Annotated in this window: 35 protein-coding genes, 1 other RNA gene and 1 pseudogene; 15 read left to right on the top strand and 22 right to left on the bottom strand. The window is 57.4% G+C overall.

Annotation, left to right across the window (positions count from 1 at the left end; genetic code table 11):
* Together ABI171_RS15585 and ABI171_RS15580 are read left to right on the top strand one after the other, a co-directional pair.
* On the top strand, positions 1–377 hold a 377-nt coding region (locus ABI171_RS15585; protein ID WP_348093443.1), incomplete at its 5' end, for a hypothetical protein.
* Between the two features lie 382 nt (positions 378–759).
* Positions 760–987 (top strand): hypothetical protein, encoded by a 228-nt coding sequence (locus tag ABI171_RS15580; protein WP_348093442.1) that lies wholly within the window; start codon positions 760–762, stop codon positions 985–987.
* A 996-nt stretch (positions 988–1,983) separates the two neighbouring features.
* On the opposite strand, the gene ylqF is transcribed toward ABI171_RS15580, so the two are convergent.
* Positions 1,984–2,919 carry a ribosome biogenesis GTPase YlqF gene (gene ylqF, locus ABI171_RS15575; protein WP_348093441.1) on the bottom strand — a complete coding sequence of 312 codons (936 nt, stop codon included), beginning with the start codon at positions 2,917–2,919 and terminating at the stop codon, positions 1,984–1,986.
* 162 nt (positions 2,920–3,081) lie between these two features.
* Positions 3,082–4,020, bottom strand: coding sequence for a histone deacetylase family protein (locus tag ABI171_RS15570; protein ID WP_348093440.1), 939 nt, complete (start codon positions 4,018–4,020; stop codon positions 3,082–3,084).
* Between the two features lie 198 nt (positions 4,021–4,218).
* Between ABI171_RS15570 and ABI171_RS15565 the strand changes: the two genes are divergently transcribed.
* From ABI171_RS15565 to mltB, 4 genes are read left to right on the top strand one after another with little or no spacing between them, the layout of a single operon-like run.
* Complete coding sequence (locus ABI171_RS15565; RefSeq protein ID WP_348093439.1) at positions 4,219–5,139, top strand: MoxR family ATPase; 921 nt, start codon at positions 4,219–4,221, stop codon at positions 5,137–5,139.
* A gap of 31 nt (positions 5,140–5,170) precedes the next feature.
* On the top strand, positions 5,171–6,172 hold the full coding sequence (locus tag ABI171_RS15560; RefSeq protein WP_348093438.1) for a DUF58 domain-containing protein: 1,002 nt from the start codon (positions 5,171–5,173) through the stop codon (positions 6,170–6,172).
* Complete coding sequence (locus ABI171_RS15555) at positions 6,169–8,304, top strand: DUF3488 and transglutaminase-like domain-containing protein (RefSeq protein WP_348093437.1); 2,136 nt, start codon at positions 6,169–6,171, stop codon at positions 8,302–8,304. Before ABI171_RS15560 ends, ABI171_RS15555 begins: the two co-directional genes overlap by 4 nt.
* On the top strand, positions 8,295–9,425 hold the full coding sequence (mltB, locus tag ABI171_RS15550) for a lytic murein transglycosylase B (protein ID WP_348093436.1): 1,131 nt from the start codon (positions 8,295–8,297) through the stop codon (positions 9,423–9,425). The genes ABI171_RS15555 and mltB overlap by 10 nt, the downstream gene beginning before the upstream one ends.
* A gap of 31 nt (positions 9,426–9,456) precedes the next feature.
* Here the strand turns inward: mltB and ABI171_RS15545 are convergent, their stop codons facing one another.
* On the bottom strand, positions 9,457–9,993 hold the full coding sequence (locus ABI171_RS15545) for a YaeQ family protein (RefSeq protein WP_348093435.1): 537 nt from the start codon (positions 9,991–9,993) through the stop codon (positions 9,457–9,459).
* Between the two features lie 186 nt (positions 9,994–10,179).
* Between ABI171_RS15545 and ABI171_RS15540 the strand changes: the two genes are divergently transcribed.
* Together ABI171_RS15540 and ABI171_RS15535 are read left to right on the top strand one after the other, a co-directional pair.
* Entirely contained in the window at positions 10,180–10,764 is a 585-nt protein-coding gene (locus ABI171_RS15540; RefSeq protein WP_348093434.1) for a DUF1415 domain-containing protein, read from the top strand.
* A 388-nt stretch (positions 10,765–11,152) separates the two neighbouring features.
* Positions 11,153–11,488 carry a hypothetical protein gene (locus ABI171_RS15535; RefSeq protein WP_038492934.1) on the top strand — a complete coding sequence of 112 codons (336 nt, stop codon included), beginning with the start codon at positions 11,153–11,155 and terminating at the stop codon, positions 11,486–11,488.
* A gap of 47 nt (positions 11,489–11,535) precedes the next feature.
* Here the strand turns inward: ABI171_RS15535 and cysM are convergent, their stop codons facing one another.
* The 16 genes from cysM to gyrA all read right to left on the bottom strand — a co-directional run bounded on the left by cysM (position 11,536) and on the right by gyrA (position 32,557).
* A complete protein-coding gene (cysM, locus tag ABI171_RS15530) occupies positions 11,536–12,438 on the bottom strand; it encodes a cysteine synthase CysM (protein ID WP_348093433.1) in 903 nt (300 codons plus the stop codon).
* 199 nt (positions 12,439–12,637) lie between these two features.
* Positions 12,638–12,961: a helix-hairpin-helix domain-containing protein gene (locus ABI171_RS15525; RefSeq protein ID WP_348093432.1), complete on the bottom strand. Its 324-nt coding sequence runs from the start codon at positions 12,959–12,961 to the stop codon at positions 12,638–12,640.
* A gap of 118 nt (positions 12,962–13,079) precedes the next feature.
* Positions 13,080–14,021 carry a D-glycero-beta-D-manno-heptose-7-phosphate kinase gene (gene rfaE1, locus ABI171_RS15520; RefSeq protein WP_348093431.1) on the bottom strand — a complete coding sequence of 314 codons (942 nt, stop codon included), beginning with the start codon at positions 14,019–14,021 and terminating at the stop codon, positions 13,080–13,082.
* A gap of 17 nt (positions 14,022–14,038) precedes the next feature.
* Complete coding sequence (locus ABI171_RS15515; protein ID WP_348093430.1) at positions 14,039–15,421, bottom strand: UDP-glucose/GDP-mannose dehydrogenase family protein; 1,383 nt, start codon at positions 15,419–15,421, stop codon at positions 14,039–14,041.
* Positions 15,422–15,487: 66 nt separating this feature from the next.
* Complete coding sequence (gene lapB / locus ABI171_RS15510) at positions 15,488–16,663, bottom strand: lipopolysaccharide assembly protein LapB (protein ID WP_348093429.1); 1,176 nt, start codon at positions 16,661–16,663, stop codon at positions 15,488–15,490.
* Positions 16,664–16,939: 276 nt separating this feature from the next.
* A complete protein-coding gene (locus ABI171_RS15505) occupies positions 16,940–17,254 on the bottom strand; it encodes a LapA family protein (protein ID WP_348093428.1) in 315 nt (104 codons plus the stop codon).
* 211 nt (positions 17,255–17,465) lie between these two features.
* A complete protein-coding gene (locus tag ABI171_RS15500; RefSeq protein WP_038492951.1) occupies positions 17,466–17,771 on the bottom strand; it encodes an integration host factor subunit beta in 306 nt (101 codons plus the stop codon).
* Between the two features lie 45 nt (positions 17,772–17,816).
* The gene (gene rpsA / locus ABI171_RS15495) at positions 17,817–19,535 is read right to left on the bottom strand and encodes a 30S ribosomal protein S1 (RefSeq protein ID WP_348093427.1); all 1,719 of its coding nucleotides are present in this window, start codon (positions 19,533–19,535) and stop codon (positions 17,817–17,819) included.
* Between the two features lie 219 nt (positions 19,536–19,754).
* On the bottom strand, positions 19,755–20,426 hold the full coding sequence (gene cmk, locus ABI171_RS15490; protein WP_348093426.1) for a (d)CMP kinase: 672 nt from the start codon (positions 20,424–20,426) through the stop codon (positions 19,755–19,757).
* Positions 20,427–20,482: 56 nt separating this feature from the next.
* The gene (locus ABI171_RS15485; RefSeq protein ID WP_348093425.1) at positions 20,483–23,968 is read right to left on the bottom strand and encodes a DEAD/DEAH box helicase; all 3,486 of its coding nucleotides are present in this window, start codon (positions 23,966–23,968) and stop codon (positions 20,483–20,485) included.
* 15 nt (positions 23,969–23,983) lie between these two features.
* On the bottom strand, positions 23,984–25,324 hold the full coding sequence (gene aroA, locus ABI171_RS15480; protein WP_348093424.1) for a 3-phosphoshikimate 1-carboxyvinyltransferase: 1,341 nt from the start codon (positions 25,322–25,324) through the stop codon (positions 23,984–23,986).
* Positions 25,324–26,223 (bottom strand): prephenate dehydrogenase/arogenate dehydrogenase family protein, encoded by a 900-nt coding sequence (locus ABI171_RS15475; RefSeq protein ID WP_348093423.1) that lies wholly within the window; start codon positions 26,221–26,223, stop codon positions 25,324–25,326. Before ABI171_RS15475 ends, aroA begins: the two co-directional genes overlap by 1 nt.
* Positions 26,224–26,260: 37 nt before the next feature.
* On the bottom strand, positions 26,261–27,367 hold the full coding sequence (hisC, locus tag ABI171_RS15470) for a histidinol-phosphate transaminase (RefSeq protein WP_348093422.1): 1,107 nt from the start codon (positions 27,365–27,367) through the stop codon (positions 26,261–26,263).
* 70 nt (positions 27,368–27,437) lie between these two features.
* Entirely contained in the window at positions 27,438–28,511 is a 1,074-nt protein-coding gene (pheA, locus tag ABI171_RS15465) for a prephenate dehydratase (protein WP_348093421.1), read from the bottom strand.
* A 100-nt stretch (positions 28,512–28,611) separates the two neighbouring features.
* Positions 28,612–29,718: a 3-phosphoserine/phosphohydroxythreonine transaminase gene (gene serC, locus ABI171_RS15460; RefSeq protein WP_348093420.1), complete on the bottom strand. Its 1,107-nt coding sequence runs from the start codon at positions 29,716–29,718 to the stop codon at positions 28,612–28,614.
* A 151-nt stretch (positions 29,719–29,869) separates the two neighbouring features.
* On the bottom strand, positions 29,870–32,557 hold the full coding sequence (gene gyrA, locus ABI171_RS15455; RefSeq protein ID WP_348093419.1) for a DNA gyrase subunit A: 2,688 nt from the start codon (positions 32,555–32,557) through the stop codon (positions 29,870–29,872).
* A gap of 329 nt (positions 32,558–32,886) precedes the next feature.
* Between gyrA and ABI171_RS15450 the strand changes: the two genes are divergently transcribed.
* The 7 genes from ABI171_RS15450 (at position 32,887) to ABI171_RS15420 (ending at position 41,383) form a co-directional block, all read left to right on the top strand.
* A complete protein-coding gene (locus ABI171_RS15450; RefSeq protein WP_348093418.1) occupies positions 32,887–33,561 on the top strand; it encodes an OmpA family protein in 675 nt (224 codons plus the stop codon).
* Between the two features lie 285 nt (positions 33,562–33,846).
* Positions 33,847–34,482 carry an outer membrane protein OmpA gene (ompA, locus tag ABI171_RS15445; RefSeq protein WP_348093417.1) on the top strand — a complete coding sequence of 212 codons (636 nt, stop codon included), beginning with the start codon at positions 33,847–33,849 and terminating at the stop codon, positions 34,480–34,482.
* Between the two features lie 143 nt (positions 34,483–34,625).
* Positions 34,626–35,321 (top strand): bifunctional 2-polyprenyl-6-hydroxyphenol methylase/3-demethylubiquinol 3-O-methyltransferase UbiG, encoded by a 696-nt coding sequence (gene ubiG, locus ABI171_RS15440; protein ID WP_348093416.1) that lies wholly within the window; start codon positions 34,626–34,628, stop codon positions 35,319–35,321.
* A 104-nt stretch (positions 35,322–35,425) separates the two neighbouring features.
* Positions 35,426–36,088 carry an HAD-IA family hydrolase gene (locus tag ABI171_RS15435; protein ID WP_348093415.1) on the top strand — a complete coding sequence of 221 codons (663 nt, stop codon included), beginning with the start codon at positions 35,426–35,428 and terminating at the stop codon, positions 36,086–36,088.
* A 150-nt stretch (positions 36,089–36,238) separates the two neighbouring features.
* Positions 36,239–39,904, top strand: coding sequence for a DUF748 domain-containing protein (locus ABI171_RS15430; RefSeq protein WP_348093414.1), 3,666 nt, complete (start codon positions 36,239–36,241; stop codon positions 39,902–39,904).
* Between the two features lie 65 nt (positions 39,905–39,969).
* Positions 39,970–40,332: a transfer-messenger RNA gene (gene ssrA, locus ABI171_RS15425) on the top strand.
* 319 nt (positions 40,333–40,651) lie between these two features.
* Positions 40,652–41,383 carry a hypothetical protein gene (locus tag ABI171_RS15420; protein ID WP_348093413.1) on the top strand — a complete coding sequence of 244 codons (732 nt, stop codon included), beginning with the start codon at positions 40,652–40,654 and terminating at the stop codon, positions 41,381–41,383.
* On the opposite strand, the gene ABI171_RS15415 is transcribed toward ABI171_RS15420, so the two are convergent.
* The 3 genes and pseudogenes from ABI171_RS15415 to ABI171_RS15405 form a co-directional block, all read right to left on the bottom strand.
* Entirely contained in the window at positions 41,355–41,822 is a 468-nt protein-coding gene (locus ABI171_RS15415) for a hypothetical protein (protein ID WP_348093412.1), read from the bottom strand. The genes ABI171_RS15420 and ABI171_RS15415 overlap by 29 nt on opposite strands.
* The gene (locus ABI171_RS15410; RefSeq protein WP_348093411.1) at positions 41,819–42,190 is read right to left on the bottom strand and encodes a site-specific recombinase resolvase; all 372 of its coding nucleotides are present in this window, start codon (positions 42,188–42,190) and stop codon (positions 41,819–41,821) included. The genes ABI171_RS15415 and ABI171_RS15410 overlap by 4 nt, the downstream gene beginning before the upstream one ends.
* A pseudogene (locus ABI171_RS15405) lies at positions 42,190–42,456 on the bottom strand (recombinase family protein); the annotation flags it as partial. The pseudogene ABI171_RS15405 and the gene ABI171_RS15410, both read right to left, overlap by 1 nt.
* Positions 42,457–42,570: the final 114 nt, after the last annotated feature.

Below are 42,570 nucleotides of genomic sequence, written 5' to 3'. Positions count from 1 at the left end.
TCGACAGTGAAGTGATACCTGTAGATGCCGACGTCGACAATGAGGTGATACCTGTAGATGCCGACGTCGACAATGAGGTGATACCGGTTGATGCCGACGTCGACAACGATGTCACGTTGCTGTTGGTTGTGCTCAGGCCGCTCGACAGCGAGGTGATGCCGGCCGATGCTGACGTTGACAATGACGTCACATTGCTGTTGGTTGTGCTCAGGCCAGTCGACAACGAGGTGATGCCAGTCGAAGTCGATGTCGACAGTGAAGTGATACCAGTCGACGCGGAAGTCGATAGCGAAGTCACACTGCTATTGGTTGTACTCAATCCAGTAGATAGACTAATGACCGTAGTCGACGTTGATGTCGACAAATTATTAAGGTAGACCCTAGTGTTGTTCACATAGTTGACACAACTAGAGAGGCCGCCATACATGGTTCCGCCATTGCCTGCTGTACACACTGCTTCCGGCAAGGTCTGTGCAAATGCACTATCTGGCGCAAACATGAATAACTGCGCTACGGCAGCGGCCGTTGCCAATGCCGCAACCACCGCTGAACCGCTGCGTTTGCCTCGCGCAGCCGTATTTTCAGAGACAGCAACCCAGGTGCCAAGGGTTTCGCTATATACGGTGCGGTAAATTTTATTCATGAATGGCTCTATGCAAAAGTTGCTGCGGCTTGCGACATGGGATCAGACTGGTCGCGCAAGCGAGATCACATGGAAAATGGAAACACTGAAAATGGGGCACTGCTAAGGGCTGCTAAATGGATGGTGGACAGGCGTCATTTAGTTTCCAGCGCTATGGCGCGAACTTGCGGGCAACTCTCGTTGGCGCCGGCAAGTCGGATCCTGAAATAATTCATCTGGTGCAATTTATGCATCTCTTCACCCTGGAAATTTGTTGCTTCTGCGACCACAAAGAACTCGGCTTCATCACATCGGAGCGGAGCCTCAAGCAGCCTGGGCGCTTGACTCAAATCCCGATCGAATAGTTGGAGCTCAGATAACTTGTAAGAAAGGCGGAATTTGGTGCCGCTTTTGCGCCCCACTTAAAGTAACAATATTGGATTTTAAGTAACATTCATTGATGCCTTAAATTTTTTTACAGACCAATTTGCTGCATAAGTACCACCAAACCCATACCAGCATCGTCCCGAACTGACTTAGACGTTTTGCTGAAAGCGGAGATATTCCAGGCTATGAGGCACTTGCTGAATCCAAACCATCTCAGTACTTCGCGGGCATTGCAATTTAAACATCAATAAATGTCTAAACCCATAATTCCAGAGAAGTGCCAAATGTTAATTTCAATTAATATTTATGTCATCTAAATAAGTTCCATAAAGTCGCCAATAAACAACGAATTTATTCATATATGACTATTGAAAATATTTGGATGAAGTGGATTTTCTTGTCTTAAATTAGTCATTTTTTTCTTAAAAAAATAACTAAGTCATTGTTTATAATTATAAATTTAAGTTATATATATTTCGAATATCTTGAATTTATTATTTCCGTACTGCAAGCCAATGAAGAAAAAATAGTTGACGACTTCAAAAAATAAACATGCCAAAAAGAAACAAACATATTATTTATTTCCGAATGGAAATGATAAATATGTTTCTTAAGGATAAATATTCAAAAATTTAAGATCTTTTATCAGGAGCGTGGAGAACGACACCACAAAGTAACAGTTGGCATTTTAAAAATATCTTTTAGTTAAATTTAAATTACAACTATGTGCCGTATGCGGCCTGGGGAAATCGCTGTTGCGTGCATATCTGCGAGGAAAGCCGACCGCAGTAGCTTGTCGTTCACGCGACGCCGGACTGGGGGAGGAAAATCTTAGGTCGTGGCGGCCTAATCACTCCATGAGAATAGAAATGTTAATTTAATTAGCAACAAGGAAACGATACCGTAGCCAGCTTCGGGCAATAAAAAACCCGCAATAACATCGTCATTGCGGGTGCTTGCGAGACAGTACGGCTTTATCGGCTGTTGTCTTGTGCATCCTGTTCGGCTTTTTCGGCTTCTGCTTCTGCCTGACGCCTTGCCATTTCTTCCTGGTACAGCGCCAGCAACGCCGCCCGCGTTTGTGGCGTTTCCAGACTGATGCGGCCTAGCGCACCGGTGCGGTAATCTTGCAGCAGGGTGTGGGCTGCCTTCTCCAGGTCGAGATCGCCGCCCTTGAGACGGAAACCGCGGCGCAGCGCCACGCCTTCTATCACGCTGACGCCGTCGATGCCATCAGTCTTGAGGCTGTAACGCGCGGCCAGCAACGGTGCGTAGCGCAGCAATAACTCATCGGCCAGGAAGGTCGCCACTTCTTCTTCGATCAGCGCATTGCTGCCGATGGCGTGGCTGGCGGCCAGCATCAGGCCGTCGCTTGGATGGGCGATCTTCGGCCACAGCATGCCAGGGGTATCGATCAGGACCATGTTGTTACCCAGGTACAGGCGCTGCTGCACCTTGGTCACTGCCGGCTCATCGCCGACTGCGGCCACGCGGCGTTTCAGCAGGGCGTTCATCAAGGTCGACTTGCCGACGTTGGGAATGCCCATGATCATCATGCGCAAAGGCTTCAGCGGCGTGCCGCGATGCGGCGCCAGAGCCAGGCACAACCCCGGGATCTTGGCGACATCCGACGGCTTCTTGCAGCTCAATGCCACCGCATGCACATCTTTTTGGGCGTTGTAGAAATTGATCCAGGCCTGGGTGGCGGCGGGATCGGCCAGATCGCTCTTGTTGAGGATTTTCAGGCAGGGACGCTGGCGAAACACGCGCAGCTGTTCGATCATCGGATTGCAGCTGGCTTGCGGCAAGCGGCCGTCCAGCACTTCGATCACGAGATCGACCTTCTCCATAGCTTCCGCCGCCTTCTTGCGGGCGGCGTTCATATGACCTGGGAACCATTGTATGGACATGCGTTGTCTTGTCTGGCTAAAATAAACCGCTATTGTACGGACTTATTCCGTATCTACCTCAATCCGGGGTCGCGCGCGTTGCATGAGATGGCGGCGCAAAGCGCTTTCTCATGGCGCCGGCTGCACATTGCATTACCCCAAGGCAAATCTATTGCAAGCTGGTTATTCCAGTTCGGCCAGCACTTTCATGTGCGCGACCACGCTGCGCCCCAGAGCTGAAAGGTCGTAACCACCTTCCAGGCAGCTGACAATCCGGCCTTGCGCGTATTCTGCGGCGACCGCCATGATCTGCCGGGTAAGCCAGGTGTAGTCGGCCTCGACCAGCCCCATCTGCGCCATGTCGTCTTCTTTGTGCGCATCGAAACCGGCGGAGACAAAAATCATTTGCGGCCGGTGCGCCTGCAGGGCCGGCAACCAGTGCTCGCTCGCCAACTGCCGCACCACCTTGCCGTCGCTATAAGCCGGCACAGGGATATTGATGGCGTGGGCGCCGGCGGCCTCGGCGCCACAATAGGGGTAAAACGGATGCTGGAAGAAACTCACCATCAGCACACGCGGATCTTGCGCAAAAATCTCTTCGGTGCCGTTGCCGTGGTGGACATCGAAATCGACGATCGCCACCCGCTCCAGCCCGTGCACTTCGAGCGCATGGCGAGCGGCCAGTGCGACGTTGTTGAACAGGCAAAATCCCATTGATTCGGTGGACGTGGCGTGATGCCCGGGGGGGCGCACCGAGCAAAAGGCGTTGTCGATTTCCCCCGCGATGACGGCATCAGTCGCGGCCAGCGCGGCGCCGGCCGCGCGCAAAGCCGCTTGCCAGCTGTACGCATTGACGGCGGTATCCGGATCGAGCGGAAAAGTGCCGGCTGTGCCAGCCAGGGCCAGGCTATGCTGCTGCACCCGATTGATCATCGCCACGCTATGCACTCGCGCCAGATCGCTCTCCTGCGCTAGCGGCGCACTACGGTAATCCAGCAACTGGTCGATACGGCTGGCAATCAGCTGGTCTTCGATCGCCTGCAATCTCGACGGCGATTCCGGGTGTCCCGGCCCCATGTCGTGCAGCTTGCAATCGGTATGAGTATAGAAAGCAGTAGTCAATTGATCTCGCCAAAAGTCTTGCTGGAAATGATGCTAGTGTACACGGGGAACAATTGCAGGTTGGGACGCACAAGGTTACGAGGGCTGCGTTTGTGCATTCCGGATCATTCTTAATAATATTTTTTTAAAGAAACTAGGCTAATTCAGGGGAAGTTTGTATGATTCTCTCTCGGCAAACCCGCCCTCTTAAACGATGCCATGTTCGCAAAAATCCACGCAGTAGCACAACAAGTCAGTCAGATCGTCGTAGGCAAGGACCATCAAATCCGCCAGGCATTGGTATGCCTGCTGGCGGGCGGCCATTTATTGATCGAAGATGTCCCTGGTGTCGGCAAGACTACGCTGGCGCATGCGCTGGCGATTTCCCTGGGGCTGCGCTTCAACCGCCTGCAATTCACCAGCGACCTGCTGCCTGCAGACGTGGTCGGCATTTCCGTTTTCGATCGTGAAAAAAGCGGCTTTGTGTTCCATCCCGGACCGGTATTTACCCAAGTGTTGCTGGCCGATGAAATCAACCGGGCCACGCCCAAGACCCAGTCGGCGCTGCTGGAGGCGATGGAAGAGCGCCAAGTTACCGCGGAGGGCGTGACGCGCGACCTGTCGGAACCGTTCTTCGTCATCGCAACCCAGAATCCGGCGCATCAGGTGGGGACTTTCGCGTTGCCGGAATCGCAACTGGACCGCTTCCTGATGTGCTTGTCGCTGGGCTATCCGGACGCCGCCGCCGAACGGGCGCTGCTGATGGGCGAAGACCGCCGCACCTTGCTGAAAGCAATGACTCCGGTAATGCAAGCGGCTGAGCTGATCGAAGCCCGGCAGGCATTGAAATCGATCCATACTTCCAGCGCGCTGATCGATTACGTGCAGGCGCTGGCGCATGCCTCGCGCCAGACCGGGCTGTTTGCCGAAGGTTTGAGCCCGCGCGCCGCCATCGCGTTGTTGCAGGCGGCACGTGCCTGGGCCGCGCTGGAAGGCCGTAACCACGTTGTCCCTGAAGATGTCCAGGCTGTGCTGGTGCCGGTGACCGCGCATCGCCTGCGTCCGCTCAAGGCCCATACCGGCAGCGCCTTGGGCGTGCGAGACCTGGTATTGCAACTGATGAAATCGGTTGCAGTATAAAAAGACACTAAAGCTACTTGCTCCCGCTCCCATGCTGACGTCCCTGCGCAAGCAAATCCGCCACTGGCTGGACCAGTCTTTGTTCCAGCTGCGCGATGCCGAACCGGGCGAAGTGCTGCTCACCCAGCGTCGCGTGTTCATCGTGCCGAGCCGGCCCGGGCTCGCCTTTGCCTTCATGCTGGTGCTGCTGTTTTTGTGCTCCATCAATTACAACCTGAGTCTCGGCTTCGGCTTGACCTTCCTGCTGGCTGCGTGCGCAGTCATCGACATGCATCTGACCTTCCGCAACCTGGCTTATCTGCAACTGGCGGCAGGCAAGGCGGCGGCCGTGTTCGCCGGTGAAGATGCGTTGTTCGAACTGCATCTGACCAACCGCCGCAAGCACCCGCGCTACGCCATCTGGCTTGGCTTCATCGGCCGCAGCTTGCCTGCCATCGAACGGGCGGTTGACGTGTCGGCACATAGCGCCAGCCATCTGACGCTGGCGGTGACCACCAGCCATCGCGGCTGGCAACCGGCGCCAAGAATACGTTTGCAAACCCGCTTCCCGCTCGGCCTGTTGCGCGCCTGGAGCTACTGGCAACCAGACAGCAAGGCGCTGGTTTACCCACAACCCGAAGCATCGGATTCGACCCCGCCGCTACCGCTGGCGCCGATCGAGAAAAGCGATGGCAACGGCGTCGCCGGCCATCAGGATTTTGCCGGCATCCGTCCTTACCAGAGCGGCGATTCGCCCAAGCATCTGGCCTGGCGCCAGATCGCCAGGCTGGATACCGACATCGAGGCCAGGCTGATCACCAAGCAATTCGAAGGCGGCGCGGTCAGCGATTTGTCGATCGACTATGCGGCGCTACCGTATGGCATGCCGGTCGAAAGCAAGCTGTCGCGCATGACGCGCTGGATATTGGAAGCGGAAGCGCGCCAGCTGCCGTATGCCTTCCGTCTCGGCGACAGCTTTTACGCCGCCGCGCTGGGACCAGCGCACCAGCGCGCCTGCCTGCGCGCGCTGGCCTTGTATGAAGGGCAGACATGAAGCCAGCGCCGACCGCCGCCACCCTGCACCAGCTCAGGACCGAGCTTGAAAACAAGCCGCTGTTCCGTATCTCCAGCACGTATGTGAAGACGCTGCCGCGCGACAAGAGCGATACCCTGCTGCTGCTGGGCGCCTGCGGCATGGTGCTGCTGCCGCACTTCCTGCATTTGTCCTGGTGGATTTCTCTGATCTGCGGCGGCCTGCTGCTGTGGCGCGCATGGATCACCTTGCGCGGCCAGCGTTTGCCGCCGATGTGGCTGTTGCTGCCGCTGGCGGCCCTGATCATGGGTGCGGTTCGTCTGGACTACGGCAGCTGGTTCGGACGCGAGACCGGGGTCGCCATGCTGACGCTGCTGCTGACCTTCAAACTGCTGGAAATGCGCGCCCGCCGCGATCTGTTCGTGGCGCTGTTGCTGAGTTTCTTTTTATTGCTCACTACCTTCTTCTATTCGCAATCGATTTTATCTCTGCTCTGGATGATCGCCACACTGACGCTGCTGTTGACCGCGCAGCTATCATTCCAGTACACCGGCGACATGCCGCCGCTCAGGCAACGGCTGCGGCTGGGTGGCGTGATACTGGCCATGGCGCTGCCGTTGACGCTGATCTTGTTCCTGCTGTTTCCACGGATTCAGGGGCCGTTGTGGGGCTTGCCCGGCGATGCCCACGGCGGCCGTTCTGGTTTATCGGACAGCATGGCGCCGGGAAATCTCTCGCAACTGGCGTTATCCGACGACATCGCCTTCCGCGTCAAATTTGCAGAAACTGCGCCCGCCCCCGCCAAACGCTACTGGCGTGGCGTGGTCTTGAATGATTTCGACGGCCGCACCTGGACCGAGGGAAGGCGCAGCCGCGCGGCAGCCGATACGGCTGGTCACATGCAGCCTGTCGCTGCGCCCGCCCCCGGCGCAGAAACACACCAGCAAATCACGCTGGAACCGAACGGCCAGCGCTGGCTGTTTGCGCTGGAAACGCCGCAAGAGGCGCCGCTCCTGGATGGCGCCCGGACGCGGCTGACGGCCGATCACCAGATCCGCGCTCCGCGCAGCATCAATGAACGCGTGCGTTACGACGTCATATCCAACCTCGGCCCTGTGCCAGCAATCCAACTCACGGCAGACGACCAGCAGCAGATGCTGGCGCTACCGCCCGGATTTAATCCGCGGACCCGGGAATTTGCCGCCAGCCTGCGTAACACGTCAGCCAACGACACGGCGTTGGTGACCGCTGTACTGAGATTCTTCCGCCGCGAAAATTTCAGCTATACCCTGGAACCGCCGTTACTCGGCAAGAATAGCGTCGACGACTTCCTGTTTTCCAGCCGCGCCGGCTTTTGCGAACACTATTCCAGCTCCTTCGTGGTGCTGATGCGCGCCGCCGGGATTCCCGCACGCGTGGTGACCGGTTACCAGGGCGGTGAAATCAATCCGGTGGACGGCATGATGACGGTACGCCAGTCCGACGCCCACGCCTGGGCCGAGGTCTGGCTGCCACCACGCGGCTGGGTCAGGGTCGATCCTACCGCGGCAGTAGCGCCGAACCGGATCGAAACCCGGCTCGGCAACGTGCTGCCGCGCTCTTTCTTTGGCAACCTGCTGGATGCGGCCCCCGGCCAGAGCAATTGGTGGTCGGCATTGAACGATGGCGTCGCTCTGTTGCGCGCCAATTGGGAAGCGCTGGGCAATGGCTGGAACCAATGGGTGCTGAATTACACGCCGGCCCAACAGATGGGCTTCATGCATTGGCTGGGTTTTGACGACATGGACTGGCGCACCTTGAGTATCCTGATGCTGGCCATCGGCACAGTGGCGGTCGCCAGCGTCACGCTGCCTTTGCTACTGGCGCGCAGCAAGAGCAAGCCGCTCGATACGGTATACTCCGCGCTGTGCGCGCAGATGGCAAGGCGCGGCCTGGCGCGGAACAAGCATGAAGGTCCGGCGACTTACGGCCGCCGTCTGTGCGCCAGCGATTCGCCGCTGTCGCCTGCCGCCAAAATGGCGGTACAGCGCTTCATGGCATTGTACGAATCCCTTCAATATGGCGCCGAATCAGGGGCTGCATACGGGACTAGCCACAAGCTGCCGGCACCTTCAATTGCACAACTAAAATTACTGCTCTCTCAATGTCGATGAAATCCACTCTCCGTTTCCATACCGCCGCCCAGCTGTGCGCCTTGGCGTTGGCGATCGCCGCCAGTCCCAACTTGCTGGCGCAGCAAAGCACCGGCGGTAAAACCACCGCAGCCAAGGTCAGCGTGCGCAAGGCCATGAATAATGCCGACGACGGCGAGTTTGCCAATTTCGCCGACTGGAAAGAGGTGTCCGCGTTCATCGACCAGATGGTCGAGAAGCATGGTTTCGACCGCGCAGAACTGGTCACCATGTTCAACAAAGTGCGCTATATCGACAGCGCGATCCAGCTGATGAAGCCGGCGCCGGCCGGCAAGCCGAAAAACTGGGCCGCCTACCGTGCGCGCTTTGTGGAACCGGTGCGCATCCAGGCCGGCGTCGATTTCTGGAATACCTATGCCGACGCCTTGCGCCGCGCTGAAGCGCAATATGGCGTGCCGGCCGAAATCATCGTCGGCATCATCGGCGTTGAAACCGTGTATGGCCGCAACGTCGGCAGCTTCAGGGTGATGGACGCCATCACCACGCTGGCGTTCAACTATCCCGACACGCCGACACGCGAAGCGCGCATGGCCTTCTTCCGCGGTGAACTGGAAAGCACGCTGCTGTACGCCAGGGAATCAGGGATCGATCCATTCACCTTGCTGGGCTCCTATGCCGGCGCCATCGGCTGGCCGCAGTTCATGCCGAGCAGCATCCGCCAGTACGGCGTGGATTTTGACGGCAAGGGCCAGATCGATCTACGCAATTCGCCGATCGATGCGATTGGCAGCGTGGCTCATTACCTGGCCGAACACGGCTGGAAAACCGGCACGCCGATCGTGTTCCCGGTGACGTTGTCGACCGATACCAGCGCGGAAAACCGCTGGCAGGCATTTATCGGCCAAGGCCTGGAGGCCAAGTATTCACTGGACGAACTGACAGCAGCCGGCGTCGTGCCCGGCGTGGTGCTGCCAAACGACATGCGGTTCGGCCTGATCGACCTGCAGAATGGACAGAATCCTGCCGAGTATTGGATCGGCACCGATAATTTCTACGCCATCACGCAGTACAACCGCAGTTTCTTTTACGCGATGTCGGTAGTCGATCTGGGACGCGCGGTCAGGGTGGCGCGCGAACAATAATAACCGCGGTGGCAACAGTGGCAATAAGCCGTTATGGATTGCTGACCGTCAGTTCGACTTCGACGGTCTGGTCGTTGGCGGTGATCCAGATCTGCCCGTCCTGGATGGTGCACTGGAGTTGCATGTTGCGTTGGGCGAAGCCGGTCAGCGCCTCGCTGCTGGCGGCGGCGATATTGATGACCGTAAGGTTGCGCGCACGCGCCACCTTGCCGGCGATCTGGTTCCACCAGATATGGCTGGTGCTGCTGTAGCTGTACACGATCACCTGCGCCGCGCGGCCACAAGCCTTGAGGATGCGTTTTTCATCCGGCTGCCCGACTTCGATCCAGAGATCGATGGCGCCGGTCAGGTCCTTCGCCCATAAATCCGGCTCTTCGGCGTCCGACAACCCTTTGCCGAATACTAAGGCGGATGACCCGTGGCGGGCAAACGCCAGCAGGCGCACCATCATGCGCTCATCGGTTTCCGACGGATGACGGGCCAAGGTCAAGGCGTGTTCCTGATAATAATGACGGTCCATATCGGCAATTTGCAGATCGGCTTTGAAAATAGTTGCTTTAAGGGCCATAACGCCTATTGTTATATAAAGATGAATCAAACCCGGCGTGTCGCAGTCACGGGATCGGAAGAATAACCCGATTTTCCGGTACGGAAAACAAAATGACCGCCGCGACGGTTCGATAGCCAGGGCTTGATGCTGCGGCATTCGCCCTTATATGTGTTTAAATTTTGTGCAAACCTTACAATATAATCAATGAAAACTGCTCTCCCGCCAGCTGACAAGGCATTCTCCGACGAAGTAATTGCTCACACCAAAGTGTGGCTGGAGCGCGCCGTGATCGGGCTCAACCTGTGCCCGTTCGCCAAGGCTGTCTTTATCAAAGATCAGATCCGCTATGTCGTCAGCAGTGCGAAGACACCGGAAGAGCTGGTGGCCGACCTGATCAGGGAGCTGGAATTCTTGCAGGAAGCCAATCCGGAAAAGGTCGACACCACCTTGCTGATCCACCCTGACGTCCTGCGCAACTTCCTGGACTATAACGACTTCCTCGACGTCGCCGATGCCGCGGTCGAAGAACTCAATCTGGGGGGAGAGATCCAGGTGGCCAGCTTTCATCCCGAATATCAGTTCGCCGACACCGACATCGACGACATCAGCAACTACACCAATCGCGCGCCCTACCCGACTTTGCACCTGTTACGCGAAATCAGCGTTGAGCGCGCGGTCGATGCCTTCCCGGATGCATCGGAAATATTCAGCAAAAATATGCAAACCCTGCATCAGCTAGGATTGGACGGCTGGCAGAAAATAATGAGGGAGGGACAAAAACAAGCCTGAATTGGTGCTTTGCTTATTGTTTTATGTTGTAAAAATGGTATTTCTTGCAGTTTTTTACGGAAAGTTACTAAATAGTAATAGACATCGTAACAAGAAAATTTTAAATTGAGCTTGTGCAACTTATTTGTATATTTGGTCACTAAACAAAGTACCTTGTTTGTTACCAACCGAACGTACAACACGCTGTGCAATGTACCAAGCTGTATCAGTAGTCCCATGAAGAAATAAATAGGGAGTTTCTTTATGATAAAAATGTGCTCAAAATCAGTATAAAATACGGCAATTATAATTTTGCCAATAAAACTGGGAGGTGCACTTGGTAATAGTTTTGTACATATTGCACAACCACTTCCCATATATCAACTAGGATAAACGGAAACAATTGATTATGACTAACACTACCCCAGACGCACCAACCAGCAACAAACTTGATGAACAAGTGACCTATGATCCAAATCACTTGCTGGATTCGCTCATCGACAAGTTGCACTTGAAAAACGATGCGGCACTCTCGCGCTCACTCGAAGTGGCGCCACCGGTCATCAGCAAAATCCGCCACCGTCGTTTGCCGGTTGGCGCCTCGCTGCTGATTCGCATGCACGAAGTCAGCGACCTGACAATTCGTGAGTTGCGCGCCCTGATGGGTGATCGTCGCGAGAAATTCCGTATCAGTGACAAGCAGTTCAAGCCTAAGAGCAAGATCGAAGCCGAAAAGCTGAAGTAATCGGCATGTCGATTCCCTCCCTGTCTGGAGCGCTGCCTGCAGCTGCTTCAGGCAGGGAAAACGCCGGTAGATAGATAGCGGTCGCCGCGATCGCAGACGACGAACACGATCGTCGCGTTTTCTACTTGCTGTGAAATACGTAAAGCCACCTCGCAAGCACCCGCTGCAGATATTCCGCAGAAAATCCCCTCTTCACTCGCCAACCTGCGCGCCATATGCTCGGACGCCGCCTGGCTGACTGCTTCTGTCTGGTCAACTTTCGAATGGTCGAATATTTTCGGCAGATAAGCTTCCGGCCATTTGCGGATCCCTGGAATTTGCGAGCCGTCTTCCGGCTGCGCGCCGATAATGCGAATCGCCTGGTTCTGTTCTTTCAGGTAGGTGGAGACGCCCATGATAGTGCCGGTGGTGCCCATGGCGCTGACAAAATGGGTAATCCGCCCTTCGGTATCGCGCCAGATTTCCGGGCCGGTGGTTTCATAATGGGCCAGCGGATTATCCGGATTGGCAAACTGATCCAGGATCAGTCCCTGGCCATCCTTCTGCATTTTTTCAGCCAGGTCGCGCGCATATTCCATGCCGCCGGTTTTTGGCGTCAAGATAATCTTGGCGCCATAAGCCGCCATGCTCTGACGCCGTTCCTCGCTCAGGTTTTCCGGCATCAACAACACCATCTTGTAGCCGCGCATGGCCGCCACCATCGCCAGGGCGATGCCGGTATTGCCGCTGGTGGCCTCGATCAGCGTGTCGCCAGGTTTGATCTGACCACGCGTCTCCGCATGCTTGATCATCGACAATGCCGGCCGGTCTTTCACTGAACCGGCGGGATTATTGCCTTCCATCTTGCCCAGAATCACGTTATTGCGCTGTTCGGCATCGCTGCCGGGGATACGTTTGAGTTGAACCAGAGGGGTGTTGCCGATGGTGTCTTCGATAGTCAGGTAAGGCATATTTTGTGATCAGGCGTCTTGTGCAAAGAGCTCATTTTAATATGAGACTTTGCTACGCGTATGAAAGCCTGACAAAGCACAGCCGATAGCGCCGAATAACAATGCATCCTGCCGGAAAATGAAAAAGCCCCGAGAACCGCTGTGGGGCCGTACATACGCGATGATTGCACTGCGCGGCCGGATGGCCAGCCCGGCGCCGTTACTTGGGCTTGGCCGCCGTTTTGGCGGCTGCCTTGGCCGGTGGCGGCGCTGTATCGCCTTTGGCCTTGCCATTCACCTGCAAACCGCCTTGCGACAGTTTGAGCGCATTCTTTTCACCGATGCCTTTGACGCGGCTTTCAAAGTCGCCCCAGTCCTTGAAGTTGCCGCCTTTGGTGCGCTCATCGAGAATGCGCTTCGCCGTGGCTGCGCCGATGCCTTTGACTCCCTCCAGGCCCGCCAGGTCGCCTTTGTTGACGTCGACCTGGGCAAAACTGGCCGAAGCCATCAGCATGCAAGTTACCAGCAATAGTTTTTTAAGCATTTCGTCTATCTCCCATGATGTGGTGTGGCTGAAAAATCAATCAGACGCGAAAACGTCTAATTAATTATAGTCACGACAATGCGGAAAATTAGCTTTTAGACCACAAACGAGAATTTACTTAACCTAATAATTCTTCGCGGCTGACCGTCGCCGTACCAAGTTTGCCGACCACGATGCCGCCGGCGCGATTCGCCAATGCAACGGCGTCGGCAATCGGCAATCCCGCGCCGAGCATCAATGCCAGCGTCGCAATCACGGTGTCGCCGGCGCCAGAAACGTCATAGACCTCGCGCGCCATTGCCGGAAAGTGCGTGATTTCCTTTGCCGTATACAAGCTCATGCCTTCTTCCGAACGGGTCAGCAACAAGGCTTCGAGCTGCAGCGATTCGCGCAGATTTTGCGCTTTCACAGTCAATTCGTCTTCGTTCTTCCAGTTGCCGACGATGTGCTTCATCTCCGACTTGTTCGGCGTCAGGACGGTAGCCCCCGCATAGCGTGAAAAATCGTCGCCCTTGGGATCGACCAGGATGCATTTGCCGGCCTGCCTGGCAACGGCGATCATTTCCGCCACGTTGACCAGGCTGCCCTTGGCGTAATCGGACAGCACCACCACCGGATATTGCGGCAGCAAGGTATTGAAACGGGTCAGCTTGTCGCGCAGTACGGCATCGGTCGGCGCTTCTTCGAAATCGATGCGCAGCAATTGCTGCTGGCGGCCGATCACGCGCAGCTTGATGATGGTGGAGATGCTCGGATCGCGGGTCAGGAAGCTGTCGACGCCCATTTCTTCCAGCATGCAGTCGACGGTGTCGCCGGCTTCATCCTGGCCGACCACGCCGAGCAAACCCGAGCTGCCGCCCAGGGTAGCGATATTGCGCGCGACGTTGGCGGCGCCGCCCAGCCGCTCTTCGCGCTTTTCCACGCGCACGATCGGCACCGGCGCCTCAGGCGAAATACGGCTGACCTCGCCAAACCAGTAACGGTCCAGCATCACGTCGCCGACCACCAGAATCTGCACGTGCTTGAAAGAAGCCGGCAGCGTATAGCTTTGCTTGGTCATGATCTTATCCACACGCCTTAATGACGCACCAGCGCCGAACGGCCAATGCCGTGATATTCGAAGCCCAGCTCGCCCATCACCTCGGGCTCATACAAGTTGCGGCCGTCGAACACGATTGGCGCCTTGAGTAGTGTTTTGACCTGGTCAAAATCGGGACTGCGGAACGTCTTCCACTCCGTCACAATCACCAAGGCATCCGCATTTTTCAGCGCATCGGTCTGGTTGTCGCAAAAGCGGATGCGTTCAAATGCGCCGGGCGTAGCCGCAAAATCCAGCGCCAGCACACGCTTGGCTTCCGCCATGGCTACCGGATCATGCACCGCCACGGTGGCGCCACGCGCGATCAGTTCGCCCAACAGCACGCGCGACGAGGCTTCGCGCATATCGTCGGTATTCGGCTTGAACGCCAGGCCCCACAAGGCAAAATGCTTGCCGCTCAGATCGGCGCCGAAACGCTCGCTGATTTTTTGTCCCAGCACGTGCTTCTGATTATTGTTGACTTGTTCTACCGCGCGCAGAATATGCAGTTCCTGGCCGTAGGCGCGTGCAGTGCGTTCCAGCGCCTGCACATCCTTGGGGAAACAGGAGCCGCCATAGCCGCAGCCGGCGTACAGGAAGCTGTAGCCGATACGCGGGTCGGAACCGATGCCATGGCGTACCGCTTCGATGTCCGCGCCCACTTTATCGGCCAGGTTGGCCAGTTCATTCATGAACGAGATGCGGGTCGCCAGCATCGCATTCGCTGCGTATTTGGTGAATTCGGCGGAGCGCACATCCATCCAGAACGTGCGTTCGTGATTGCGGTTGAACGGCAGGTACAGCTGCTTCATCAGCGCTTGCGCCTGCTGGCCGGAGGCGCTCTCGTCGCAGCCGATGACGATGCGGTCGGGCCGCATGAAGTCTTCCACTGCGGCGCCTTCTTTGAGGAACTCCGGATTGGAAACGACGGAAAACCGGATCGCAGCGCCAGCGGGCTGGCGTGCATCCAGCTCTTGCTGGATCGCTGCGGCGACCCGGTCGGCGGTGCCCACCGGCACGGTCGATTTGTCGACGATGACCTTGAAGCAGGTCATGTACTTGCCGATGTTGCGGGCCGCGGCCAATACGTATTGCAAGTCGGCCGAGCCGTCTTCATCCGGCGGCGTGCCGACCGCAATGAATTGCACCTGGCCATGGGCCACGCTGGCGGCAATGTCGGTAGAGAAATGCAAGCGTCCGGCAGCGCGGTTGCGGCTGACGATTTCGGCCAGGCCGGGCTCATGGATAGGAATGCCGCCGCCGTTCAGCATGGCGATCTTGGCTTGATCGAGATCGAGACAAAACACGTCGTTGCCCAGCTCCGCCAGGCAAGCACCTGTGACCAAGCCGACATAGCCGGTACCGATAATAGTAATTTTCATGTTATTCCGTGAATGCGCTACGCTGCCGCCATGGGTATGGCAGGCCAGCAGCGGGTTAAACTAAACTCAATTCATTACGTTCAATTCTTCAGTACGGCGCGGCGGATAGGTTTCCCAGCGGCTGCAGCCGGGGCACTGCCAATAGAATTGGCGCGCCTTGAAGCCGCAGTGGCTGCATTGGTAGCGCGCCAGCTTCTGGGTATAGCCATGCACCAGATTCTTTACCACCGACAGCTCTGAATGCATTTCCGGCGCCACCTTCATCAGGCGCGCTTCCAGCAACTTATCCAGGCCCAGCAAGGTCGGCGTGCGCCGCAGCTCATCGCCCACCAGCTGATTGGTGGCTTCGACGCCATCCAGCTCAAGCACTGCTTTGAACACGACTTCCAGCAAGTCGATGGAGGAGGCTTCGGCGAGATAGGAACGCAGCAGATTGACGCCTTCGTGCGGCCGGCCGACGGCGCGATAGCCATCCATCAGGCGTTGCGCCACCAACGCCACATGCGGCACGCTTTGCTGCTCGACCCGGCGCCATGCCTGCAAGGCGGCTTCGACGTCACCCTGCGCCAGATGGACGTCGCCCAGCAACATGGTGGCGCGCACGCTGTTGCGGTCGTTGCCCAGCGCTTTTTCCAGCAAGGACCTGGCTTCCTCGGGATGGCCGTCGACCAATTCGTCCTGCGCCAGCTCGCAATAGAACTGGGCGATCTCTTTTTGCCTGCCGCCGGCCCCCGATTGCTGCAAGGTCTGGGCCGCTTCGATGGCGCGCTGCCATTCTTTCTCGCGCTGATAAATTTCCAGTAGAGCGCGGCCGGCCTGGGCGCCGTACTGGCTGCCGGCCAGCAAGTGGAAGCTCTCTTCAGCGCGGTCCAGCAGACCGGCTTTCAGGTAATCCTGGCCCAGTTCATATTGCGCATGCAGGCGATGTTCTTGCGCCAGGTCGGGTCGCGCCAACAAGTTCTGGTGGACCCGGATCGCGCGTTCGGTTTCGCCACGGCGGCGGAACAAATTGCCCAGCGCGAAATGCAGCTCGGCGGTTTCCGGATCCAGCTTGACGATTTCGATGAAGGCATCGATGGCCTTGTCCGGCTGCTCGTTGAGCAGAAAATTCAAACCCTTGAAATAACCGCGAGGCAAACTGCGTGATTCGGATATCAGTTGATTGATATCGACTCGCGCGGCAATCCAGCCAAGTCCAAAAAAGACCGGGATGCCGAGTAACCACCAAATTTCAAATTCCATACGGACTGTGCTTTATGCGTGACCGGGATCTTCGCAAAGACCCGGTGTGAAAATGCCGGCAAATTGATTTACCGCCGCAATCGCGGCGGCTCACCCAATTTGATACTAAGACCCCGCCAGGAAATAAGTTGGACATTTGTGCTGGCCGTAGCTGGCGCGCTGCTGCGTTGCCCACCGCTTGCAGTGCTCGCACTGCGGCGCATCGAGCGCCTTGCTTCGCATCCAGCTACGTCCGCCCAAATGCCCAACTTATTTCCTGACGGACTCTAAGCGGCATTATATATTCTTGATGCTGTCCGGTTGCGGTGCTTGTGACTCTGCCAGGCGTTGCGCTTCCTGCTCTTTTTGCAAGTTGGTCAGGGCTTTTTTTGTTTTTGATGCGTTGCGGCGGTGACGGAACACCGATGGCGCCATCGCCAGTACGCCAAGAATCGCGCCGAAGATGAAGAAACCCAGCAGGAACAGCACCAGCGGCCCTTGCATGGTCGTGCCGGGGAAGAACTGGAGATCGACGTTGCCTTTGTTCTGCAGGGCGAATCCGAAAAATACAAGAAACAGCAGGATCGAAAGAATTCGGGAAATGATTTTCATGATGCCTTTTCGTGTGATTGGGTAATGGTGGCTAACTTAAGCGACGCAAACTTGCAGCCGCTTGGTTTTATTATTGCCATTTTTGCAAATCCGCACTGAATACACAAACAATATTACTTTAAATGATGCGAAATTGTACGTGAAAAAAAACGGCATCCGTAGATGCCGTTTCGATTTTGCTCGCGCGTAAATATAACTCCGCCTTTACAACTCAGTCTTCTTGAATCGGTTGCCCGACCATCGCGTCGACTCGTTCGCGCAATTCCTTGCCTGGCTTGAAATGCGGCACCCGTTTTTCGGGCACCATCACTTTGTCGCCGGACTTGGGATTGCGCCCGATCCGCGGTGGCCGCCGATTCAGCGCAAAACTGCCGAATCCACGAATCTCGATACGCTGGCCGGTTGCCAAAGCATCCGCCATTGCATCGAGTATGGTTTTCACCGCGTAATCCGCATCCTTGGCTACCAGTTGCGGATAACGCTCGGCCAAGCGGGCAATCAGCTCCGACTTTGTCATTAGCTTTACTCGCTCAGTTAAATCTCAGTTAAATATACTTGCTGCTTAGTTCTTGTTGTCCAGCTTGGCCTTCAACAGCGCGCCCAGGCTAGTCGTACCGGAAGCGGCATTGGAGTCCGAAGCCGAGGACAACTTCTGCATTGCTTCCTGGGTTTCAACATTGTCTTTCGCCTTGATCGACAGCTGGATGCTGCGAGCCTTGCGGTCGATGTTGATGACCATGGTTTCGATGGTATCGCCAACCTTCAGGTGCGTACCGGCATCTTCCACGCGATCGCGGGAGATTTCGGAAGCGCGCAGGTAGCCTTCGACTTCATCCGACAACTGGATCACTGCGCCCTTAGGCTCGACCGACTTGACTGTACCGGAAACCAGTGCGCCCTTGTCGTTCATTGCAGCGAAATTGTTGAATGGATCGCCTTCCAGTTGCTTGACGCCCAGGGAAACGCGCTCACGCTCAACGTCGATTGCCAGAACGATGGCTTCCAGCTCGTCGCCCTTCTTGAAGCGACGAACGGCTTCTTCGCCGGTTTCAGTCCAGGACAGATCCGACAGATGCACCAGACCGTCGATGTTACCGGCCAGGCCGATGAACACGCCGAAGTCGGTGATCGATTTGATCGCGCCCTTGACCTTGTCGCCCTTTTTATGGGTAACAGCGAAATCGTCCCAAGGATTAGCCTTGCATTGCTTCATGCCCAGGCTGATACGGCGGCGGTCTTCGTCGATTTCCAGAACCATGACTTCAACTTCATCGCCCAATTGAACGACTTTGTTTGGCGCCACGTTCTTGTTGGTCCAATCCATTTCGGAAACGTGAACCAGGCCTTCGATACCTTGTTCGACTTCAACGAATGCGCCGTAGTCGGTGAGGTTGGTGACTTTACCGAACAGACGCGTGCTTTGCGGGTAACGACGTGACAGACCGGTCCAAGGATCGTCGCCCAGTTGCTTGACGCCCAGGGAAACGCGATTCTTTTCTTGATCGTACTTGAGGACCTTGGCAGTGATCTCTTGACCGACTGTGAGCACTTCCGAAGGATGACGCACACGACGCCATGCCAGATCGGTGATGTGCAACAGACCGTCGATGCCGCCCAGATCCACGAATGCGCCATAGTCGGTGATGTTCTTGACGACGCCGGTAACGATGGTGCCTTCTTTCAGGGTTTCCATCAGCTTTTGGCGCTCTTCGCCCATCGAAGCTTCGATAACCGCGCGACGCGACAACACGACGTTGTTACGCTTGCGATCGAGCTTGATGACCTTGAATTCCATGGTCTTGCCTTCGAACGGCGTAGTGTCCTTGACCGGACGGGTATCGACCAGCGAACCCGGCAGGAAGGCACGGATGCCGTTGGTCAGAACGGTCAGGCCGCCCTTGACCTTGCCATTGACAGTACCGGTAACGATCTCGCCGGACTCCATCGCTTTTTCCAGCGAGAGCCACGATGCCAGACGCTTGGCCTTGTCGCGCGACAGGATGGTATCGCCGAAACCATTTTCCAGCGATTCGATCGCGACGGAAATGAAATCGCCGACAGCGACTTCGAGTTCGCCGTTGTCATTTTTAAATTCTTCGATTGGAATGAAGGCTTCGGACTTGAGGCCTGCGTTGACGATAACAAAGTTATGGTCAAGGCGCACGACTTCAGCAGAAATCACTTCACCAGAACGCATGTCTTGACGTGACAGCGATTCTTCAAACAGCGCGGCAAAATCAGCGGCGGCGCCGGAGGTATTGGACAGAACAGTGATGGACATAGTTTTGACTAGTTGACAGTATTGCCGCCTTATCTATGCAAAGTACTTAAAAAATCACTTGCTGCAGTACTTACTTACTAAGATGCGGTCAATATCGGGTTAGGTTTTTCAACGTCCGGTCAGACTTTGCGTCAGGCCGGACACCAAGGTACTGCAAAAAAACAACAAATAATGTTACTGCTTGAGGCTAAAACACTGACTTCTCAACTTATTTCTCATTCAGGACGGCTTGGCAGCGGCATACCAGCTGAGCACTTGTTCGACCGCTTCGTCAGCAGTCATTGCAGAAGTATCCAGCAGATGCGCCCCTTCCGCGGCCTTTAACGGCGCCGAGCTGCGGCTGCTATCGCGCGCATCACGCTCCGTCAAATCCTTTGAGAGGTCTTCCATATTAGCAGAAAAACCCTTGTCAATCAATTGCTTATAGCGCCGTTGGGCCCGGGCCTCGACGCTGGCGGTCAAAAATACTTTTAACCCGGCATGGGGGAAGATCACGGTGCCCATGTCGCGGCCGTCGGCGACCAGGCCCGGTTGTTGTCTAAAACTTAATTGCAGGCCGTACAGGGCTTGCCGAACAGTTGGTATTGCAGCAATTTTTGAAGCCATATTTCCTACTTCTTCGGCCCGGATATCGTTGGAGACGTCTTCGTTCGCCAGGAAAATGTGGGCGCCGTTGAAATGGCAATGCAGGTGTTCTGCGGCCTTGGCCAGGGCGTGCTCGTCATCCAGCGCGGTGTTGCGGCGTAATACGGACAAGGCGGTCAGGCGATACAGCGCACCGGAATCGAGATAGTGGAAACCCAGGCGCTGCGCCACCTTCTGCGCAACGGTGCCTTTGCCGGATGCCGTTGGGCCATCGATGGTGATGACGGGGATGTGGGAATTAGGCATAAAAATACTCGATTATTATTAAACTGGATGCATTGTCGCTGGTTCAGCAACAAATATTACTCTGACAAGGGCGCGAAAATTACCTGCAAATCATCCTGCGTCAGGCCGACATTCTGGGTTTCATCTCCCTCCGGCGACAACATTGCCTGCGCCAGGTCGGCTTTCTTTTGCTGCAGCAGCTGGATGCTTTCTTCTACCGTGCCCTTGGCGATCAGCTTATAGACAAACACCGGCTTGTCCTGGCCGATACGCCAGGCGCGGTCGGTGGCCTGGCTTTCGGCGGCGGGATTCCACCACGGGTCGTAGTGAATCACGGTGTCCGCCGCGGTCAGGTTCAAGCCGACGCCGCCGGCCTTGAGACTGATCAGGAATACCGGCACTTCGCCATCCTGGAATTTGCGCACTGCCTCGGCCCGGTCTTGCGTCGCGCCGGTCAGCATCGTATAGCCGATATCGCGCTCGCGCAGTTCTTCGGCGATCAGCGCCAGCATACTGGTAAATTGCGAGAACACCAGAATCCGCCGGTCTTCCTGACGCAGTTCGTCGACCATTTCCAGCAATTCCTGCAATTTGGCGGACGGCATTTCAGCCTGCGCCGCCTCGGCTTCCGGCTGGTCGGTCTTGAGCAAGCGCGGATCGCAGCAAGCCTGGCGCAATTTCAACAACGCCTCGAGGATCACGATATGGCTACGCGCCACGCCTTTCTTGGCGATCTCTTCGCGCACCTTCTTATCCATCACCAGGCGTACGTTTTCGTAAAGATCGCGCTGCGCCCCGGTCAAGGTCACGCTGCGCAGCATCTCGGTCTTTGGCGGCAATTCCTTGGCCACCTTGTCTTTGGTCCGGCGCAGCAGGAATGGCTTGATGCGGCGGCTTAACAGCCCGCGGCGGGTAGCGTCGCCCTGCTTTTCAATCGGCTGGCGGAAATCGCGGTTGAAGGATTTTTCATCGCCCAGCAAACCCGGCAGCAGGAAATGAAACTGCGCCCACAGCTCGCCCAGATGGTTTTCCACCGGCGTGCCGGTAAGACACAAGCGATGCCGCGCATTCAGCATGGCCGCGCTTTGCGCCACCTTGGAGCGCGGATTCTTGATGTAATGCGCTTCATCCAGGATCAGCAAGTGAAAAGCATGCTCGCGCCAGCGCTCTTCATCGCGCGGCAACAAGGCATAGGTGGTCAGCACCAGATCGCAATCTGCGATCTGCTCGAACTGCTCCAGCCGTTGCTTCCCTTGCAGCACCAGCACCCGCAGATCGGGCGCAAAGCGTGCGGCTTCCTGCTGCCAGTTATCCATCAGACTGGTAGGTGCGATCACCAGCGCCGGCGCGGTCAGGCGGCCGCTTTGCTTCTCGATCAGGATATGCGCCAGGGTCTGTACAGTCTTGCCCAGGCCCATATCGTCGGCCAGAATGCCGGCCAGGTCGTATTCGCGCAGGAATTGCATCCACGCCACCCCTTGCAGCTGGTAGTCGCGCAGCGTGGCTTGCAAACCGGGCGGCGCCGACACTTGCTTGATGCCGCCAAAGGTGTGCAGCTTTTGCCCCATGCTGCGCAGGCGGTCGCCGCCTATCCAGCGTAGCTTGTTGCCGGCGTCCAGCTCGGCCAGACGCGCCGCATCGAGCGCCGACAAGCGCACCGGGCCGTCTGGTTTTTCAGTGAAATACAGCTCGCCCAAGGTATTCAGGATCGGCTTGATGCGGCCCCAGGGCATGGCGACATGCACGCCATCGGCCAAACGCACCAGCAATTCATCCTGGTCGTCGCGCAGGGCCATGGTGCGCGGATCGAAATCCTGCGGCGCCTGGCGAATCAAATCAACCAGCAGCGGCAGCAGCGATACGCGCTGGTGATTGACCACGATGCCCATTTGCAGGTCAAAGCCGCCGCCAGCGTCATCGGCTGCTTCGTCAACCTCCGCATACCAATCCTCTACCTCGGCCACATCGAAACGGTACTCGGCGCGCTTGTCGATCTGCCAGCCTTGCGCTATCAACTGCGGCAATCCTTGTTTGGCAAAGCGCAGCCACGCAGACTGGTCCGGCAGCATGAACATGCCCGGCATCATGGCCAGCGGATGTTGCGTACCCTCCAGCGCTTGCATGCCCAGCGCCAGCAGAGTCTGCTGCAAGGCCGTTTCTGCGGCCCGATCACGCATGATCTGTTCGATCCCGGCCGCTGTGTTGCGGCTCAGCGACGGGGTGAATTGGGCGGAGGCGATGGCGTCGTCATAACGAAAATGCAGCTCGGCGAAATCTTGCATCAGCGGATTGCTGACACTGGGGAGATTACCCAGCACCAGCAATGGCTGCGGCGCGATATCCCGGCGCACGGTTTGCGCCACCTGCGGCGGGAACGGGATCACATCAGTCAAACCTTGCGTCAGCAATTGCTGGGCGACAGCTAGCCGGTCATCCGGATCCAGCATGGGCGCCTGGATCACCAGGTCGTTGAGCGCCTTGCTGGAAATCCGGCTATCGCGATGCGAAAGCAGCAGCTCGCCACAAGAGAGATTGTCGATATACCAAGGCGGCTCGGTAGGCAGCATGTAATCGAGGCTTTTGCGCGCCTGCTTCGAAGCTGCGGTTGCAGTTGCGGCAGCCTCGATTGCCGTTTCAAATTGCCAGCCCAGCTGCCAGAGATCGCGCGCTGCATCACGGCCGTCATCCGGCGCTTCGTGCCAGGCCAGGCTGGCGCGGCGCGGCGGCGCCAGTTGCAAAGGATAGGCGGTGCCCTTCACCAGGTCGGACAGGGAATTCGCCCACAGCAAGCGCTGTTGCTGCAGCAGCGCACGCAACAATTGCGCACCTAGTTGACCGCTCAACTCACAGGCGGCGTGCTGCGCATGGTTGCCATCGTTCTGGGCCACGAACAAGCCGATCAGATCACGGTCTTCCGGGCGCAAGAACACGGTCGGGTCGGCCAGCAGGCGCGGCACGTCGGTAACTGGTTGGGCGGATAGAAACTGGCCGTTCGGCCGCGGCTGCGCCTTGCATAAATGCAGCACCGCCTTCTTGCCATTGTAGGCGGCAGAGAGGACGAAAACCACCTGATGCGTGGCGACTTTCTGGCGCAAGCCGGTCTGCGGCGGGGTCGATGCAGCGCCCGCGATTTCACTCTGGACCCGGGTCAGCCAGGCTTCCATCGGACGCGCCAGCGGTTGCGGCGAAATCGCTTTGGCAACCGGCTTGGGGATCGGTTTGGTGACGATCACGGCAGGCTCCTGCGCGCGTAATCTGTCAGTGGCAATCGTGATCTGGTCGGAGGAAGGACGCTGCAGATACTCGATCAGCGCCGCCGCCACATGCTTGCAGTTGGAGCCGACAGGGCAAGAACAGACGCTATCGATATCCGGCGCATCGCGGAATACCGACAGCGTTATTTCCTGCTGGTAGACGTTGCTGCCGCTGCCCCGGACGATGGCGTTGAGGACGTCGCCATCCTGCTCGACCGCCAGCACACGCCGCTGGCGCACGTATTCCTGGCCGCGATCAAAGGTTGCCTGATGCAACACGTCGCGCACGTCGGCAAGTGTCAGATTCATGCGCGGCCTGTCAAGTTACAATAATTTCTGCTCGGCGATTTGCGCGAACACGGTGAAATAATCCGGGAAGGTCTTGGCGACGCATTGCGGGTCGTTGATGCGCACCGTGGTGCCGCGCCGCGCCGCGCCATCCAACGCGGCCAGTGAAAAACACATGGCCACGCGATGGTCGTCATAGGTGTCGATGGTCGCTGGCTGCAACTGCGCCGGTGGCGTCACGCGCAGGTAATCGCTGCCCTCTTCGATGGTCGCGCCGAGCTTGCGCAACTCGGTCGCCATGGCGCTCAGGCGGTCGGTTTCCTTGACCCGCCAGCTAGCGATATTGCGCAAGGTGCTGGTGCCTTCGGCATACAGCGCGGTAATCGCAATCGTCATGGCGGCGTCGGGAATATGGTTGAAATCGGCATCGATGGCCTTCAACGCGCCCGTCGAGGAAACCTCGATCCAGTTATCGCCCATGGTGATGCTGGCGCCCATCTGCTCCAGCGCTTCGACAAACCGCACATCGCCTTGGATGCTGTCCTTGCCGACGCCTTCGACGCGGAACGGGCCACCGGTAATCGCCCCGGCTGCCAGGAAATACGATGCGGTCGAGGCATCGCCTTCGACGTGGATCGCCTTCGGGCTTTGGTATTGCGCGCCGGCGGCCACGGTAAACGACTGCCAGCCATCGCGCGCGACTGTCACGCCGAAGCGCTGCATCAGGTTGAGGGTGATTTCAATGTAAGGCTTGGAAATCAGTTCGCCGATGACTTCTATCGTCACTGCGTCATTCTTCGCCATCAATGGCGCCGCCATCAGCAGCGCCGTCAGGAACTGGCTGGAGACGTTGCCGCGCACCTGGATACGCTGGCTATGCAGCTGGCCACGCTGGATATGCAAGGGCGGGAAGCCGGCAACACCGGTATAAGCAATCCGCGTACCAACCGCATTCAAGGCATCGACCAGGTCGCCGATAGGCCGTTCATGCATGCGCGCCACGCCGTGCACGGTGTAGTCGCCGCCCATAGCCGCCAGCGCCGCCGTCAGCGGACGGATCGCAGTGCCGGCGTTGCCCATGAACAGATCGGCCTGATGTATCGGGAAGCTGCCACCGCTGCCATGTACCGTATAGGTCTGCGTGCCTTCAGCTTGTTCCCAAACCACACCCAATTGCTTGAGCGCCATCAACATCACCAGAGTATCGTCGGACGCCAGCAAGTCATGAATTTGCGTCGTGCCATTGGCCAGCGCCGCCAGCAGCAAGGTGCGGTTGGAAATGCTCTTGGAGCCCGGCAGCCGAACCGAACCGTGTACTTGCGCCACAGGATGCAAATCGATGTATTCGGGATAAGTCTGCTTGCGTTGAGTAGTCATTAGTCGCCACCTTCCTTGTTCTGTTGTTCCGCTGCCTCGATGGCGCTGATCCAGTTGTGTCTTGCCTGTTGTGCGTTGCTGTAGATCGCTTCCAGCGCCGGGCCGTCGCCGGCCGCCAGCAAGCCGCGCAGGCGCATCAGTTGCAGCAGGTAGGCATCCAGTTCGCCCAGCAAGGCGCTCTGGTTTGCCAGCGATATATCGCGCCACATCTCCGGCGATGAGCCGGCGATACGGGTGAAATCGCGAAAGCCGCTGGCCGCGTATTGAAACAGCGATGCCGCGTGCGGCTTGTTAGCAATGTCGTCGACCAGCGCATAGGCCAGCACATGCGGCAAATGGCTGACCGCGGCAAACACCGCATCGTGTTGCTGCGCCGAGAGACGGTGAATCAATGCGCCGCATTGCTGCCATGCGGCTGCGACGCGGGCCACATCCGCTTCGGTATTTTCCGGCAGCGGCGCCAGCACCACTTTCTTGCCGACATACAGTTCGGCCAGTGCCGCTTCAGGGCCATTCTGTTCGCGGCCGGCGATCGGATGTCCCGGTACGAATTGACCAACCTTGTCGCCCAGCGCTGCACGCGCGGCCAGCGCCACGTCCGACTTGGTGCTGCCGGCGTCGGTGACGATGGTGCCGGCTTGCAGATGCGGCGCGATGCTGACCAGGATGGCGCCCGTCTGCGCCACCGGCGCGGCGATCAAGATCAGGTCGGCGCCAGTCACAGCATCAGCCACATTGGCGGCGATAACGTCGATAATTCCCAATTCGCGGGCGCGCTGCAACGTCGATTGCTGACGACCGACGCCGACAATCTGCTCTACCGCACCGGCCTTTTTCAAAGCCAGGGCAAACGAACCACCGATCAGTCCGACTCCAAAAATAGTGATTTTCTTGAACACGAGTGTTGCTTTAATAAAGATTGATCGAAACCGCCGTTCAGGCCAGCAGTTTTTTCAGGGCGTCGATAAATGCCGCGTTTTCATTTGGCAGGCCGACGGTGACGCGCAACCATTGCGGCAGGCCATAGTTTCCGACCGGCCGCACAATGATCCCCTGCTTCAGCAACGCCAGATTGACGCGCGCGCCGGCGCCATCGTCGCCACCCACCTTGACCATGACAAAGTTACCGAATGACGGCACGTATTCCAAACCCAGCTCATCGAAAATTTTGGTCAATTGCAGATAACCGTCGCGATTCAGCTGCGCGCTGCGCTGCAGGAATTCGGTATCGTTCAAGGCTGCCACCGCAGCGGCTTGCGCCAGCGAGTTGACATTGAACGGCTGGCGGATCCGGTTCAGCAAATCGGTGATCGCCGGTTGCGCGATGCCGAAACCAATACGCAGGCCGGCCAGGCCGTAGGCCTTGGACATGGTGCGCGACACCAGCAGGTTCGGATATTTGCGCACCCAGGAAATCGACTCGTATTGCAGCTCTGGCGGCAGGTATTCGTTATAGGCTTCATCCAGCACCACGACGATGTGCGGCGGTACGCGCGCCAGGAAAGCTTCCAGTTCGGCGGCCGGAACAAAGCTGCCGGTTGGATTATTCGGGTTGGCGATAAAGATCAGCTTGGTATCGTCGGTGATCGCATTGGCCATCGCTTCCAGATCGTGGCCGTAGTCCTTGGCTTTGACCACGATGGCGCGCGCGCCCACTGCCTGCGTCGCCAGGGCGTACACGACGAACGAGTATTGCGCATACATGGCGGCTTGCCCGGCCTGGACGAAAGCGTGGGTCGCCAGTTCCAGGATATCGTTGCTGCCGTTGCCGAGCGTGATCCATTCCGCCGGCACGTTGTACTTGGCGGTAATCGCAGCCTTCAATTCGAAGCCGTTGGCGTCCGGATAACGGCCGATATCGGCGACCGCCTTCTGCATCGCCAGCCTGGCGGATTCCGGCATGCCCAGCGGATTTTCATTGGAGGCCAGCTTGATGATCTTGGCTTCGTCCAGGCCGAACTCGCGCGCGACCTCGGCAATCGGCTTGCCGCCTTGATACGGGGCGATAGCGCGTACATACTCTGGACCAAATTTAATCGACATTGTCTGCTTTCAGAACGAAATATAAGAGGTAACTATGTGAAATAATTCACTGGATGTAGATCAGGCCGGTTTAAAAACTGCGCGGATAGGAGCCCAGCAACTTGTAGAAGGCGGCGTTCTGCTGCAATTCCTCCAGCGCCTTGGCGACCTGCTCATCGGCGCAATGGCCTTCGACGTCGACATAGAAATAGTATTCCCATGCGCCCATGCGCGCCGGCCGCGATTCAAAGCGCGTCATCGACACACCATGCTTGGCGAGCGGCGCCAGCAGCTTGTACACCGCGCCGGCCTTGTTCGCCACGGACAGCACCAACGACGTCTGGTCCTTGCCGCTGGCGCCGTTTTTCAGGCGGCCAACCACGGCAAAGCGGGTGCGGTTGTGCGGGTCGTCCTGGATATTGGCGCTGACCACTTGCAGGTCGTACTTTTGCGCTGCCATTTCGCCGGCAATCGCCGCCACCGCGACATTCTCGCTGGCGATGCGGGCCGCTTCGGCATTCGACGCAACCGCTTGCCGTTCAATGTTCGGGTAATGCTGATTCAGCCAGGCATTGCACTGCGCCAGCGCTTGCGAGTGCGCACAAATGCGGGTGATGGCCGTCATCGTTCCTTCTTTGGTCATCAGGCTGTGATGCACCGGAATCGAGACTTCGCCGCTGATATTGAGCGTGGTTTGCAGCAGCAGATCGAGCGTACGGTTGATCACGCCTTCGGAAGAATTTTCGATAGGGGCGACACCGAAATCGGCGGTGCCGGCTTCCGTCGCGCGGAATACTTCGTCAATCGAAACGCATGGCAGACCCTCGACCGCATGGCCGAACTGCTGGTACACCGCTTGCTCGCTGAAGGTGCCGGCCGGGCCGAGATAGGCCACCGTGACGCGCTTTTCCAACGCGCGGCAAGCCGACATCACTTCACGGAAAATGGTCTGCACATCGGCGCCTTGCAGCGGGCCCGGATTACGTTCTGCGACCTTGAGCAAGACTTGCGCTTCGCGCTCAGGACGGAATACAGGCGCATTGGTTTCGGCTTTGACGTGGCCGACCTCTTGCGCGATTTGCGCGCGGCGATTCAGCAAAGCCAGGATTTCCGTATCGATCGCATCGATCTGCTGGCGCAGGGGGAGAAGTTTGTCTTCGCTCATGTTGGCTCTGTGGTTCTATTTATGGTTCGATCTGTAGTTCTATCACTGGTTCTGCTGCTGAGCGTGCCGCAAAGACGCACGCGACAGGCACGCTAACTGCCTAACCGCGCCGCTTTTCAAATTCCTTCAGATACGTCACCAGCGCCTGCACGCCTTCCAGGTGCATGGCGTTATAGATCGAAGCGCGCATGCCGCCCACTGATTTATGCCCCTTCAGTTGCAGCAAACCCTGTTCTTTCGCACCCACGAGAAACGCTTCATTCAAGGCTTCATCGGCAAGGAAGAAAGGCACGTTCATGCGCGAGCGGCAGCCGCTGGCGATCTTGGTGCGGTAGAAATCGGTGGAGTCCAGATAGTCGTACAACAATGCCGCCTTGGCGATATTCCGTTGCTCCATTGCGGCGACGCCGCCCTGCCGCTTGAGCCACTGGAACACCAGCCCGGCGATATAGATCGCATAGGTCGGTGGCGTGTTGTACATCGAATCATTGTCGGCGACGACTTTCCAGTTGAAGGCGGACGGACAGGCCGGCAAAGCATGGCCGAGCAAGTCTTCGCGCACTACCAACAGAGTCAAACCGGCCGGGCCGATATTCTTTTGCGCGCCACCGTAGATCACGCCATATTTGGAAACATCCACCACCCGCGACAGGATGTGCGAAGACATGTCGGCGACCAGCGGCGCATTATTGGTATCGGCAGCGACCTCGGGCGTGAAGTGATACTCGACACCGTCTATCGTTTCGTTGCTGCAGATATGTACATAGGCCGGATCTTTTGACAGCTGCCAGCTTTCACGTGCCGGAATTTGCGCGTAGTGGCTCTCTTCGGAAGACGCAGCAACATTGACATTGCCGTAGCGCCGCGCCTCTTTCAACGATTTGGTCGACCAGGAACCGGTGTTGATGTAATCGCTGGTCGCCGGCTGGGCTCTGCCGTTGCGGCCCAGCAGGTTGAGCGGGACGATCGCATTCTCGGCTATCGCACCGCCCTGCATGAACAACAGCTTGTAGTTATCCGGCACTCCCAGCAACTCACGGAAATCGTGCTGCGCGGCCGCCAGGATCGACATGAATTCCTTGCCGCGATGGCTCATTTCCATGACGGACATACCACTACCTTGCCAGTCCAGCATTTCGGCGGCAGCTTGCTGCAACACCTCTTTCGGTAACACGGCAGGACCTGGAGAAAAATTATAGATAGGCATGATGAATGTCGTCAGATAAAGAACCGGGATTGCAGAGACTACTTGAAAATACGGTGAAAACTGTGGTCCGGCAGATGGCGTTACCGTGTTGCTACGCTGATAAAACCAAAAACAATACGCGGCTCAGCCTGGCTGAGCCGCGTAATTTCCCTTACTCCGCCGATGTATCGGGAGCATCACCTGCTTCGGTGTTGCCGCCGGCTTCAACGTCCGCGCCAGTTGCATCTGCCGCGTCCGTAACATCAACTGCGTCAACTTCCGCATCGGACTCGACCACACGCTGCAAGCCGCTCAGCTTGGTGCCGTCTTCCACTGCGATCAGCGTCACGCCTTGGGTGGCGCGACCCATTTCGCGGATCTCCGCAACCCGGGTGCGGATCAATACGCCACCAGTAGTGATCAGAATGATTTCATCACTAGGCTCAACCAGCGTCGCTGCGACCACCTTGCCGTTGCGCTCGCTGGTCTGGATTGCGATCATGCCCTTGGTGCCGCGGCCATGGCGGGTGTACTCGGTGATCGGAGTACGTTTGCCGAAGCCGTTTTCAGTCGCCGTCAGCACCGATTGCTGCTCGTTTTCCGCAACCAGCAAAGCGATGACCTGTTGTCCTTCTTCCAGGTTCATGCCGCGCACGCCACGTGCGGTGCGACCCATCGGACGCACATCGTTTTCGTCGAAGCGTACTGCCTTGCCGGAATCGGAGAACAGCATCACGTCATGCTGGCCATCGGTCAGCGCGGCGCCGATCAGGAAGTCGCCTTCATCCAGGTCGACCGCGATGATGCCGGCCTTGCGTGGATTGCTGAAGTCAGACAACGGCGTCTTCTTGACGGTACCGAGGCTGGTCGACATGAAGACGTAACGGTCTTCAGGGAACGTACGGTTGGCACCGGACAGCGGCAGCACCACTGTGATCTTCTCGCCATCCTGCAGCGGGAACATGTTGACGATCGGCTTGCCGCGCGAGTTGCGCGAGCCTTGCGGCACTTCCCATATCTTCAGCCAGTACATCCGGCCGCGATTGCTGAAGCACAAGATGTAGTCGTGCGTGTTACCGACGAACAGCTGGTCGATCCAATCGTCTTCCTTGGTCGCCATCGCTTGCTTGCCGCGGCCGCCGCGTTTTTGCGCGCGGTATTCCGAGACCGGCTGCGACTTCATGTAGCCGGTGTGTGACAAGGTCACCACCATGTCTTGCGGCGTAATCAGATCTTCAGTGCCCAGGTCGGTAGGATTCAGTTCGATCTGCGAACGACGCTCATCCTTGTTGCCGATGCCGTATTCGTTTTTAGCGGCAGTTAACTCATCAGTGATGATGATGGTGACGCGCTCCGGCTTGGCCAGGATATCCAGCAAGTCGGCGATCTGCGCCATCACGTCTTTGTATTCGTTGACGATCTTGTCTTGTTCCAGACCGGTCAAACGTTGCAAACGCATCTGCAAAATTTCCTGCGCCTGGTCGTCCGACAAGCGGTACATGCCGTCAGCTTGAATACCGTAATGCTTAGGCAGGTTTTCCGGACGGAAGGATTCGATGCCACCAATGTTTTCATCGCCGGTACGGACCAGCATTTCACGCACTACGGAAGAATCCCAAGAGCGCGCCATCAGTTCGGACTTCGCCACCGGCGGCGTCGGCGCAGCCTTGATCAGCGCGATGAAGTCATCGATGTTCGCCAATGCAACCGCCAGACCTTCCAGCACGTGGCCGCGTTCGCGCGCCTTGCGCAATTCAAACACGGTACGGCGCGTCACCACTTCACGCCGATGCGACAGGAAACATTCCAGCATCTGCTTCAGGTTAAGCAGCTTAGGCTGGCCATCCACCAGCGCCACCATGTTCATGCCGAAGGTGTCTTGCAACTGGGTTTGCTTGTACAGGTTGTTGAGCACCACTTCGGCCACTTCGCCGCGCTTGAGCTCGATCACCACGCGCATGCCGGACTTGTCCGATTCGTCGCGCAAGTCGGAAATGCCTTCCAGCTTCTTGTCGCGCACCAGTTCGGCGATACGCTCCAGCAGGGCTTTCTTGTTTACCTGGTACGGCAGTTCATCGATGATGATCGCGGTGCGGCCTTCGCGTCCGAATTCTTCGAAGTGGGTCTTGGCGCGCATCACCACGCGGCCACGGCCGGTGCGGTAACCATCGCGTACGCCGGAGACGCCGTAGATGATGCCGGCGGTCGGGAAGTCCGGCGCCGGGATGATTTCGATCAATTCGTCGATGGTGCAATCGGCATTCCGCAACACGTGCAAGGCGCCGTCGATCACTTCGGTAATATTGTGCGGAGGAATGTTGGTCGCCATACCCACCGCGATCCCGGACGAACCGTTGATCAGCAAGTTGGGAATACGCGTCGGCAATACCGACGGCTCTTTTTCCTTGCCATCGTAGTTGGGCACGAAATCGACGGTTTCCTTGTCCAGATCGGCCAGCAGTTCGCCGGCGATCTTGTCCAGGCGGCACTCGGTGTAACGCATCGCCGCCGCGCCGTCGCCGTCGATCGAGCCGAAGTTGCCCTGGCCGTCGACCAGCATGTAGCGCAGCGAAAACGGCTGCGCCATCCGCACCAGCGTGTCGTAGATCGAGGCGTCGCCGTGCGGGTGGTACTTACCCATGGTTTCACCGACCACGCGCGCGCATTTGACGAACGGGCGATTCCAGACATTGTTCATTTCATGCATCGCGAACAAGACCCGGCGGTGCACCGGCTTGAGGCCGTCGCGCACATCCGGCAGCGCACGGCCGACGATCACGCTCATGGCGTAATCGAGATAGCTCTTGCGCATTTCTTCTTCGAGGGAAATCGGGATTGTTTCTTTAGCGAATTGATCCATTTAGCGAGTCGACGAGTCTTTACTTGGGTTGATCAATATTATTAATTGCGGGACAGAATTTAAGAGCCACCGTAGCGTGGCGAATTACTCTGTCCTCAACTAACTAGCACCAGCGCTTAAAACTGAACACCCCGTTTTGCTCGGGAGACGGTTTAAAACGAAGGTATAACCGTGTGATTTTAGCACGCGAGAGTGGCAGTTCCGGCTTTTCAGGCAAGGCAGAGCGGCCGAAAACCTGCCGCCGCAAAAAAATATGTTTAAATGCCGCCTTGCCCGGCTTTTAGGAACTGTCCTATTCGTTCCTCGCCATTTCTATCAGGAAATAATTTATGCGTCATACCATTGCGCTGAGCCTGTTGTTAGGCTCGGCTTGCGGCTTTGCAGCCCACTCCAGCTTTGCTCAAACTACGGATATTCAAGCCGCCCCCGAAAAAAGTGCTTACCTGCAAGATGGCCGCGGCCCTGTGGTGCGCAGCCAGGATGGCTTGTGCTGGCGTTCCGGTTATTGGGATGCGAACGACGCGGTCGCCGGCTGCGATGGAGAACTGGTTTCGCCGGTCATGAAAGCGATTGCGCCGGCGCTGGCCGTTGCCCCGGCAATTGCCGGCGACCAACCTGCGGCGCCGGCTCTTATTGCCCAATGTGAATTCACTTTATCCAGCGATAGCATTTTCAGTTTCGGAAAAGCGATTCTGACCAAAGCCGCCAAACAAGATATTGATAAAAACACCATTGTGAAACTGGCCGATTGCGGCAGCGCCAAAGTCATCCTGGTAACCGGCTACACCGATCACCTTGGGACAGACAACTATAACCAGAAGTTATCGACACAGCGCGCCGCCAACGTCGCCAAGTACCTGAAAAGCAAAGGTGTGGGCAATAAAATAGAGACCGCCGGCGCCGGTGCGGCGGATCCAATAGTGACATGCAGCAACAAGCTAAACCGCCAGAAACGCCTCGCTTGCCTCAGCCCGAATCGCAGAGTCGTAATAAAAATACAATAAAATCAAAATAAAATAGATACTTTCCTTGCGCCGATGTAATATGTCGCCCGTGGTGATGTTTTCATAATGTTATGTTGTATGAAAACAACGAAGTAGGCAAAACGTGTGCTGGATCATTTGGCATCCTTCGCTAGCGCTTGAAGCCTGTGGCAGAATGGTGGTCAAGTTCATTGCGTGTGGTCAATCCCACACGTAACGGCCTGAACCACGTGGTACTATCCAATTTTTGATGTCGTATATTAGTTGCGCAGTTAATCTGCGGATATCTCAACCGAGAGGAGAAACATGAATAAATTAGCAAAACTCGTCTTCGCTGCGTCCGCAGTCGTCGCACTCTCTGCCTCCGCGCAGGAAATCAAAGATATCCAGGCCCCTACCCCAAACAGCGCCTATGTGCAAAGCTCGAACGGCGTGATCGCACGTGACCCGTACGGTCTGTGCTGGCATACCGGTTACTGGACACCGGCTGACTCGGTTCCAGGTTGCGACGGCGAAATCGCTCAAGCAGCTCCTGCTCCAATGGCACCAGCTCCAGCACCAGTCGTTCCGGCACCAGCTCCAGTATCGCAAAAGGTAACTTTCGCTGCTGACGCATTCTTCGACTTCGACAAAGCTGTCCTGAAGCCAGAAGGCAAAGCTAAGCTGGATGATCTGACATCGAAACTGGGCGCAATCAACCTGGAAGTCATCATCGCTGTCGGTCACACTGACTCGGTCGGTTCGGTTGCTTACAACCAGAAGCTGTCGGTTCGCCGTGCTGAAGCTGTCAAGGCATACCTGGTACACAAGGGTGTCGAAGCTAACCGTGTTTACACTGAAGGCAAGGGCAAGTCGCAACCGGTCGCTGATAACAAGACCGCTGCTGGCCGCGCTAAGAATCGTCGCGTTGAAATCGAAGTTGTTGGTACACGTACCAACTAATTGATTCAGACTCGATCAGAACCCCGCTTCGGCGGGGTTTTTTTTGCTTTGACTTTTCGTTTTGATTGTTGCAGCCCGTGCAGAGATCGTTTTTAATCAGACATCAAACCGCAAAAGCGCCGTTTCCAGCTATGATTCAACCTATGAACGCAGACCCATCAGAACTCAAAAAATTCAGCGACCTGGCCCACCGTTGGTGGGATCCGGAATCGGAATTCCGACCCTTGCACGAAATCAACCCTTTGCGCCTGGAATGGATCAATTCGCGCGCTTCACTGGCCGGCAAGAATGTGCTGGATATCGGTTGCGGCGGCGGCATCCTGGCCGAATCCATGGCCCGCAAAGGCGCCACCGTTACCGGTATCGACCTCTCCGACAAGGCGCTGAAAGTTGCCGACCTGCACAGCCTGGAATCAGGAATCCAGGTCCGTTACGAGAAAATCGCCGCCGAAGACATAGCCGTCCGCGAAGCCGACCAGTTCGATGTCGTGACCTGCATGGAAATGCTGGAGCACGTGCCTGATCCGGCATCCATCGTGCGCGCTTGCGCAGCGCTGGTAAAACCTGGCGGCCAAGTGTTTTTCTCGACCTTGAACCGCAACCTGAAAGCTTATCTGCAGGCAGTGCTGGCGGCTGAATACCTGTTGCGAATGTTGCCAAAAGGCACTCACGACTACGCCAAGTTCATCACGCCTTCCGAACTTGCGCAATTTGCCCGCAACGCCGGTCTGACGGTCGAAGACATGCGCGGCATGAGCTATAACCCGCTGACATTGATCTATTCACTCAATCAAGACACCAGCGTCAATTATCTGATGGCGTGCAGCAAGCACGCTTAAACCAGTCATCCTGCAGTCCTGCTCTGACCAACGCGGCTGCAAGGCGCATCCGCAGCTACCTGCGATACGCCGCTTTCTCGCACATCGCACTCTAGGAACCGACCATGCTCCTGCCAACGCCGCGCGCCATCCTGTTTGACCTCGATGGTACGCTTGCCGATACCGCCCCGGACCTGGCGGCGGCGCTCAACCGCCTGCGCAACGACCGCGGTTTGAGCAGCACTCCGTATGAACAATTGCGCCCCCACACTTCAGCCGGCGCGCGCGGCATGATAGGCGCTGCCTTCGGCCTCAAGCCGGGCGATCCGGACTATGAAGAATTGCGCGTCGGCTTCCTCGATCATTACGCCGCCGCGCTGGCGGTCGACAGCACCTTGTTCGACGGTATCTCCGCGCTACTGAAAGACTTGCGTCAGCGCCATCTGGGCTGGGGTGTGGTTACCAACAAGGCGGCCCGCTTCACCGATCCGCTGGTGTCGCAGATTGGCCTGGCAGACGCCGATTGCGTCATTTCCGGCGACACCACGGCCCACTCCAAACCGCACCCGGAACCCTTGCTGGAAGCCGCGCGCCGCCTCAATCTGCAGCCGCAAGAATGCTGGTATGTGGGCGACGACCTGCGCGATATCCAGGCCGGACGCGCGGCCGGCATGGCTACCGTCGCTGTCGCCTGGGGTTATTGCGGAGAGAGCGCACCGGACTCTTGGGAAGCGGATGCCCTGATCGCTACGCCGCACGAATTGCTGGCTTTGCTGCCTCAGCAGTAACTTTTTTGCGTAAATCAGGTCATATGCCTGCGCAGGCATATGACTTGTCGCGTAGCGACTTGCCTGAAACAGTTTCAAAGACTTTAATAAAATAACGAGCAATGATGTCTGGCGGTATATTGTGGACATGATTGCCTATAAGGAATAAAAATGGCAAACCTCCCTCGTCCTTCCTGGCTCCCACGTGCCGTCCGCTGGACCGGCATCACCATCGCCGTCGTGCTGGTATTGGCGTTGATCAGCTGGCTGGCAGTGCCGCCGGTAGCCAAACATCTGGTTGAACAACAGGTTGAAGCGCAGATAGGACGCAAGGCGACGGTCGGCAAAATCGCCTTCAATCCATTCACGCTGACGCTGACCGGCTCCGATTTCACGCTGTATGAACAAGACAAGACTACACCGGCCTTTTCCGCCAGCACGTTGCTGGTCAACGCCTCGTCGGCCTCGCTGTTCCGCCTGGCGCCGGTGCTGAATGAAGCCAAATTGGTCAATCCCAAGCTGCATATCGTGCGCACCAGCGCCGACGGCATCGGCCGCTATAATTTTTCCGATATCATCGACCGCATCCTGGCGATGCCCAAGAGCGATAAGCCTGCCTTGTTTTCGGTCTCCAATATCCAGCTCGAAAACGGCGCGGTCAAGTTCGACGACAAGGTCACCAACAAGCTGGTCGATATCGAGGCGCTGAATATCGGCCTGCCTTACGTCTCCAACTTCCCGAGCAAGGTCGATACCTTTGTCCAGCCGCATGTGTCGGCCAAGATCAACGGCACGCCGTTCGACCTCAAAGGACGCACCAAACCGTTCGCCGGCAGCCAGGAAACCTCGCTGGCGATCGATATCGACCAGCTGGATGTCGCCAGTTATGTCGCCTTCTCGCCGGTCGCCCTGCCGCTGGCGATCCAGAGCGCCAAACTCTCCACCAGACTCGACCTGACCTTCGTCCGCAACAAGGACAAACCCGAAGTCTTGCTGTCCGGCTGGCTGCAGCTGGCAAATCTTGCGCTGGCCGACAAGAACGCTGCACCGCTGCTAAAAGCCCAAACCATCAGCGCCCAGATCAACAAATTCAATGTCCTTAGCGGCGCAGCTGCGCTCGACCGGATCGAGATCCGGCAACCGGAAGTCTGGGTCAACCTGAACGCCAACGGCAGCCTGAACTGGGCCGCTCTGAGTACGCCGGCCGCCAAGCAGGAAATCGTCAAGGATGCGCCGAAAAAAGCGTCCGCAGCGCAGCCGCAAATGACGCTGGCGAAATTCATCATCAAGGACGGCACGGTGAACTGGCTGGATGCCGCCAATGCCTCGCCGGCGTTGAATCTGCAGGTCAAGAACGTGGCGCTGGATGCGAGCCACCTGTCGCTGGCGGCGGATGCCAAACCTGCCACCGTAACGCTTTCCACCGGTACTGAAACCGACCAGCATATCCAGTTCATCGGCCAGATCACGCCGGCCAAAGCGATAGTCGCCGGCAAGGCCAGCGTCAATGCCCTGTCGCTTGCGCCCTACCAGCCCTATGTCAACCGCTCGCTGGCGGCAGTGGTGTCCGGCCAGTTATCGCTGAATACCTTGCTCGCCATCAACGGCGGCCGGATCCAGCTGCATCAATTGGGAATTGATGTGGACGACCTTAAGGTTGCGTCAAAAAACAGCGCGGGGGGCAGCATCGCCGCGAAGAAAATCAGCCTGGAAAACGCCAGCGTCGACACCGAAGCGCACACCTTCAACGCCAGCGCCTTGCGCCTGGCAGGCATCCAAGGTGACGTCCGCCGCGACGCCCAGGGCAAACTCAACCTGCAGCAATTCCTGGCGCCGGCCGGCGCTTCAGCCAAGGGCGCTCCGAGCGCAGCAGCGAAGAAGAGCGGACCGGAATGGGTCGCCAACCTGGGTCAGTTCGCCATCAGCGACAGCAGTGTCGCCTACCTCGACAATGCCGTAAAGCCGGCAGTCAAGCTGCGCGCCGACGGCATCAACCTGACTGCGGAGAATGTCTCCAGCAAGCTAGACAAGCCGATCAAGATTGCGCTACGCACCCAACTCAACAAGAGCGGCAAGCTGTCGGTCGACGGCAGCGTCGCCGCCCAGATGAAATCGGTTGCTCTTGACATCGATGCGCAAAACCTGCCGGTACCGGCGTTGCAGCCCTACTTTACCGACTTCCTGAACGTCACGTTGAGCTCAGGCCTGGCCAGCACCAAGGGCAAGCTGTCGCTGGTCCTGCCGAGCGGTCGCCAGGAGATGGTGACCGGCTATAACGGCACGCTGCGCCTGGCCAATTTCCGCGTACTGGACAAGGAAACTTCCGCCGACTTCCTGAAATGGAAAATGCTCGATGTCAGCGGCATCAATGCGAATATCGGCGGCCCGCGCCAAAACGTCACACTGGCGAAAATCGCGCTGGAAGATTTTTACGCGCGCATCATCTTGTCGGACAAAGCCAAGCTGAACCTGCAAGATATCGTCGTATCGAAAAACGCCCCGCCCGGCGCGCCGGCGCCATCCCTGACCTCTGCCCAAGCTGGCGACAGTTCAGGTCCGGCGCCGGAAAAAGTCAGCAAGCCTACTACCGAAGGCAGCACTACCGTGGCCCCGATCGTAGCCGCGCCCCTCAAGGACAACGCACCGGTGATCAAGATCGGCCAGGTCGTCATCAAGGGCGGCAACATCAACTACACCGACAACTTCGTCAAGCCGAACTACACTGCCAACATGACCGGCATGAACGGCACCGTCGGTGCGATTGCTTCCGACAAGCCGGCGCCAGCGCCGATCGACATCAACGGCAAGATCGACAACGACGCGCCGGTGGCGATTTCCGGTTCGCTGAATCCCTTGTTCAAGCCGATGTTCCTCGATATCAAGGCCAGCGCCAACGGCGTCGAACTACCGCGCCTGACACCGTATGCGGCCAAGTACGCCGGCTACGCCATCGAGAAAGGCAAGCTGTCGATGGACGTCAACTATCACATCGAGAACGACAAGCTGGTGGCGCAAAACAATGTCCGCATCGACCAGCTCACTTTCGGCGACAAGATCGACAGCCCGACCGCCACCAAGCTGCCGGTGCTGCTGGCAGTCGCCTTGCTGAAAGACCGCAACGGCCAGATCAACATCAACCTGCCGATTTCCGGCACCTTGTCGGACCCGGAATTTTCGATAGGCGGCATCATCGTCCGCATCTTCATCAACCTGATCGTCAAGGCGGTGACTTCGCCTTTTGCGCTGATCAGCTCGGCTTTCGGCGGTGGCGGCGATGAACTCGGCTATGCAGAATTCGCACCCGGCTCGGCGACCCTCAGCGCAGCCACCCAAAGCAAGCTGGACACCATCGCCAAGGCGCTGGATGACCGTCCGGCCCTGAAACTCGACCTGATCGGTCGCGTCGATCCAAAAACCGACACCGACGGCGTGCGCCAGCAAGTCCTCAACCGCCAGTTGAAACAGCTGAAACTCAAGGATTCGGTTGATCAAAGCGACGAAGCCGGATCGGATGACGTCACCCTGACCGACGCCGACAAGGATAAATACATGGGCAAGGTATATAGCGCCGGCAAATTCGACAAGCCGCGCAACGCCATCGGCTTCGCCAAATCGCTACCCACCGAGGAAATGGAAAAGTTGATAGTCGCCAACACGCCGGTCACCTCCGACGCCCTTAGCGCACTGGCCACCCGGCGCGCCGAAGCGGTCCGCAAATACCTGGAAACCAAGGGCAAGATCCCGCTGGAACGGATTTTCCTGATCGCGCCGAAACTGACTGCCGACGGCATCAAGGACAAAGGCGCGCCGAACCGGGTCGATTTTGCGCTGAAATAGGATTTTGCAACACTGGCAAGCCCCTGACAGGGAAGGCCTAAGTAGGCTACAATAAGAGTCTGCTTGGGGGCGACCTGGTTTCGACGTGGGTTACAAAGCAGCGCAGGGCATACCGAGGACCGACTACCTCGTAAATACAATCGGAATAGATCTAACTGCAAACGATAACTCGTACGCACTAGCCGCTTAATAACCGGCTAGCTCTACACCATCTCGTCCCTGGGGTGGGCTGGTAAAACAGCAGTAGAGTCATTTACAGGGAATCGCTTTTAGCCGGGTTACTTGGCTAACAGTTAAATTTAGGTGACTCGCCTGAACGAAGCGTGTGCGTCCGCGTCGGCTGGGTTAAATCAAATGACAGCACTAAGTATGTAGAACTGTCTGTAGAGGATTTGCGGACGCGGGTTCGATTCCCGCCGCCTCCACCATAATTTGAAATCCCAACCCTTATCGGTTGGGATTTTTTTTGCCCGTTCCCCCAGTGTTGGCGCGGTTCCGGGCCATTGCCTCGCGCGCGGCACCTCCACGACTGCGCCAGTTCCCGCACTTTTTCAGCCTCTCTCCTCGCTGTTTTCTCTGTTTGCCTCGCGAGCGCTTTCGACCCCATATCCAGTATTCATGAGGGTTTGCGGGGTGCAGGTTGGGAATGGAAACTGCTGTAGCAGTAGTGGCCTCAGTATTAAAATCCACCGGGCAGCTGTATCCTCCTAAAGCTTTACTGCTTTTGCTTGCGAGTGTCTGATTCCGATGAATTTTTCTGATGACCTTTTGACCGCGATTGGCGCATGGCAGAACGGGTGGCGTGAAAACCAATCGCTGCGTATTCAACTCGCCAACAACCTTCTGGCCGTGACAGGTGCTCTGCCCGAACGCTTTCGGACCGTTGAAGATCCGTGCTACAGAAAGCGCTTTTTACACAAAGGCGAGTTATCGGATCTGATCTTGAACGACGAACGCAACGAGGGAATGGTTAGCTGGACAACCAAGCGGGAGTTTGCCGAGCGATTCAAAGGCCTTACGAAACCAGGCGCAGTTTCCGGCGCAATCTTTCGGCATAATCCTCTTACCATCGAAGTTGTGGTGAATATTGCCGCTCTTTGGGCGTGCCCCGAGTTTGTTGCTGCCGCAGAAAGTTACCGGCAGAGAGATGGTGCGAGCGCAAAAGCGCTTTTTAACTTTGCCGACAGTCAAGGGGAAGTTGTTCTTGAGACGCCGTTGAGAGCCAGCGAAATCGTTGCGCTGACCGGTGCGTCCAGTCCGTTCGACGACTTGTGCGACCAAGCAGGCATAGAAGAGGCTGACCGCGACCATCTTTTTCGAGATCTGGTCGCGCAAGGAGGGTGCCCCGGAGAATATCGATACATCTCTGAAGAGGCAGCTCAGAGAGCGATTGCAGCAACCATCAGGAAGATGTACGTGCGGATATCTGAGCTCAAAAAGGTTTCCAGCACTACAGCTGAAGCCCCCGCATCTGGGTGACCCAGCCGTTAGGCCAAGGGCGGCGCATCACCTGCTCCAATACGATGTCGGTGGCACCGACCAGACGTTCTACAACCTCGGGAGCCAAAAGCGTCAGCCGCATCAGGCGGCGCACCTGTGTCACGTTGATCTCCTCGGCATCCGCGATCTCGGCCACCGACCCCACGCGTTGCTCATCCAGCAGCCGCTGCCAGTGATAGGCCAGCCCGAGGGCGCGTAGCAGCGCGGTGTCCTGCACCGACTCGCGGGCCTGCCGCTCCAGGCGCGCCTCCTCCATGAATTCCTGCGGCGCATCCAGCGGCGTGATGATCTGCTTCTTCAAGCCTCGTTTGACCAGCGTCCAAGGCACGAATGTCTCCAATTGCACACCGCCTGCGGGTGACGGCAATTGGTAGGTGACTGGGTCACCCTGGTACCGACCCCGGTGCTTCTTGCTCATACATCCTCCTCAAAGCGTTGCACGATCTGGCGTTGCGCCACCCAATCTACCGGCACCGGGTTCCGCTGGAACCAGATCAGGTTCATTCGGCGCGGCTGCCTGCCGGACATCAAAAGTTCGATGATGTCGGGCGCGAGCAAGGTCAGGCGCATCAGTTCGTTGGGCACGGACGGATGCAGATCTTCTGCCCGCGCGATGTCCGACCCGCTTTCCATTGCCCCGGTATCGACCAGTTGCTGCCAGTAAAAGCCCCGCGCCAGTCCTTCCAGCAGCGTCACGTCGTGGACGTGTCGGTCATCCGTGACCACACGACGTGCTCCCTTGCGGCGAAACGCCAAGGGCACGAAGGTTTCCAGTGAGTCGTCCATCAGGCTTCGACCTCCAGCAATTCGGCACCAATGCCGCTCGGCGCGAATTCTTCGATCAGCGCGTTCCAGCCAATCTCGCGCCATTTCACCTTGATGCCCTGAACCTCACCCGTGTGGACAAGGTCGATGCGCTCGATCATCAGATTCGCAATTCGATGGCGCTCGGCTGGAAACAGTTGCTCCCAGACGTCGTTCAGTCGCCCCATCGCCATCACCGTGGTCGCCTCGTCGATCTGGGCCCCATTGCGCTGGATTGTCAACAGCGATTTAAAACTGATACAGTTTTGGCGCCCGCAGCGATTTAAAACTGATACACCTCCATCACCAGCACATGCTGGATTTTCTCTCTTTGCATAACGCCTTCAGCCAGCTTTGCCAGC

Source organism: Collimonas sp. (assembly GCF_039923675.1).
In the GTDB taxonomy this organism is placed as follows: domain Bacteria; phylum Pseudomonadota; class Gammaproteobacteria; order Burkholderiales; family Burkholderiaceae_D; genus Collimonas.
This window is presented reverse-complemented; position numbering and strand designations above follow the sequence as displayed.

Coding starts and splice junctions, on each gene's coding strand:
- ABI171_RS15580 (WP_348093442.1), top strand. CDS start 760: ATGGATGGTGGACAGGCGTCATTTAGTTTCCAGCGCTATGGCGCGAAC.
- ylqF (WP_348093441.1), bottom strand. CDS start 2,919: ATGTCCATACAATGGTTCCCAGGTCATATGAACGCCGCCCGCAAGAAG.
- ABI171_RS15565 (WP_348093439.1), top strand. CDS start 4,219: ATGTTCGCAAAAATCCACGCAGTAGCACAACAAGTCAGTCAGATCGTC.
- ABI171_RS15560 (WP_348093438.1), top strand. CDS start 5,171: ATGCTGACGTCCCTGCGCAAGCAAATCCGCCACTGGCTGGACCAGTCT.
- ABI171_RS15555 (WP_348093437.1), top strand. CDS start 6,169: ATGAAGCCAGCGCCGACCGCCGCCACCCTGCACCAGCTCAGGACCGAG.
- mltB (WP_348093436.1), top strand. CDS start 8,295: ATGTCGATGAAATCCACTCTCCGTTTCCATACCGCCGCCCAGCTGTGC.
- ABI171_RS15545 (WP_348093435.1), bottom strand. CDS start 9,993: ATGGCCCTTAAAGCAACTATTTTCAAAGCCGATCTGCAAATTGCCGAT.
- ABI171_RS15540 (WP_348093434.1), top strand. CDS start 10,180: ATGAAAACTGCTCTCCCGCCAGCTGACAAGGCATTCTCCGACGAAGTA.
- ABI171_RS15535 (WP_038492934.1), top strand. CDS start 11,153: ATGACTAACACTACCCCAGACGCACCAACCAGCAACAAACTTGATGAA.
- cysM (WP_348093433.1), bottom strand. CDS start 12,438: ATGCCTTACCTGACTATCGAAGACACCATCGGCAACACCCCTCTGGTT.
- ABI171_RS15525 (WP_348093432.1), bottom strand. CDS start 12,961: ATGCTTAAAAAACTATTGCTGGTAACTTGCATGCTGATGGCTTCGGCC.
- rfaE1 (WP_348093431.1), bottom strand. CDS start 14,021: ATGACCAAGCAAAGCTATACGCTGCCGGCTTCTTTCAAGCACGTGCAG.
- ABI171_RS15515 (WP_348093430.1), bottom strand. CDS start 15,421: ATGAAAATTACTATTATCGGTACCGGCTATGTCGGCTTGGTCACAGGT.
- lapB (WP_348093429.1), bottom strand. CDS start 16,663: ATGGAATTTGAAATTTGGTGGTTACTCGGCATCCCGGTCTTTTTTGGA.
- ABI171_RS15505 (WP_348093428.1), bottom strand. CDS start 17,254: ATGAAAATCATTTCCCGAATTCTTTCGATCCTGCTGTTTCTTGTATTT.
- ABI171_RS15500 (WP_038492951.1), bottom strand. CDS start 17,771: ATGACAAAGTCGGAGCTGATTGCCCGCTTGGCCGAGCGTTATCCGCAA.
- rpsA (WP_348093427.1), bottom strand. CDS start 19,535: ATGTCCATCACTGTTCTGTCCAATACCTCCGGCGCCGCCGCTGATTTT.
- cmk (WP_348093426.1), bottom strand. CDS start 20,426: ATGCCTAATTCCCACATCCCCGTCATCACCATCGATGGCCCAACGGCA.
- ABI171_RS15485 (WP_348093425.1), bottom strand. CDS start 23,968: ATGAATCTGACACTTGCCGACGTGCGCGACGTGTTGCATCAGGCAACC.
- aroA (WP_348093424.1), bottom strand. CDS start 25,324: ATGACTACTCAACGCAAGCAGACTTATCCCGAATACATCGATTTGCAT.
- hisC (WP_348093422.1), bottom strand. CDS start 27,367: ATGTCGATTAAATTTGGTCCAGAGTATGTACGCGCTATCGCCCCGTAT.
- pheA (WP_348093421.1), bottom strand. CDS start 28,511: ATGAGCGAAGACAAACTTCTCCCCCTGCGCCAGCAGATCGATGCGATC.
- serC (WP_348093420.1), bottom strand. CDS start 29,718: ATGCCTATCTATAATTTTTCTCCAGGTCCTGCCGTGTTACCGAAAGAG.
- gyrA (WP_348093419.1), bottom strand. CDS start 32,557: ATGGATCAATTCGCTAAAGAAACAATCCCGATTTCCCTCGAAGAAGAA.
- ABI171_RS15450 (WP_348093418.1), top strand. CDS start 32,887: ATGCGTCATACCATTGCGCTGAGCCTGTTGTTAGGCTCGGCTTGCGGC.
- ompA (WP_348093417.1), top strand. CDS start 33,847: ATGAATAAATTAGCAAAACTCGTCTTCGCTGCGTCCGCAGTCGTCGCA.
- ubiG (WP_348093416.1), top strand. CDS start 34,626: ATGAACGCAGACCCATCAGAACTCAAAAAATTCAGCGACCTGGCCCAC.
- ABI171_RS15435 (WP_348093415.1), top strand. CDS start 35,426: ATGCTCCTGCCAACGCCGCGCGCCATCCTGTTTGACCTCGATGGTACG.
- ABI171_RS15430 (WP_348093414.1), top strand. CDS start 36,239: ATGGCAAACCTCCCTCGTCCTTCCTGGCTCCCACGTGCCGTCCGCTGG.
- ABI171_RS15420 (WP_348093413.1), top strand. CDS start 40,652: ATGAATTTTTCTGATGACCTTTTGACCGCGATTGGCGCATGGCAGAAC.
- ABI171_RS15415 (WP_348093412.1), bottom strand. CDS start 41,822: ATGAGCAAGAAGCACCGGGGTCGGTACCAGGGTGACCCAGTCACCTAC.
- ABI171_RS15410 (WP_348093411.1), bottom strand. CDS start 42,190: ATGGACGACTCACTGGAAACCTTCGTGCCCTTGGCGTTTCGCCGCAAG.